This is a genomic window from Rahnella aceris (assembly GCF_011684115.1).
GTDB lineage: Bacteria > Pseudomonadota > Gammaproteobacteria > Enterobacterales > Enterobacteriaceae > Rahnella > Rahnella aceris.
On record NZ_JAADJV010000002.1, the window covers coordinates 637,924 to 690,315 of the forward strand.

Here is a 52,392-nt window from a genome sequence, read left to right on the forward strand (position 1 = left end):
GACGCAAACCGAGTAAGGTCGCGCTGCCCTGCACCGCATTCGGGATATAACCGATTTGAGTCAGCATAATTCCCGGCAGGAATCCGGCAAGCGCGGCAGATATTTTTCGTGAAAAGGTATAACCGGTATACACCGAGCCTTCGGCACGAATACCGGTTTTCCATTCGCCGTAATCCACGGTATCTGGCACCAGCGCCCAGTTCAGGCTGTTGACAAATGCGGTGCCAAAAAATGCCATGCAGGAAAACAGCACAAAGCTTAACGAGCTGTTTCCCCACAGGAAATTAAGCATATCGCCGGTTGCCCACAACAGTAATCCCCCCAGGTACACCTGTTTTTTGCCAAAGCGTTTCACGCAACCCGGCACCAGAAAGACACCGACCAGAATGCAGCCCATGCTGAAAAACCCCATCCACGACAACAGATGAATATCATTAAGCACGTACTGCGTGTAATACACCTGGATCGCCAGTTTGATGTTAAACGCCGCCAGCGTACACAGATTGGCGAGGCACAGTACCAGCAACGGCGGATTACGAAATATGGCGCGAAACGACCGCAGGATGCCGGATTTATGTCCCGCAGGCGTGAGTTCAACGTAACGTTCCCTGACGCCGCGATAGCACCAGCCCATACACAGAATGCCGCAGGTGGCGAAAATCAGGGCAGCGGAGAAATACCCCACCGAAGGGGAATTACCGAACAACGCCTGTACCGGCATAAACCCGACGGTACACAACAATAATCCGAGCGTGGCACCGCCCTGGCGCCAGGCGGCAAGCTGCGCCCGTTCATGGGGATTTTTGGTGATAGCGGGCACCATCGCGCCGTATGAACAATTCATCAGGCTGTAGAACAAGCCGAACAACATAAACAGTACGGTGGCGAGCGCCGTTTTCACCGGCAGGCCGAAATCATTCGCCATAAACTGCGCCGTCGCGATCAGCCCTACCGGGACGGAGGCATACAAAATGAACGGTCTGAACTTACCCCGCGCACCAATATGACGGCGGGAATCAAGTAACACGCCGGTCAGCATATCGGTGAAAGCGGTGAAAAACTTCGCCACCAGGAAGATGATGCCGCCATAAAACGCCGGCATGCCCAGTTCATCGGTATAAAACTTCAGGAGATACAGCGTCCCGATACATAACATCAGGTTCGAGCCAAAATCGCCCATTCCATAGGCGCACTTCTCACGCAACGTCAGCGGATCAGGGTGATGACAATCCTTCATAGGCGATCCTCAAAGCGCCCCGCAGGGCGCTGTTACAGTGAATGCATTATGCCGTCTGCTTACGCTGCTCAATTTCCGCAACGATGCGCACGTACATTTTCTCGTTGAGGTTATAGAAACAGCCCATCGCCACGATGGTGATTGCCGCCAGCGCACAGGGATAAATGAAGATCAACTGACGCAGCCCTTCCTGCGTGTGCGCCGACTGCACCACGTTAGGCACATAGCCGATTTGCGTCAGCATCAGGCCGGGGAAGAACCCCGCCAGTGCCTGTGAAACTTTGCGAAAGAAGGTGAAACCGGTGTAGACCGTGCCTTCCGAACGCACGCCGGTGCGCCACTCGCCGTATTCCACCGTGTCGGACACCAGCGCCCAGTTCAGGCTATTGACGAACGCCGATCCGAAGAACGCCAGACAGGAGAACGCGACAAAGCTGACCGAGCCGCTGCCATAGAAGTAGTTAAGGATGTCGCCGACAATCCACAGCGCCAGACCGCCGATATACACTTTTTTCTTACCGAATCGCCGGACGGCGGCAGGCATCAGGAACACGCCAATGAAAATGCATCCCATGCTGAAAAAACCCATATAAGAGAGCAGGATCGGGTCATTCAGCACGTACTGCGTGTAATACACCTGAATCGCCAGTTTGACGTTAAACGCCCCCAGCGTGCAGAGATTGGCGATGCACAGAATGAACAGCGGACGGTTACCGGCAATCGCCCGGAATGACGGCAACAGCCCCGGTTTTTGCGTATCACTGGCGGGCTGCGCCTCGACATAACGCTCTTTCACGCCGGCATAACACAGCCACATAAACAGTAACCCGACCAGCGAGAACAGCGTCGCCGCAAAGATATAACTGCGCTGCGAACTGCCTTCGAGCAGATTCATCACCGGCACAAAACCGACAGTGCACAACAGCAGTCCCAGCGTGGCACCACCCTGCCGCCATGCCGCGAGTGACGCCCGCTCGTCCGGGTTTTTGGTGATAGCAGGCACCATCGCGCCATACGAGCAATTCATCATGCTGAAAAACAGCCCGTACAACATAAACAACAGTGTTGCCACGACGGTTTTACCGGTGATTTCAAACGGTGTGCCGACGAAATTGGCGACGGCCAGCAACGTCACCGGAAACGCGGCGTACAATACGAAGGGGCGGAATTTGCCCTTTGGCCCGATCTTACGGCGCGAATCCAGCATGATGCCGGTGCCCATATCGGTAAATGCGGTAAAGAATTTGGCGATCAAAAAGATAATGCCGCCGTAAGTCCCCGGCAGGCCGAGCACGTCAGTGTAAAATTTCAGCAGGTACAGCGTGCCAATATCGAGCAGGATATTGGAGCCTAAATCCCCCATGCCGTAGGCCAGTTTCTCCCTGAAAGGCAGGCGCAGGGTCGCGGGGTTTTCCGATGTTGTCTGACTCATTATTATTCTCCTTCACCCGCCGGGGCGATGTATTCCCCCCGGCGGGCAAGCCTTATCAGAGGTGACGTAATGCACCGAACAGCGCTGCCCACTCGCTGTCTGCACGATAAAAGACCGGCGGCTGTCCTAACGGCGCGGCCACCGTAATATCGCCGCCGTGATGCGTTTCCCCGGTCCAGGCGTTGATCCACGTATCCTGCGGCAGATACAGCGACCAGTCGCTGCGCCCTTCTTCATGCACCGGTGCCACCAGCAGATCGCGGCCAAACAGGTACTGATATTTCAGGGTATAGGTGCGGGCATCGTCTTCGTAATGCAGGAACAACGGACGCATCACCGGTAAACCGCGCTGACTGTTTTGTTGCACGGCCTGCCGGATATACGGTTTGAGATGAGTGAACACGCCGGTCATGCGGGCGAAATGCGCGATGGTTTCCGCGTCGCCGTCAAACTGCCAGTTATCGCCCGGACGGTTGCCTTCGTGAGTGCGCATCATCGGGGTGAAGGCGCTGAAATCGCACCAGCGCAGCAGCAGTTCTTTGCTGCGTTTCATCTCGAACAGCGTGGTGTAACCGCCAATATCGCTGTGATGCAGACCGTGGCCGCTCATTGCCAGCGACAAGGCCGCCGGGATCACCGAGGCCAGCCCGTCGTCCGGGCTCCAGTCAACGTTCTGATCACCCGCCCACATCATCGTCGAATATTTCTGGCTGCCGGTGTAACCGGCGCGCATAAAGAACAGCACCTCGCCGAGCTTGCCGGTTTCCTGCAAGGCTTCGTAGTTACATTTCGCCCACAGTGCGGGCCAGGCGTTATGCATGATTTCCGCACTGATGCCGTTGTGCAGGAAGGTATCGGTTGGCAGATATTCACCGAAATCCGCCATCCAGCCGCCACATCCCAGTTCAATCAGGTTCTTTTTGATGACGTTTTTGAACCAGTCATAGGCAGCAGGATTGGTCAGATCGACCACGCCTGCGTAAAACTCGCCGAACTCGACGTGATAATCGCCCCCCGTGGCATCTTTGGTCAGATAGCCTTTTTTTGAGGCTTCGGCACACAAATCCCGATCGCTGGCGACATACGGATTGATGTAAGAAAGGAACTGCACACCCTCTTCTTTCCACTGAGGAATACGCTGGTCGAGTTGCGGATACAGCTCACTGTTCCACTTCCAGTTCCACATCACGCGCTTGCCGAATGAGGTCATGCGGATACCGGACCAGTCCTGCGCCCAGATGCCGTTGACCTTCACGCCGCCTTCGCGCATCACGTCGAGTTTCTGCTGGCAGACTTCCGTGCCGCCCTGAATACCCAGCGTCACGCCGTCGTATACCCAGTCCGGTAATTCCGGCTGGCGGCCCAACAGCGCAGTGAGTTTTTCCAGCAGGCTGATATAGTCGTCGGCACATTCAAAACGCAGCGTGGCGCTATCTTCCCAGAAGGCCAGTTCGTGGTAGTCCGGCGCGCTGAAATCGAAATTCATATAACCGCTGTTTTCAACATGGCAGTAAACCTTCTGCGTGCTGACAAAGGTCGGCTGGGGGAAGAACGTCCAGTAATAGTCGCCGCCTGCGTTCTCTTTGCAGTCGGCCTGCCAGGTCACATAGGTTTGTTTGTTGCGCCCGACGCCCTGCTCGCTGGTCCACAGCGGGAAAGGTTTGCCGCGCAAATCAAAGTAAGAGAATTGTTCACCGCAGCCGTAAATATGATCTTGCGGTTGCGCCGCCAGCCGAAGCCAGATGCGGTTATGTGCGCGGTTATCATTTTGCAGGTTGAGCTGTAAACGCCCGTTATCATCGGTGGTGATAACCAGCGTGGCGCTGAGCGTATCGCCACGGCTGAAATGTAAGTGCCATCCCGCGGGTTGCGCAGTGATCTTAACGTCTGTCAGGGCGACCTTTTCATTCAGACGATCTTTAATACTGAAATTACCGCGAAACATATCGATATCCGCTTCGCCGCCGCCAATCCACAAACAAGGCGCTTGCGCGGTATGACGTAAAATCAGACGCTGCTGATAAATCAGCGAAAATTCATTATTACCGGCGATAAATTCAATCTGAGTATTTTTATTTTGTAGGGTACTCATGATGGTCTCCGTGATTTTTATTTTGCATTAACGTCCAGCAGACCCGCAGCCACGGCAGGCGCCAGCCCAGGTGCCAGCGGCAGACGCGGGATCACCAGGCAGTGCAACAGATGATAAATATCCTGTTTGCCGTCCCAGACTTTGGTGGTGACGTTGTTGTCAGTGTCCAGCTCCTGCCACCACGAACCATTTTCGTAGTCCATCAGGTATTTCACGCAGTAATCCCACCAGGTCTGATACCAGGTTTCGTATTGCGCCTCGCCGGTCACGCAGTGCAGTGCATACGCGGTGCCCATTGCCTCAACAACCGGCCAGCGCACGCGTTCACGCACGATGGGTTTCCCGTCCCAGTCAACGGAATAAACAAAACCGTCTGCGCCATCCGGTGCCCAGGCATCGCGGAGGGTGGCGTGGAACAGCCCTTTGGCATCCTCCAGCAACCAGGCTGGTGGCGTTTCAAAACGGGCTTCCAGCGCGGCATGCAGATGCAGCATCAGCCGTCCCCATTCGATCCAATGCCCCGGCGTGCCGCCGTAAGCGCGGAAACGGTGCGCCGGATTATCTTTGTTGTAATCGCGGATCGGGTTCCAGTGCGTATCGAAATGTTCATTAACGCGATACTCGCCGGGCCGGGCGACGTCATGAATAATGACCGAGGCAATCCTCAATGCGCGATCCAGCCATTTGCGTTCGTGCGTGATGTCATAAACAATCAGGAAAGCTTCGACGGCGTGCATATTCGCATTGCCGCCGCGATAGGCTTCGGTTTCGCTGAAGGCTTCATCCCACGACTCGAGACACATCTGTTCGTCTTCACTCCAGAAATACTTTTCGATCACGCCGATGGCCTGATCGAGTAACGCTCCGGCCTCAGGATGGCCGGTGGTGACCGCGCTGGCGGCGCCCAGCAAAACAAAGAAATGCTGATAACCTTGTTTCGAGGCATCCACCACGCCTTCATCATTTACGCAGGCGTACCAGCCGCCGTATTGTTTATCCGCCAGCGCGCCGTTGAGGGCACGGATGCCGTGATCCACCAGCGCATACGCACCGGGACGGCCCATGCCTGCGGCAACGGAATAGACGTGCAGCATGCGGGCAGTGATCCACAAATGGGTGCCCATCTCTGCCCGGACCTGGCCGTTATTGCCCAGCCAGCCAAAGCCGGTGGCCACAGCGGCATTTTTGCCAAAATCGAAGATCCGGTCGGTTTCCTGCTCAAGCCAGCGGTGGTGGCTCAACGTGTTAAACCATTTCATTTTCCACTCCTTTCGTTAGCGGCGGCGCGCCATCATCTCGTCCACAATGTCGCCCAGGCGCTGTAATTTCGGCGCGGAAACATCCCTGAGCATGAGTTCGGTATCAGGTAAACCGACCACGGATGACCAGACCGCACGGCCTGCGAGGAAACCGGACGCGCCCGCCGTCATGGCGACGCTGACCGCGCGCGGGAAGAGTTTTTCATCAACGCCGGAGGAGAGGATCACCCACGGCATATGAATATGTTCATTGAGGTGTTGCGATGCACGTAGCAGTTCAGCCTGCGTACCGCGCCCGCTGAGTGGCATTTCGACTTTATAAAGATCAGCGCCGCTGTCGCCGAGTTCTTTTGCGGCATCGATAATCGCCTGTTCGCGGTCAAATTTGTCGCCACGACGCGGCGGCCTGACCACCGGCTCGATAATGCTCAGCAGCCCGTGTGCATGGCAGCGCTGATTAAATTCCTTCACCATCGCCAGACGTTGCTGCGGATCTTCATCGCTGCGCCACAGCACCAGTAATTTCAGCGCCTTACCGCCGTTTTCCCGGACCTGTTGCGGATCCACACTTTTATCGATCACCACGCTGTCCACCGGAATGCCGTTGCCCGGAATAAATTCGTCTGCCGCGACAATCATGGCGCAGCTTTTCGCGATGGCCTGTTGCTCAACAATCTGGCGGTAACAGAACTGCTGATCGACCAGAATCGCCGAGGCGTACGGCGATAAAATCCGCGCGGCATTGACTTTAAAATCAGTCAGCACCTGATCGGCGACCGGGGCTTTCGCGCCGGCTGCCGCGAACATTAAGCGCATCGCTTCACGCTGATCGACCGCCAGCATGGCGAAGCCGCCGGACGGACGGGTGATATCGTTAAGGCTGTAATGAGTCATTTAACTTTCCTTGGTTAATGCGTTACGGATGTGTTTTCTGAGCCAGACCGGCGCTGGTGCGCACCTGCTCAAGAATGGCGGTCCAGTCCTGACGCCCGCGCCCGGCGGCACGCGCCTGGTTGTACACTTCGCGGGAAGCCGCACCGAGCGGCATCGGCACATGCAGCTGATTAGCGACGTCCAGCGCGATACCGAGGTCTTTATGGGCGAGGTCAATCATGAAGGCCGGTGACAAATCACCTTTCAGCACTTTGTTCGGCCATGAGGTGGTGAAGTGGCCTTTTCCGGCCGGGGTGCCGCTCATTACCTGCAGCGCCACATCAAAAGAGAGATCCAGCGCTTCGCACAGCACGGCGGCTTCGGCGGAGAGCGCATTCAGGGCGATACTCATGTAGTTATTGATCAGCTTGACGCGGATGCCTTTGCCCGGCCCGCCCGCGTTAATCAGCTCCGAGCCCATCGCCATCAACACTGGCCTCGCGCGCTCAACCTGTTCTGCCGTGCCGCCTGCCAGTAGCAGTAAGGTACCGGCCACTGCGTGATCAGAGGTTCTGCCCACCGGCACATCCATCATGCTGAAGCCTTTTTCGTGCATCTGCGCAATCAGCTTGTCGGTCTGTAACGGATGGATAGTCGACATATCAATAACCAGCGCGGACGGGCTCAGGGTTTCGCAAATACCATCACGGCCAAATAAAACCTCACTTACCAGATCGCCGTTGGGCAGCATAGTAATGACAAATTCTGCGCCCGCCGCCGCTTCTGCCGCGCTCTTGCTGCCCGTTGCCCCCTGCCGTATCAGTGAGTTAACTGCCTGCGGGTTGAGATCGAACACCGCTAACCGGTGTCCCTGTTTAATCAGATTGGCCGCCATCGGAGCGCCCATTTGCCCCAGACCAATAAATGCCACGTTTGCCATCCGTCTCTCCTTTGTGCTGATCAGGCATGTCACTTTTTGATAATCAGCGGTGTCTGTGTTTGTCGTTTTTTGATCGTATTTGTAATTTAAGGTCAAAAAATTGACAGCCATCACTTTTTTAACAATTCACTAAATTAAAATAACCCCATCAAAACACGCTTAAGGAATAGCCATGATTCGTATCGCCTGTGTTGGAATTACCGTGATGGACCGGATCTATTACGTTGAAGAACTGCCTGCGGAAGGAGGGAAGTATGTCGCTGAAAAATATCATGAAGTGGGTGGCGGTCCGGCGGCCACGGCTGCGGTGGCGGCGGCCAGACTGGGCGCACAGGTGGACTTTATTGGTCGCGTGGGCGATGACGATACCGGCAACCGGCTGCTCGCGGAGCTGGAATCCCTGGGGGTAAATACCCGCTATGTCCGTCGCGTTGAGCAGGCCCGTTCTTCGCAATCCGCCATTCTGGTGGACAACAAAGGTGAGCGGATCATCATCAATTATCCCAGCCCGGATTTACCCGTTTCCGCCGAGTGGTTACAAGCCATCGACTTTTCCCGGTGGGATGTAGTGCTGGCTGATGTGCGCTGGCATGACGGCGCGAAGCAGGCGTTTACCCTGGCGCGCCAGGCCGGTGTGCTCACCGTGCTGGATGCCGATGTGACGCCACAGGATATCGCCGAACTGGTGGCGTTAAGCGACCACAGCGCCTTTTCCGCGCCCGGTTTGCAGCGGCTGACCGGAAAAACGGACGCCGGTGCTGCGTTAGTTGACGCCAAAACGCTCACAAATGGTCATGTGTATGTCACGCAGGGCGGGCAAGGTTGTCTCTGGCTGGAAAATGACCGTTTGCATCATCAGCCGGGTTTTGCCGTCAACGTAGTGGACACCACCGGCGCAGGGGATGTTTTTCACGGCGCACTGGCGGTCAGTCTGGCCCAGGGAGCGTCGCCCGCCAAAGCCGTGCGCTTTGCCAGCGGTGTTGCTGCACTGAAATGTACCCGGCCGGGGGGCCGTGCGGGGATACCTGACTGTGATCAGGCCCGGTCTTTTTTGTCACTTTCTGTATAGAATACGACTCAGACGCTCATTTTAAAGGATGTATCCATGAGTCTTACTGAACTGACCGGTAATCCGCGCCACGATCAACTGCTCGCATTGATTGCCGAGCGTGGTTACATGAACATTGAAGAACTGGCGGCGTTACTGGATGTCTCGACCCAAACCGCCCGCCGCGATATCCGCAAGCTCAGCGATCAGGGGCTGATCACGCGCCATCACGGTGGCGCGGGGCGGGCCTCGAGTGTGGTCAATACCGCCTTTGAGCAACGTGAGATTTCCTGGACGGAAGAGAAAAAAGCCATTGCGGAATCCATCGCCGATTACATCCCCGACGGCTCAACGGTGTTTATCACCATTGGCACCACAGTCGAGCAGGTCGCGCATTCGCTGCTCAATCATAACCGGCTGCGGATTATCACCAATTGTCTGCGCGTCGCGCATATTTTGTATAAGAACCCGCGCTTTGAGGTGATGGTGCCTGGCGGCACGCTGCGCCCGCATAATGGTGGCATTATCGGCCCGGCGGCCACGGCTTTTGTCGCCGGCTTTCGTGCCGACTATCTGGTGACCAGCGTCGGCGCAATTGAAAGCGACGGCGCCCTGCTGGAGTTCGATGTCAACGAGGCCAGCGTGGTGAAAACCATGATGGCGCATTCACGTCATATCCTGCTGGCTGCTGACCATACCAAATATCATGCCTCAGCGGCGGTCGAAATCGGCAATGTCTCACAGGCCACGGCGCTGTTCACCGACGAACTTCCGCCCGCCGGATTGCTCAAGGTGCTGAAAAACCATCAGGTCGAAGTGATAAAAGTCAGTACCGCGGAATAAAAAAGGCCGACATTTCTGTCGGCCTTAATCAACATCTTATCCCCTAAATAATTCGGGTTGCGGGAAGGCGGTAAGCTCACGCAGCCCGAAGTATGACGGGGATTTACTGAACCGCGGCGAAAGCCTCAGCCACTTGCTTCACATTGTGGTGATTCAGACCGGCCATGCAGACGCGGCCGCTGAGTATCAGGTAAACGCCAAATTCCTCACGCAGACGGACAACCTGCGCTTCGCTGAAACCGGTGTAGCTGAACATCCCGCGCTGTTGCAGCAGGTAGTCAAAATTACGGCCCGGCAAGGCGGTTTTCAGACTGTCGACCAGCGTGTGGCGCATTTCGAGAATACGGGTACGCATTTGCTCGACTTCGGCTTTCCACTGGGCATTCAGCGCGCTGTCGCTCAGGACTTTCGCCACTACTTTTGCGCCGAAGCTTGGCGGGCTGGAGTAGTTACGGCGCACGGTGGCTTTCAGTTGCCCCAGTACACGTCCCGCCGCATCGCTGTCTTCACAGACCACAGACAGGCCGCCGACACGTTCGCCGTACAGGGAGAAGATTTTCGAGAAGGAGTTGCTGACGAAGCAGTTCACACCTGCCGCAGCCATCGCGCGGATGGCGTAAGCGTCATCGTCAATGCCCGCGCCAAAGCCCTGATAAGCGATGTCGAGGAACGGGATCAGCTCACGCTGTTTGGTGATTTCAATCACCTGATCCCACTGCGCTGGCGTCAGGTCAGAACCGGTCGGGTTGTGGCAGCAAGGGTGCAGCAGCACAATGCTTTGCGCTGGCAAGGTTTTCAGGCGGTCAATCATCGCCGGGAAATTTACCCCCAGCGTCTCCGGGTCAAAGTACGGATAGGTATGCACTTTGAAGCCTGCGCCTGCAAAGATAGCCACGTGGTTTTCCCAGGTCGGGTCGCTCACGTAAACTTCTGAATTCGGGAAATAAAACTTCAGGAAATCAGCACCGACTTTCAGTGCGCCGGAACCGCCGACGGTCTGAATGGTCGCAATACGCTGTTGTTTCAGCGCCGGATGATCGGCACCAAACAGCAATTCCTGAATGCCTGCGCGGTATGCGGGCAGACCTTCCATTGGCAGATAGACTGACGCGGCCTGTGGCCCGGCGTTCAGTTGTTGCTCTGCATTTTCCACTGCCGCCAGTTGCGGAATAATACCCTGCTCGTCGTAATAAAGACCGATGCTCAGGTTTACCTTATCTTGTCTCGGATCGGTCTTGAAGCTTTCCATCAGCGACAAAATCGGGTCACCGGCATAGGCATCGACATGTTGGAACACGGTATACATCTCCTTGGTTTGGTTAAGTGGCGCTGCGATCCACATCCGGCAACCCGGCGCATCGCAACTGTTTCACAGACTATCAAAGTTCGTTAAAAAAGATGACAACTATGTTGTCGATTTTCGGGCACTCATTGCGTATCAAACCGTCCGTTCGCCTGAGATGCTGATCCGCTCACATCAACTACGATCACATGGACATCTCATTCTTCCCGGAGCAAACCAATGACAACTCAACACTCACTGCAAGGTAAAGCCGCTTTCGTTCAGGGCGGTTCACGCGGCATCGGTGCCGCCATCGTTCAGCGTCTGGCCCGCGAAGGCGCCAGCGTGGCCTTCACCTACGTTTCTTCTGAAGAAATTTCCGGCCCTGAAGCGGGGTATATCACCGGCGCAAATCTGACGATTGACGGCGGTTTCGGCGCGTAACACTTGCCGGTTCATTCATAAAAATGGCGCAGTCCCCTGCGCCATTTTTTTATCCATTTCGTCAGACGCTGTAGCGCCCCGGACGGTGATTCATCGCAATGATCAGGTTGACGATCACCGCGCCCAGCACCGAAGCAATCAGCATTTCAAGGCTGACGACAAACAGCGATGCCAGCACGATGCAGCAGTCCACACCCATTTGCAGTTTACCGGCTCGGATGCCGTATTTGTCCTGCAGGAACAGCGCCAGAATGTTCACGCCGCCCAGACTGGCTTTGTGGCGGAACAGCACAATGAAGCCGATGCCCATAATCACGTTGGCAAACAGCGTGGCGTAAAACGGCTGAAGATGATCGAAATGAACAAACAGCGGATGCAAATCAGAAAACACGGAAACCAGCGCGACTGCAGCAAAAGTTTTCAGTGTGAACTGCAAACCCATGCGACGAAAAGAGAGGTAATAAAAAGGTAAGTTGATGATAAAAAAGGCCGTACCGAATGATACCTGCGTCACGTAATGCGCCAGAAACGCCATTCCCGCCGTGCCGCCGGTCAGTGCGCCGACCTGACGCAACATCACCACACCAAAAGAGACCATCAGCGTACCGATAATGATCGCCAGCGCATCTTCAACCAGCGTGTGCCCGATGCGCGGCTGCTCAACCGGCTGTTTGATGTCGTCTACACTTGCCATAATTCCCTGTACCTCAAAATAATAATACTAAAGACTGATTTTGAGATAATTAATGAGATGGAGAGTTAAGGCAATATTCACGCATAGAATTTGCATTAAAAATCGAAAATAAGATTTTATGACGCGTTAATTATTCTTTACATGCACAGATCACGCATATTAATTCAAAATATTGCACCATTAAAGTGAGTCTGCACCAAAATAAATCACCCAAACAGTGCACCTGAAATACGCCCTTATTTTTCTCAGCTCAGCGTCAATAAGCCGTTTTCTTTTAAACGGTTAAGCACTACCGATGTTTTTACGTGGGCGACACTTTTATGGACTGACAGAATTTGGCTGATCAACATGCTTAAACCGGCTAAATCTTTCACCGCAACTTTCAGCAAATAATCCGCATCGCCAGTGGTTTTATAGGCATCAATAATGGAATCGACTTCGCCCAGCATGCTGTGAAATGCATCGACCTGTGCGGGCAAATGATTGATAAGCCTGACTTCAATCAGACCAATCATGCCTAAGTCGAGGGCTTCCGGTGCCAGACGGGCATGATAACCGAGAATGAGTTGTGCCTGTTCCAGACCAATCCGGCGGCGTGAACACTGTGATGCTGACAGTCCGACCAGCTCGCTTAATTCCTGGTTAGTCAGTCTTCCGTTGGTTTGTAATAAGGTCAGAATTTTCAGATCGTAATCGTCAATGCTGTACATGGCAGTGTTCCTGTCGCTTTAATTTTTATATGTGGATTCTTATTGCAAAAAACATTCCCACTATAACCAGTTATAAATACTTTTCGGCCGTTTTTTCTTATACTTGCGCATGATTTAAACGCAAGGAAAAAATAATGAAAAAAGTATTCTACTCTCTCGTTTTGCTGTCAGTTTTGCCCGGTCTCGCAAAAGCAGAGCCGGCATCTTCACGCCTTGAACGCGTATTACAGAAAGGCTCGCTGAATGTCTGCACCACCGGCGACTATAAACCGTATACATTTTTGAAAGAAAACGGTGAGTATGAAGGCATTGATATTGCAATGGCGGAATCGCTGGCGGCGAGTCTGGATGTGAAAGTGAACTGGGTACCGGTCACCTGGAAATCTCTGCCGGACGAAATGAGCGCAGGGCATTGTGATATCGCGATGGGCGGGATTTCGGTCACGCTGAAACGCCAGCAAAAAGCCTGGTTTGCCAACGTACTGGATCAGGACGGAAAAATCCCCCTGGTGCGCTGCGAAAATGTGCGTCAGTACCAGACAGTTGAGCAGTTAAACCGTGCCTCCGTGCGCCTGATTGAACCGGCGGGCGGTACCAATGAAGCCTTCGTACACAGCCATCTGCCAAAAGGTACGCTGACCCTGAGCGATAACGTGACCATCTTCCAGAAGCTGGTGGATAAGAAAGCGGATGTGATGATTACGGATGCTTCGGAAGCGCTGTTTCAGCAGAAACATTACCCGAAACTCTGTGCGGTAAACCCGAAGAAGCCGCTGCAATATGGCGAAAAGGCTTACATGCTGCCGCGTGATGACGTGAGCTGGAAGATGTATGTCGACCAGTGGCTGCACCTGAGCAAAGCCACTGGTGAATATCAGAAGATCGTCAGCCAGTGGCTGGCCGTGAAAAAGTAAGACTTAGTCGCCAATATAAACGCGGGCAACGCGCTCGCTGAGCTGGGTAATCAGCTCATAAGCACTGATACCGGTTGCCTGCGCAATGCGCTCAACCGGTAATTTCCCGCCCCAGAAAATCACTTCATCGCCGACCTTATCGGTCGCATCTGGCCCTAAATCGACAGTGATCATATCCATCGACACACGCCCGGCAACCGGCACTTCCCGACCATTGACCAAAACCGGCGTACCATTCGGCGCACTGCGCGGATAGCCGTCGCCATATCCCATCGCCACCACGCCCAGGCGGGTATCACGGTTGCTGACCCAGGTACTGCCATAACCGACCGGCTCACCGGCAATATGTTCACGCACGGCGATCAGGCTGGAAGTCAGTGTCATTGCCGGTTGCAGCCCAAAATCGCTGGCTGTACCGGTTTCCATTGGCGACACGCCGTACAAAATAATGCCGGGGCGGACCAGGTTCATATGCGATTCCGGCCACAACAAAATACCGCCGGAAGCCGCAATAGATTTTTGTCCCGGCTTGCCTTCGGCAAATTCATTAAAACAGTTCAGCTGTTTCGGTGTCGCGTCGCTTTCCGGTTCGTCCGCGCGGCAGAAATGGCTCATCATATTGACCGGCTGAACCACGTTTTTGCAGGCACTCAGACGCTGATAAAATGCATCGGCCTGTGCCGGATGAACGCCCAAACGGTGCATACCGGTATCGATTTTCAGCCAGACATTCAGCGGACGCGCGAGGTCAGCACTTTCCAGCGCATCAAGCTGTTCGAGGCTGTGAACAGCGGTATCAAGCTGATGTTCAATCAGCAACGGTAATTCGCTGGCGGAGAAAAAACCTTCGAGCAGGAGGATGGGTTTTACCACACCGGCTTTACGCAGCATCAGCGCTTCGCTAAGCCGGGAAACGCCGTAATAATCAGCGTCCTGCAAGCTATGCACCGTCTCCAGCAGACCGTGCCCATAAGCGTTTGCTTTCACTACCGCAACCAGACGACTTTGTGGCGCCAGATGACGCACCCGTTGCAGATTGTGTCGCAGAGCGCGGCGATCAATGACAGCCGTAGCCGCTTTCATTTTAAGTCCTTTGCATGAATTTGAGAGTTTCTGATAGCAAGGCTGAGAACCAAACCCCACCTAGCCTCCCCTTGTGAAAGGGGAGGGATAAATTCAAAACCCGGGAAGTTAATCCTCGTCGTATTGCGGGCCGCCATAGTTATCAAACCGCGACCACTGACCGTTAAAGGTCAGGCGGACGGTACCGATCGGGCCGTTACGTTGTTTACCGAGGATGATTTGCGCGATGCCTTTTTCTTCACTGTTATCGTGATAGACCTCATCACGATAGATGAACATGATTAAGTCGGCGTCCTGCTCGATGGAGCCGGATTCACGTAAGTCGGAGTTGACCGGGCGTTTATCCGCACGTTGCTCCAGGCTTCGGTTAAGCTGCGACAGCGCCACCACCGGCACCTGCAATTCTTTCGCCAGCGCTTTGAGCGAGCGGGAGATTTCGGCAATTTCCAGCGTACGGTTATCAGACAACGCCGGAACGCGCATCAGCTGGAGGTAGTCGATCATGATCAGGCTCAGGCCGCCGTGCTCACGGAAGATACGTCGCGCACGCGAACGAACTTCGGTTGGCGTCAGCCCGGACGAATCATCGATATACATGTTACGTTTTTCGAGCAGAATCCCCATGGTGCTGGAAATACGTGCCCAGTCTTCATCATCGAGCTGGCCGGTACGGATTTTGGTCTGGTCGACGCGCGAAAGCGACGCCAGCATACGCATCATGATCTGGTCGCCGGGCATCTCAAGGCTGAAGATTAAGACCGGTTTATCCTGCATCATCGCGGCATTTTCTGCGAGGTTCATCGCAAAAGTGGTTTTACCCATCGACGGACGCGCCGCCACAATGATCAGGTCAGATTTTTGCAAGCCTGCGGTTTTCTTGTCGAGGTCAGCATAGCCGGTTGAAACGCCGGTTACGCCGTCATGCGGGCGCTGGAACAGCTCTTCGATACGGGAGACCGTGCTTTCCAGAATACGGTCGATACTTTTTGGACCTTCGTCTTTACTGGCGCGGCTTTCGGCAATCTGGAATACGCGGGATTCGGCTAAGTCCAGCAGGTCTTCGCTGCTGCGGCCTTGCGGATCATAGCCCGCGTCGGCAATTTCATTGGCGACGGAGATCATTTCCCGGACAACAGCACGTTCGCGCACAATGTCAGCGTAAGCGCCGATGTTCGCCGCACTGGGGGTGTTTTTAGAGAGCTCTGCCAGATACGCAAAACCGCCGACGGAATCCAGATCGCCTTTCTGTTCCAGCGATTCGGAAAGCGTGATCAGGTCGATTGGTTTGCTCATTTCCAGCAAACGCTGCATTTCGGTAAAAATCAGGCGGTGCGGGCGACTGAAGAAGTCATTGCTGACCACCCGTTCGGCCACATTATCCCAGCGTTCGTTATCCAGCATCAGCCCGCCCAGAACGGATTGTTCAGCTTCCAGCGAATGCGGCGGAAGTTTCAACCCTTCCATCTGGCGATCGCGGTTTTCGTTCTGTTGATTGGTCGGTTTTTTTGCTGCCATCTGTGGATTATTTCCTGCTCTAAGCGCCTGTTTTATGAGCGTCGGGTTTCCAAAAATCGGAGCCTGACTCGCGCGACAGTATAAACCATTTCAAAAGGGTATTAACCCTTAGTGCCGAAAATCTGGATTGTCCCTGACATTTAGCCTAGGGTTGAAATCAGACTCCATCACGAGGAAAAAACATGGCAAAGCGCATCCAGTTTTCTGAAACAGGCACCCCGGACGTTCTGCAATACGTTGATTATCAGCCACAAGATCCGCAGGCAGACGAAGTCCAGGTCGAGAATAAAGCCATCGGTATCAACTATATCGATACTTATGTGCGCAGCGGTCTGTACGCACCGGCCAGTTTTCCGGCGGGTTTAGGCACGGAAGCGGCAGGCATAGTCAGTAAAGTCGGTAGTGGCGTAACGGACATCAAACCTGGCGATCGTGTGGTTTACGCACAATCCGCGCCCGGCGCTTACAGCGAATTCCATAACGTACCACAGGAAAAAATCGCCCTTTTGCCGGACGCGATCAGCTTTGAGCAGGCCGCAGCCTCCTTCCTTAAAGGGCTGACAGTTTATTATTTACTGCGCAAAACCCATGAAGTACAGGCCGGTGAAACCATTCTTTTCCATGCCGCAGCCGGTGGCGTAGGCCTGATTGCCTGCCAGTGGGCGAAAGCGCTGGGCGTAAAACTGATTGGCACCGTGGGCTCTGATGAAAAAGCCGAACGCGCCAGACAGGCCGGTGCATGGGAAACCATTAACTACCAGAAAGAAGATATCGCGACCCGCGTGGCGGAACTGACGAACGGCGAAAAAGTCGGTGTGGTTTACGATTCCGTCGGCAAAGATACCTTTGAAAAATCGTTAAACAGCCTGAAACGTCGCGGTTTACTGGTCAGTTTCGGCAATGCGTCCGGCCCGGTAAAAGGTGTGGATCTGGCGATACTCAATCAAAAAGGTTCGCTGTTTGTGACGCGCCCTTCCCTGAATGGTTACGTGACTAACCGTGAAGAACTGCTGGAGGCGAGCAGCGAGCTGTTCTCAATGATCGCCAGTGGCGCGATAAAAGTGGATGTCAGTGACGCGCAGAAATTCCCACTGTCCGAGGCAAAACGCGCGCATGAAACGCTGGAAAGCCGCGTGACACAGGGTTCAAGTCTGCTCATCCCATAAAAGTTTCCCTGAACCAATGCAAAAAAGGCTTTCACAGTTGTGAAAGCCTTTTTTACTGCCTGACTCAGACGACCTCTGATTTCAGACGGGTACTGCTGTAGGGTACTGCCGGGTAAATCCACAGGGCGATGTCACTTAAGCGACTATTGTGTGCCTCAGCGGACTTGATGAATTCGGTTTACAGCCTGCTGGCTGCCAATGAATTCCATCCTAACAGTCACCCATGTTAAAAAATATGATTTATGCATTTTGACCGCACATTCTGACCCAGCTTGTGATCGCTAGCACATAAGCAAAAGTTATCACTGCAACGGTTACATTTTTTTGCGCTCAGAACACAGTCAGCAATCCCCATTATTTCATGCAGTTACGAAAACCGATAAAGTGAAGCTGTTATTACGGCAAGCGACGGCGACGGTATTTTGGCTCATCAGGCCGGAAAAATGTCCGGTAAATCCAGACCGCAAGCACGGCCAAAAGCAGCCACGGCAACATTTTTACAACAATCGCCAAAAACCCACCCAACATCATCAGAGCAAATGCCACGACCAGCGCCGCAACCATACCCAGTAAAGAAATGCCGGTCAGCATCAGCATAAAGAAAAAACCAAGCACGAAGAGAATTTCCAGCATCAGGTGCTCCTTAATAAGCCATGTGCGATAAGACGTAGCGTCCAAACACGCATTAACCATTACAAGAAACATGCCAGTGTGATGGGATAAATAATTGATTGAATGATAAGGAAAAAATAATTCGCAGGCACGAATGGCCTGCGAAAAGATAGTAAATTTGACTAACAGATAGCGATTTTACTCACCCTGTTTTTATGCCTGCGCCACCACTTCCTGCGGCTGAGCAACCATCTGCAACGCCTGTTCGACCACATCAATGCCCGCGCCGGCTTTATGCGCATTCTCACTCAGATGACGACGGAACTGACGCGCGCCCGGCACCCCCTGGAACAGACCAAGAATATGGCGGGTAATGTGGCCGAGGTAAGTACCTTTGCTCAGTTCCGCTTCGATATACGGATACAGCGCGCGGATAATATCCGGCCCGGTTTTCAGCGGCGCATCAGAGCCGAACAGCTCGCGATCCACATTCAGCAACAGGCCCGGATTCTGGTAAGCCTCACGCCCCACCATCACGCCATCCATATATTGCAGGTGCGTTTTGGCTTCTTCGAGGGTTTTGATACCGCCGTTAATTGCCAGGGTCAGGTGCGGGAAATCACGCTTGAGCTGATATACGCGCGGGTAATCCAGCGGCGGAATTTCACGATTTTCTTTCGGACTGAGGCCCGAAAGCCAGGCTTTACGCGCATGAATAATGAAGGTATCGCAACCGCCGTTTTCTGAAACCTGACGGATGAAATCACACAGAAATTCGTAGCTGTCCTGATCGTCAATACCGATTCGCGTTTTAACCGTGACCGGAATTGAGACTACGTCGCGCATGGCTTTGATGCAGTCAGCCACCAGCGACGCCTGACCCATCAGACAGGCACCAAACATGCCGTTCTGCACGCGATCTGACGGGCAACCGACGTTGAGGTTAATTTCGTCATAACCACGTTCTTCCGCCCGTTTTGCGCAATGCGCCAGATCAGCCGGATTGCTGCCACCAAGCTGCAAAGACACCGGATGTTCTGCATCGCCAAACCCGAGATAATCCCCTTTGCCGTGAATAATGGCGCCGGTCGTGACCATTTCGGTATACAGCAACGTCTGGCCGGTCATCAGCCGGTGAAAATGGCGGCAGTGGCGATCGGTCCAGTCGAGCATCGGCGCAACGGAAAAACGCTGGGCGGAAAAGGGAGTGGTCTGGGGCATTACGTGTTGAGTTTCTGACATCGGCCTGACATTCGCTGAAGGGGTTCGTGACGCTCCCCCCGCTTCGCGCCAGAGGGAAGGTAATCGCTGATTATACCACAGAACAAAGATTCGGCATCTTGTGCCGCTGAGCAGGCGGATGCCGACGTTGCATCACATCTGAATGGCGCATAATTCGTCGTTTTGGTGCAAGCATGATAAAATCATCGGTGGTCGCATGATGTGGCCTATTCATTCCAATCTGCGCTCAGAGACCGTTGCTATGACCCTGAATAATCCGGAAAAATTACTTTCACAAGCTGAAGAACTTTGCCAGCAGCGCAATGTTCGCCTGACGCCGCAGCGGCTGGAAGTACTGCGCCTGATGACGCAACAACCCGGTGCGATCAGCGCCTATGACTTGCTGGATCTATTGCGCGTAAGCGAACCTCAGGCGAAACCACCGACCGTTTACCGGGCGCTGGATTTTCTGCTGGAACAGGGATTTATTCACCGTGTTGAATCCGCAAACAGCTATGTTCTCTGCCATCATTTTGAAGAGCCGAGCCATACTTCTGCGCTGTTTATCTGCGACCGCTGCGGGTTAGTTACCGAAAAAACCACCGACGGCATTGAAGAGCGTCTGGCAAAACTGTCATTAGAATCCGGATTTGAGCTTCGCCATTCCGTCGTTGAAGCGCATGGCTTATGTGCAGAATGCAAAGTAGTAGAAACCTGCGACAGCCATGACCATTGCGATCACGACCACAGTATTGTGGTGAAAAAACGCTGAATGATCGGGTTTTAAGGTTTTGAAGGTGACTCGTAAGAGGAGGATGTTTTGTACAGAGAAGAGGTTGGGTACATCCGTGTACCCGTATCCTGAAGCGTTCCGGGTAGGAGCAGCTAAATCTCAGGATCCGTCACTGGCACGCGAGGGGGAGTCGCGTCTTACCAGTGATATTTGTTTTTGGTTTCCCATTCATTGAGCTCTTTCTCGGCCTGATCTTTTTGATAGCCGTAACGCTCCTGAATTTTACCGACTAACTGATCACGTTTACCTTCAACCACTGTCAGGTCGTCATCAGTCAGTTTGCCCCATTGTTCTTTCACTTTCCCTTTGAACTGCTTCCAGTTACCGTCGGCTTGGTCCTTATTCATAAAATATCTCCTGTTACCTTGGGTTTTATGAACTGCATTTCGTCTTGCAGCTCGTCCTTAACACTTTAAAGGTTAGTAGAGAATCTCGATTAATCCTCCTTAAACAGGGATAAAAACCACTATTAGGATTAATCTAAAGCATGAAATAACGACAAAGCTGCGCTTATTTCTTTGAAAATAGCTGAAAAATCAGTGCGACGGAGACGAAAACCATGTGTCATGCCGCCAGTAACGACGCCATATCCAGCCCAGTGAAATCCCGCGTAACCCGAGGAATACCGTCAGCGCCAGCCACAACGCATGATTGCCCAGCAGCGGTAAAGTGAACAATGTCAGCCCGTACCCCAGCGCCGCCACCAGCATGCTGTTTCGCATATCCCGCCCACGCGTTGCGCCGATAAACATGCCATCAAGCAAATAGCACCAGACAGCCACCAGCGGCAGTATAATTTGCCAGCCAAGATATCGGTCCGCCAGCTCACGCAATTCCGGTAATGATGTCAGCGCATCAATGATCGCCCCACCCGCCAGCGCGTAAATCAGAGCAAAAAACAGCGCAACCAGCCCGGCCTGACGACACGCGGCATGCCAGACATTCAGCAGTTTTTCGCGGTTGCGGGCACCGAATGCCTCACCGGAATGCGCTTCGATAGCATAAGCAAAACCGTCAAGTGCAAACGCGGTAAATGTCAGCAGGTTCATCAACACGGCGTTGACCGCCACAATGTGGCTGCCCAGCCGCGCGCCCAGAACGGTCAGCGATGCAAAGCAAAGCTGCAACAGTAATGAGCGCAGCATGATGTCGCGGTTAAGCCCGAGAAGACGGCGCAAATTACCACGCCACGCGGAGGTGATTTCTGCGCCGGTGATACCGCGTCGTTTCATCACCCGCCAGACGAAATACAGCCCGATGAGTAGCGTGAAATACTCGGAGCTTGCCGTCGCCATGGCTGCGCCACGCACGTTCCAGCCCAGCCCGATCACCAGCCACAGATCCAGAATGATATTCAGCAAATTCCCGGCAATCAGCAAAATCACCGGCCCGCGAACGTACTGAATGCCGAGCAACCACCCGAGGATCACCAGATTCGCCAGTGAAGCCGGGGCGCTGAACCAGCGGATTTCGATAAACAGCCTCGCCTGTTCAAGCACGGGCTGGCTGCCGCCGACAATGTGAAACGCCAGCTCCATCAGCGGATGACGGAATACCACAATAATGACGCCCGCCAGTACAGCCAGAAGGAAGGGTTGTACAAAAGCACGCGCCAGAAGCTGATTATCTTTCGCGCCCAGCGCCTGAGCGGTCATGCCGGTGGTACTCATCCGCAGAAACAGTAAGAGCATAAAAAGGAAAGTGGTGATCATCGAACCCACAGCCACGCCGCCGAGATAATCCGGGCTGTCGAGATGACCGATCACTGCGGTATCCACCAGGCCGAGGAGTGGCACCGTGATATTGGAAAAAATCATCGGCAATGCCAGCATCCAGAGCGCTTTATCGGCAGGGCTTAAAAAGGTGTTTTTGAGTGTGTGTCGCAGGGAATGATGTTGCATAGAGAATCTCATGCCGGAGGTTCAGGTTATGCCTGTAAATGACATCGCCCCGAAAGGGGCGATGATGAGAGAAACGCATTTCTCTTTGAATTCACATGGATGCCAGAGGCCGCCGCCATCCATATTCAATTAGTTTTAGTCTTGTCTATCTGACACAGCAATTTCTGACTTAGTCATATCTGACCGAGTAATTCGCGTTATATCAAGGCGGCAACTAAGCGAACGCCGGGAGCATACACAAGTATGTGACCGGGGTTGCGAAGGCAGCCAACGCAGAGATAGCTCGAAGTACGAAGGTCAGATCCAGTCGCCGTTGCGGATAACACCTACGGCTAAGCCTTCAATGCTGAAATTCTGCTCGCGCAAATCCACCACGATCGGCTGAAACTCGCTGTTCTCAGGCAATAACTGCACCACACTGCCTTGTTTTTTCAGGCGTTTCACGGTGACCTCATCATCGATACGGGCCACCACAACCTGACCATTACGCACGTCTTGCGTTTTATGCACGGCCAGCAGATCGCCGTCAAGGATACCAATATCACGCATCGACATACCGCTGACACGCAGCAGGAAATCGGCGCTCGGCTTAAACATTTCCGGATCGATCTGATAGTGCCCTTCGATATGTTGCTGCGCCAGCAGCGGTTCACCGGCGGCAACGCGGCCAATCAGCGGTAAACCTTCTTCTTCTTCCATCAGCAGACGAATGCCGCGTGATGCACCGGAAACAATCTCAATAACACCTTTACGCGCCAGCGCTTTAAGATGCTCTTCCGCCGCATTGGGAGAACGGAACCCCAGACGTGATGCAATCTCTGCGCGGGTTGGTGGCATACCGGTGGTGGAGATATGATCGCGAATAAGGTCGTAGACCTCTTGTTGTCTGGTCGTTAAAGCTTTCATTCCGCCCCCTGGTTGTTTATACAGTCTTGCTGTGAGTATATACAGCTAAACGGTCAATGAAAACCTAAGATTGAATAAAAACAGGGCATAACGTTGATTCCTGGAATGCAGATTCCAAATCAGAACCATCGCGACCAAAAGATGCTGACCCAGACAAAAATCGCCAATATGATGGTCAGAAGTACGGCAGCAGAGCCGATATCTTTTGCGCGACCAGAAAGCACATGAAACTCAGGCCCGATGCGGTCTATTGCACATTCCACCGCGCTGTTGAGCAACTCCGTGACACAGACCAGCACGACGGATCCCACCAGCAGGATACGTTCAATGGTGCTGACATCAAGCCAGAAAGATAGCAAAATTAACGGGATAGCGACGCTGGCCTCCTGGCGAAATGCCGCTTCGTTTTGCCATGCCGCTTTGAATCCTTTCCAGGAATAGCCGGCCGCTTTATAAATTCGGGTAAATCCGGTGACTTGGTTCGCCATTTCGGGTACTGATCCTTAGAGTGTTTGCAGCATTTTAGCTTTTATATGACCACAGATCTCCACGGATCTTTCTGGTATCCTTGCGGCGAAATTGCTAACAAGAGGCTTCACGTTTTTATGTCAGGTTGGCGTAGACTTTATTACACATTATTGAATTTACCACTCTCATTGCTGGTAAAGAGCAAGGTCATACCTTCAGATCCGGTTACCGAGTTGCATTTAGACCCGACGCGGCCGATTTTGTACGTATTACCTTATAATTCCAAAGCCGATTTGCTGACGTTGCGTGCGCAATGTCTGGCGCAGAATCTGCCTGATCCTCTTATTCCGCTGGAAATTGACGGCACCCTGCTACCAAGCCATGTCTTTATAGCCGAAGGCCCGCGCGTATTCTCTTATTACACGCCGAAGCAGGAATCCGTAAAGCTGTTCCACGACTACCTTGATTTGCACCGCAATAATCCGGATTTAGACATTCAGATGTTGCCGGTGTCGGTAATGTTTGGTCGTGCACCGGGCCGTGAAGGTCAGGACGACACGCCGCATCTGCGCGTGCTGAACGGTATCCAGAAATTTTTCGCTGTGCTGTGGCTGGGGCGGGACAGTTTCGTCCGTTTCTCCAATACCGTTTCCCTGCGTTATATGGCGACGGAACACGGCACAGATAAGACGATTGCTCAAAAACTGGCACGTGTGGCGCGGATGCATTTCTCCCGTCAGCGTCTGGCTGCGGTTGGTCCGCGCCTTCCGGCACGTCAGGATTTATTCAATAAATTGCTGGCCTCAAAAGCCATTGAGAAAGCGATTGAAGACGAAGCCCGCAGCAAGAAAATTTCCCACGAAAAAGCCCAACAAAACGCCATCGCCCTGATGGAAGAGATTGCCGCTGACTTCTCTTATGAAGCCGTGCGCCTCTCTGACCGTGTGCTGAGCTGGACGTGGAACCGTTTGTACAAAGGCATCAACGTTAATAATGCCGAGCGTGTACGCCAGTTAGCGCTGGACGGTCAGGAAATTGTGTATGTGCCTTGCCACCGCAGCCACATGGACTATCTGCTGCTGTCTTACGTGCTCTATCATCAGGGTCTGGTACCGCCGCATATTGCCGCCGGTATCAACCTGAATTTCTGGCCGGCTGGCCCGATTTTCCGCCGTCTGGGTGCGTTCTTTATTCGTCGAACCTTTAAAGGCAACAAGCTCTATTCGACGGTTTTCCGTGAATATCTGGGCGAACTGTTCAGCCGCGGTTATTCGGTGGAATACTTTGTGGAAGGGGGGCGTTCGCGAACCGGGCGTCTGCTGGAGCCGAAAACGGGCACGCTGGCCATGACCATTCAGGCCATGCTGCGCGGCGGTTCACGTCCGATTACGCTGGTACCGATTTACATCGGTTATGAGCACGTCATGGAAGTGGGTACGTACGCGAAAGAATTACGCGGTGCGACCAAAGAGAAAGAAAGCCTGACGCAAATGCTTAACGGGCTGCGCAAGCTGCGTAACCTCGGCCAGGGTTACGTGAACTTCGGTGAGCCGTTGCATCTGACCACTTACCTGAACCAGAACGTGCCAACCTGGCGTGAAGCCATCGACCCGATCGAAGCACAACGTCCAAGCTGGCTGACGCCGACAGTGCAGGATTTGGCAGAACAGATCATGGTGCGCATCAACAATTCAGCGGCAGCCAATGCCATGAACTTGTGTTGTACCGCGCTGCTGGCCTCCCGTCAGCGTTCACTGACACGCGAACAGCTGACCGAGCAAATCGACTGTTATCTGCAATTGCTGCGTAACGTGCCTTACAACGCGGATTCGACGGTGCCTGATCTGACCGCTGACCAGTTGCTTGATCACGCGCTGAACATGAATAAGTTCCAGGTTGAGAAAGACAACATTGGCGACATCATCGTTCTGCCTCGCGAACAGGCCGTGCTGATGACGTATTACCGCAACAACATCCATCATATGCTGGTGTTGCCATCACTGATTTCAAGCATTGTGATGCACCACCGCCAGGTCAGCCGCGCGGAATTACTGCATCAGGTCGAACTGATTTATCCGATGCTCAAAGCCGAACTGTTTATGCATTTCGATACGCCTGAGCTGCCACAAGTGCTGGATGTTCTGACGCTGGAACTGGCGCGTCAGCAAATCATTCACCTTGAAGATGATGAGCTGACACTTAATCCGGCCCGTATCCGCACCCTCCAGTTGCTGGCGGCTGGCGTACGTGAAACGCTGCAACGTTACGCGATTACCTTCTCCCTGCTCACCAATAACCCAAGCATCAACCGCGGTGCACTGGAAAAAGAGAGCCGGATTATGGCGCAGCGTTTATCCGTGCTGCACGGTATCAATGCCCCTGAATTCTTCGATAAAGCTGTGTTCTCGACGCTGGTCGGCACACTGCGCGCAGAAGGCTATATCAGTGACACCGGCGATGCCATTCAGGAACAAACGCGTGAGATTTACCTCATGCTCAGCGACCTGATGACACCGGATATCAAGCTAACTATCGAGAGTGCGGGAATGCCTTCTGAGCTGCCGCAAGCAACGGAGCCACCGGCTGAACCGAAGATGGATGTACGCGATACCGATCATTAACCCGTATTAGCGCCAGACATCAGATTAAAAAAACAAAACGCCCGGACTTTTTACAGAGTCCGGGCGTTTTTAATTGTTGTCGCGCAGGCTAACTTACTTAGAAATTGAAGCCTGACAGGCTCATCAGAATACCGAGGAACAACACCAGCCCGACATAATTGTTCTGGCGGAAAGCCAGGAAACAGGCATCACGTTCACGTTTAGCAATCAGCTTTTGCTGATGCACAAACAGCGCAGCAGCCAGCAGCAACGACCAGTAAAACGGTGCGCTGAGCTGGGAAAGATAACCAACAATCCCCATCAGGATCAGCGTTGCCAGTTGCAGAAGGCCGATGATCAGCGTGTCAAAACGACCAAACAGAATCGCTGTCGATTTCACGCCGATCTTCAAATCATCGTCACGATCGACCATCGCGTATTGCGTATCGTAAGCCACCGTCCAGCAGATATTTGCCACGAACATTAACCAGCAGCTAAGCGGCACACTTTCGCTCACAGCGGCATACGCCATCGGAATTGCCCAGCCAAACGCCGCGCCCAAAACCACCTGCGGCAGATGGCTGACGCGCTTCATGAACGGATAAATCCATGCCAGCGCCAGTCCGGCCAGAGACAGCCAAATGGTCATGCGGTTAAGCAGCAGAACCAGCAGGAATGACACCAGCACCAGTCCGGCGAATAATATTTTCGCCTGCTTGCCGGTGATCGCCCCGCTCGGCAATGGCCGGTGAGCGGTGCGTTTTACGTGACCATCAAACTTACGGTCAGCGTAGTCATTCACCACGCAACCGGCGGCACGCATGAAGAAAACGCCCAGCACGAAGACCAGCAAAATCTTCGCAGACGGCATTCCCCCCCCCGCGACCCACAGTGCCCATAACGTTGGCCACAACAGCAGCAGTGAGCCAATCGGCTTATCAATGCGCATCAGGCGGCAGTAATCACGCCATGTGCCCTGCGTCATACTTCCTGACACTCTCTGTTCTCCTTGTTGATTAGTCTGACTCATACCTTGCTCACTTTACCCTCAGGGCGGTGAACCGGCGAATCCGGGAGGAAAATTTCGGTCAGCAGCAACGGCTTATCAGACAAACGCAGGCGGGAACGGCGCGCCCATAATTCTCCCTGCTCACTGTGTAACTGGCCTAAATGAATGTAATCGCGGGACAAGTTGTTCCCGCTAAACAGATAGCGCCCCAGCGGCACCGTGCCTAAATCGACCAGCGCCAGATCCGGCCCGGTCAGCGTTTCTTCAGGAATGACCGTGCGCCCCAGCAGCCAGGGTTCGGCATCGCCAAACAGCACGATTTCGCGGATCCAGTAACGGGCACTTTCCGGCAACTGCTGTGCTTCGCTTTCACCCAGTTCTTCGCGACTGACAAAACATTCATTTTGCGGTTTCACGGTGACGGTAACACCCTGCTTTTCAAACCGGCGGGTCATGGACCCCATTTCCATCAGCCAGTCAGCCACATCCGCAGGCACCTGCGAAGGGTCGTCAAACCAGTGGATCGGGGATGGTTCGGGGGAATGGGGATCAGACATCAACGGCTCCGTAATGAAGGCATTCATACCTCCAATGAATTATCTGCCTCGCATTCTAGCGCATCAATGCGAGGCAGTAATTGCCTGATTTATTCGCGGCGCAGACGTTCGCTATTGGCAAGAAACAGTGTCACGACCAGCACAAGGATCGCGCAGGCGTAAACCAATGTGTCATAAGGACTTTTGTGGTCGACGATGATCAGGCGGATAATCGCGGTGATGCCGATGTAAATAAAATAGCGTAACGGGAAATGATAGCCCGACGAAAAATATTTAATAATCAGGGCAATAAACTCAAAATAGAGGAAGTAAATTACAATCCCTTCAATGAGCAGATATGACGAAGACTGATCGTTATTCACGAACAACACCATTGCTAAATGATAGGTTTCGCGCCCGATAAAAATCATCAGGATCGCGGCCAGTCCTAATAAGAATACGTTCAAAATTCGCTGCATAATGACGGATATCATCAATGCCCGTTTTGATCCTGCCATGTGATCTACATCCCACTTTTGTTATTAATCCCCGCAGAATACCACAGAGTCAGCACAGGAAAAGCGCCATTAAAAAAGGGCCAGCCGGTGAAGGCTAACCCTTTTATTGAGAAATATTTCGACCTGTCCCTCTAAATCATTCGGGCTGGATCAAGGCGGCAAGGGAACGAAGCCCCGGGAGCTTACATAAGTAAGTGACCGGGGTGAGTTCACGCAGCCAACGCTGAAACAGTCTGAAGGATGACGAGGGATTAGCGCCAGTTTTTGAAGCGGTTAATTAAACCGTTCGTGGAACTGTCGTGGCCTGTCACTTCTGAGCTACCTTCCAGTTCTGGCAGGATACGGTTTGCCAGCTGTTTGCCCAGTTCTACGCCCCATTGGTCGAAGGTGTAGATGTTCAGGATCACGCCCTGGGTGAAGATTTTGTGTTCATACATTGCGATCAACGCACCCAGGCTATAAGGCGTGATTTCACGCAGCAGGATGGAGTTGGTCGGACGGTTCCCTTCGAACACTTTGAACGGCGCAACGTGTTTAACGTCTTCTGGTTTTTTACCCTGATCGGCGAATTCTTTCTCGACAACATCCAGAGATTTACCGAATGCCAGCGCTTCGGTCTGGGCGAAGAAGTTAGACAACAGTTTCGCGTGGTGATCGCTCAGCGGGTTATGGCTGATGGCCGGTGCGATGAAGTCACAAGGGATGATTTTAGTCCCCTGGTGAATCAGCTGATAGAACGCGTGCTGACCGTTAGTGCCCGGTTCGCCCCAGATGATCGGGCCAGTCTGGTAATCCACCGGGTTGCCGTTACGGTCAACGAACTTACCGTTAGATTCCATGTTGCCTTGCTGGAAGTAAGCGGCAAAACGGTGCATGTACTGGTCGTATGGCAGGATAGCTTCGGTTTCGGTGCCGTAGAAATCGTTGTACCAGATGCCGATCAGCGCCAGCAGTACCGGCAGGTTTTTCTCAGCCGGCGTATTCGCGAAGTGTTTATCCATCGCGTGCGCACCGCTCAGCAGTTGTTCGAAGTTATCGAAACCTACAGACAGCGCGATAGACAGACCGATTGCGGACCACAGAGAGTAACGGCCACCGACCCAGTCCCAGAATTCGAACATGTTGTCGGTGTCGATACCAAACTCGCTCACCGCTTTACCGTTGGTGGACAGCGCCGCGAAGTGTTTCGCCACGTGTTGGTTATCGCCAGCGGTTTTCAGGAACCAGTCACGCGCGCTGTGGGCGTTGGTCATGGTTTCCTGCGTGGTGAAGGTTTTTGATGCAACCAGGAACAGCGTGGTTTCCGGAGACAAATCTTTCAGCGTTTCAGCGATATGCGTGCCGTCAACGTTGGAGACGAAATGCATATTCAGGTGGTTTTTGTACGGACGCAGCGCTTCAGTGACCATGAACGGACCGAGGTCTGAACCGCCGATACCGATGTTCACCACGTCGGTGATGGCTTTGCCGGTATAACCTTTCCATTCGCCACCGATAACACGTTCGGTGAAGCCTTTGATTTTCGCCAGAACTGCATTCACTTCCGGCATCACATCTTTGCCGTCCACGACGATTGGCGTGTTGCTGCGGTTACGCAGTGCAACGTGCAGAACAGCACGGTCTTCGGTGCGGTTGATCTTCTCGCCAGAGAACATCGATTTGATTGCGCCCTGAAGGTCAGTCTCTTTCGCCAGCGCCTGCAGCTTATCCAGCGTCTCTGCGGTGATGCGGTTTTTGGAGAAATCGACCAGCATCTGGTCTTCAAACGTGGCAGAGAATTTGGAGAAACGATCACCATCTTCAGCAAACAGATGGCTAATCTGCACATCTTTCATCTTGTCGAAATGCTGCTGCAGGGCTTGCCAGGCAGCGGTCTGAGTTGGATTGATATTTTTCATAGCAATGCTCTTAGGCTGAGAATAAATATGAGGTAACTGTCCCGATTGTAGCCTGAAGTTCCCGGGAAGAGATGCCTTTTCTTGCGATAGGTTAGATCTGCTTAATCACAATGACAGAGAACAATATTAGATGAGAATCGCTCAAAATGTGGCGCATGCATTGCCTGACCGTTGACAGACGGGCGATAAACGGCTATTCCTAAGCGCCTAACTCGCGCGCTCGATGCGCGAGCCAGAAGAGGCGCGTCGCCCAGGCAGTGTATCGGAGGAGCCGAAATCCTACGAAGATACATCAGGGGGAGCGGCGCCGAGATCATAAGCCCGCGGCAGGCAAATGATCGACTACAGGGGCTGAATCCCCTGGGTTGTCACCGGAACACCCAACAGGGTGTCGGCTAGGTGGGGCGCTTCTGGGTGTATCGTAGTATCTCTACGCCTGCTCCCGTTTCCCGCTCTTCCCTTTGTGCCAATTCTTATGGAATCGATGGCCGTCATGATATGGCGACCCGGACACGAGGTTTTACATGAATCACGCAGTATCCCGCAACGCCAGCCAGCAGCCTTTGGGCAATGTCATCGTCGCCAAATTCGGCGGTACCAGCGTGGCGGATTTCGACGCAATGAACCGCAGCGCGGATATCGTGCTGTCGCGCCCTGAAGTGCGTCTGGTTGTTCTCTCCGCCTCTGCGGGCGTCACCAATTTATTAGTTGAGCTGGCAGAAGGTAAAGAAACCGAACGCCGGGTGTTCCTGCTTGATGAAATTCGCCGCATCCAGAGCGCCATTATCGATCGCCTCGATAATCCCACCGTGATCCGCGAAGAAATCGGCCGCATGCTGGAAAATATCGCCATGCTGTCAGAAGCGGCGAGCCTTGCGACCTCTACCGCGCTGACCGACGAACTGGTGAGCCATGGCGAACTGATGTCCACCCTGCTGTTTGTTGAAATCATCCGCCAGCGCAACGTGCCAGTGGAATGGTTCGACGTACGTAAAATCATGCGTACCAACGATCGCTTTGGGCGCGCGGAGCCGGATACGCAGGTATTAAGCGAGTTAACCGTTCAGCAGCTACAACCGCGCTTGCAGGACGCCCTGGTAATCACACAAGGTTTTATCGGCTCAGAAGGCAAAGGCCGCACCACGACGCTTGGCCGTGGCGGCAGCGATTACACCGCCGCATTGTTGGGTGAAGCGCTGAGCGTTTCCCGTGTGGATATCTGGACTGACGTCCCGGGGATTTATACCACCGACCCGCGTCTGGTGCCGGCGGCAAAACGTATTGACCGCATTGCGTTTGAAGAAGCCGCTGAAATGGCGACATTTGGTGCCAAAGTTCTGCATCCAGCCACTCTGCTGCCCGCGGTGCGTCGCGGTATCCCGGTGTTTGTAGGCTCGAGCAAAGACCCGTCAGGCGGCGGCACCTTAGTGTGTGATACCAGCGATAATCCGCCGCTGTTCCGCGCGATAGCCCTGCGCCGCAGACAAACGCTGGTCACGCTGCACAGCCTGAGCATGCTCCATTCACGCGGTTTCCTCGCCGAAGTGTTTGGCATTCTGGCACGCCACAGTATCTCTGTGGATCTGATCACCACATCCGAAGTCAGCGTCGCGCTGACGCTGGATACCACCGGTTCCACATCCTCAGGCGACAGCCTGCTGACCACCTCACTGCTGACAGAATTATCCTCACTGTGCCGCGTGGAAGTGGAAGAAAATCTGGCGCTGATTGCGATTATCGGCAACAAACTGTCCCAGGCCTGTGGCGTCGGCAAAGAAGTGTTCGGCGTGCTGGACCCGTTCAATATCCGCATGATTTGCTACGGCGCAAGCAGCTACAACCTGTGCTTCCTGGTGCCGGGCAACGATGCCGATCAGGTCGTTAAAACTCTACACCGCAACCTGTTCGAATAATGACGGGCGCGGTATGTGAGAAGACCGGGCCATGTGCCCGGTCTTTTTTTGTCTGTACTTTTGCAAACAACAAAGACAAGGATCACCTCAATGTTAGCCAAAATAACCCGCCTGTTCCCGTTGTGGGCCGTGCTGTTATCCGTCGCGGCCTATTACTCGCCCGGTACGTTCACGCCGATCGGCCCGCATGTTTCTACCCTGCTGATGCTGATTATGTTCGCGATGGGTGTCACTCTCGAATTCGGTGATTTCAAACGCGTGCTTTCCCGACCTGGCCCGGTTGCTGCCGCCACGTTCCTGCATTATCTGATCATGCCGCTGGCGGCGTGGGTGCTGGCAAAACTGTTCCATATGCCGGCAGATTTATCGGCGGGAATGATTCTGGTGGGCAGCGTTGCCAGCGGTACAGCCTCTAACGTGATGATTTATCTTGCGAAAGGAGATGTCGCGCTTTCCGTGACGATTTCAGCAGTTTCCACGCTGGTGGGGGTTTTCGCCACGCCACTGCTGACGCGTCTGTATGTCGATACGCACATTAAAGTGGATGTGGAAGGCATGCTGTTAAGCATTTTGCAGATCGTCGTCATCCCGATTTTAGCCGGTCTGATTATTCATCATCTGTTCACGAAAACCGTGAAACGTATCGAACCGCTGCTGCCGCTTTTCTCAATGGCATGCATTGTCGCCATTATCAGCGCCGTCGTGGCGGGCAGTCAGGGCTTTATCGGTTCGGTGGGATTGATCGTGATTGTGGCGGTTATTCTGCACAACGGCATAGGCTTACTGAGCGGTTACTGGGGCGGGAAACTGTTTGGCTTTGACGAAACCACCTGCCGCACGCTGGCGATGGAAGTCGGGATGCAGAACTCAGGTTTAGCGGCGACGCTGGGGAAAATCTATTTCACCCCGCTGGCCGCACTGCCGGGCGCATTGTTCTCGGTATGGCACAATCTGTCAGGTTCTTTGCTGGCCGGTTACTGGTCCGGTAAGCCGGTCAAAAAAGACTGATTTCCAGACGAAAAAGAAGATGAAAAAGAAACGGGCGCCTTCCTCAGCGCCCGTTTTGATTCGTCCTACACCCGTTGCACATCATCATTCGGTTCGCGCTGCTCATCTTCCTGCTCATCCTGATCCAGCACGTTATAGGCCACTGCACAGAACAGTGAGTTCAGACGTTTCATATCCCCCAGCAACCCGAGGTGCAGCGAGCTGGTTTCGATACTCTGCACATTATGCTGATGCAGGCGATCGACGTGCGCATGCGCATAACGGCGGTCGAGAATGCGGAAACGGTGTTTGGAGCGGCGCAGACGGCGCGCACTGGTCAGATCGTTCGACAGGAAAACGCCCAGACTCAGGCGCAGGTTATCCTGCAATTTCTCATGTAAGGCATCCAGCTCCACCAGTCCTTCCGGCGAGAACGCGCGTCGGGTAGCGTGGGATTTGGCGGTGATATCGCCGGTCATGCGCTCGATAATGTCACCGGCCTGTTCGAGGTTCAGCGCCATTTCGATGATTTCAGCCCAGCGGCGGGAATCATCTTCGCCAAGTCCTTCCTTGTTGATTTGCGCCAGATACAGCTTGATGGCGGTATAGAGCACATCAACGTCATCGTCGAGACGCCGCACTTCGCGATCCTGTGCCAGTTTACCGTGCATCACTTCCCGGTTGAGGATCAGCATATGTTCGACCACGTCGCCCATGCGCAAGGTTTCACGGGCGGCATTGGCCAGCGCCAGCGTCGGGGTATCAATTGCGCTGACATCCAGATGGCGCGGACGCAGACGGGGATCATCTTCAGGCACATCGGCAATCATCATCTCGCAAACCTTCGCCATCGGCGCCGTCAGCGGCACCATCGCCAGACAACGGATCAGGTTGTAGAACATGTGGAAGTAGATCACCAGTTCTTCATCCGGAATGCCAAGCCGCGCCAGTTGCGTCGACAACAGTCCGACAAACGGCAGCACAATCACCAAACCAATCAGTTTAAACAGCGTACTGCCGAGCGCCACGCGGCGACCGGCGGCATTCATTTTACTGGCGTTAATCATCGCCAGCAGCCCGCTGCCGAGGTTGGCACCGATGACCAGACAAAGTGACACTTTAAGCGAAATCACGCCGGTCGCGGCAAGGGTTGCCGTCAGCAACACCGCCGCCAGACTGGAATAACTGATGATGGCAAACACTGCGCCGGTCAGGGCATCGAGCAGCACATCACCGGTCAGGGACGAGAATAAAACTTTAACGCCGGAGGCCTGCATGATCGGCGTCGCGGCGCCCACAATCAGCTCCAGCGCCAGTAAAATCAGCCCCAGCCCGATACCGACACGGCCCATTTGCCCCGCGCGGGTCTGTTTACGGCTGAGGAAGAACGCGACACCGACGAAAATCAGCAGCGGAGAAAGCCAGGAGAGATCGAAGGTCAGGATACGCGCCATCACGGCGGTCCCGACATCTGCACCGAGAATAATCACCAGTGCCGGAGCCAGGGCTACCAGCCCCTGCGATACAAACGACGTGACCAGCAGCGCGGTAGCATTACTGCTTTGCACCAGCGCAGTAACGCCAATGCCCGCCACAAACGCCAGCGGTTTTTTCTCGACACTGTTACTCAGAACACGGCGCAGATTGGCGCCAAAGACACGCATGATGCCGGTACGCACGATGTGCGTACCCCATACGAGCAGAGAAATAGCAGACAACAAATGCAAAAGGGTTAACACGAAAGAACAGCTCCATTAACGCCAGGCATAGACCGGCCATCCTGCCTGCCGGGCGTGCTGGAGCAGGATAGCGTCTGGATTCACCGCCACCGGCTGGCCCACGCGGGTCAGCAACGGCAGATCATTATGGGAATCAGAATAAAAACTGGCTGATTGCAAAAGGGATGCGTCCTGATTGATGAGCTCCAGCAACCGCGAGACTTTTCCCTCGCGATAGGTCATCGTCCCTCGTGTGGCGCCGGTAAAACGCCCGTCTTTCATTTCAACACCAATCGCCAGCGTTTCATCAACACCGAGAAAACGGGCAATCGGCTGCACCAGATGTTCACCGGACGCGGAAATAATTACCGTCCGGTCGCCCTGTGCACGGTGAGCAGCCAGACACTCACGCGCCTGCGTGTAAACACGCGGGGCAATCACATCCTGAATATAATTCGCGACCATCGCCGCGACATCACGTTGACTGCGGCCGGACAGCGGCACCAAAGTACAACGCATGTACTCCTGCATATCCATCTGACCGATAGCATATTGCTGCATCAGCGCGGCATCTTGTTGCAGAAAAGCCTGCTCATCGGCCACCCAGCCATTTGCCACCATGTAGGCTGACCACAAACTCGAACAGTCGCCGCTAATCAGGGTTTCATCGAGATCAAACAGCGCCAGTTTCATGCAACTTCCCGTAACGTAACAAGATCTAACTGTAGACCAATATCGCTGCCATCGGCGCGAAGTGAGGCCACAGAACGGTTTAAGACATCCACAGAAAGCTCAACTCCGTGTGCTAAAACGCGATAACGCACGACGTTGCCAAGCAGACTGTGGCTGATAATTTTAGCCGGAATACCTTCAATCAGCTCGCATATTGTGACCGACTCCGGACGGATGGCGACACGGCCCGTGTAAGTTATGCCGGTCAGCGCCATCGCCTGTTCAGGGCTTAGCAGGTTGTAGCTGCCGATAAAGCCCGCAGCAAACGCATCCACCGGTTCAGTATACAGGGTTTCGGCATCGGCATTTTGGACGATTTGCCCTTTGTTCATCAGCACAATCCGGTCGGACATGGTCAGCGCTTCTTCCTGATCGTGGGTCACGAAAATCGCCGTCAGATTCATTTCACGCTGAATACGGCGGATTTGCTCACGCAGATGCTTACGGATACGGGCATCGAGCGCGGAAAGGGGTTCGTCGAGCAGCAACAGGCGCGGCTGCGTAACCAGTGAACGCGCCAGTGCCACACGCTGACACTGACCACCGGAAAGCTGATGCGGATAACGTTTTGCGTAATCGTTCATTTCCACCAGTTCCAGTACTTCACCGACGCGCCGGTGCAGCTCTGAAGCCGGTATCTTTTGCATTTTCAGGCCGAACGCGACATTGGCTTCAACCGTCATATTAGGAAACAGCGCATAGCTCTGGAAGACCATGCCGATGCCGCGCTGTTGTGGCGGCAGCGGCACAATATCCTGCCCCTGAATCAGAATTTTTCCGCTGTCGACGGAAGTCAGACCGGCCAGACAGCGCAGCAGCGTGGATTTTCCGCAGCCGCTTGGCCCCAGCAGTGTGACGAATTCTCCCTCTTCTGCTGAGAAATCGATGTTGTTGAAAATCTGCGTCGGACCGTAAGACTTGTTGAGTTGAGTAACCTGCAAATACGACATAATCAGCTCTTTCCTTTGTTCAGCATGTTCGCCACCCAGGTGAAAATCAGGACGACCATGAAATAGGAGATGACCAATGCGCTGGTAAAATGGCCGCTGCCATTACGCATGTTATAGAGGTAAACCTGAACCGTTTCATAACGGCTGCCCGCCAGCAGATTGGCGAACACAAACTCCCCGATCAGGAAGGAAAACGACAGCAGGACGGCAATCATTCCGCCTTTGCGTAAGTTAGGCAAAACCACCAGCAGCGCCGCTTTCCAGGTGCTGGCACCGAGCAGATGTGCAGCATCCATCAGGTCACGCAGGTTGATCGCCTGCATGTTGTTAGAAATAGCGCGATAGATAAACGGCAGCGCGATGGTGAAGTAACAGCCAATCAGGATCCACGGCGTACCGGTGAGCGCCAGCGGTTCAGCGGAATAGAGTTGCATCAGGCCCACCGATGACACCACCGGCGGCACGGCGAACGGCAGCAGGATCAGGATGTTCATCAGTGCATCGAGCTTAGGGAAATAGTAAGCAATCACAAACATTAGTGGCAGGATCAGCACCAGCGACAGAAAAAGTGTGCCGAAACACACCAGCAGCGAATGCCAGAGCGCAATCAGGAAGCGCGGATCGCTCCACAGTTCCACCAGCCATTTCAGCGTAAAGCCGCTCGGTAAAATGGTCGCCCCCCATTCCAGCACCAGCGCATAGACCAGCGTCGCCAGCAGCGGCAACATCAGGACAATCAGTAAAATCCAGATCACCACACGGTGGTAAATTGCTTCAGACCGCGACATCTTACGTTCCTTTTTCTGCCCGTCAGCTGCGCTGACTGAGATAACTTTTACGCAATAACCACTGATGGATCAGCGTGATAAAGGCCATCAGCACCACCAGCAACATCGCCAGCGCGCTGCCCATATTCGGATCGAGAGAAATATCCCCCGAGACCAACGCCGCGATACGCACCGGCACCACGTTAAAGTTACCGGTGGTCAGCGCATACACCGTGGCATACGCGCCAAGGGCATTGGCGAGCAAAATAACGAAGGTGCCGAGCAAGGCCGGGAACAGTACCGGAATACCGATATGACGCCAGTAACGCCAGCGTCCCGCGCCCAGCAAGGCCGCTGACTCGCGCCAGTCCTCCCGTAACGCATCAAATGCCGGATACATCAGCAACACGCCGAGCGGGATCTGGAAATAGGTATAGAGCACAATCAGGCCGTCTTTTGAATAGAGGTCGAAGTGTTCCATCAGGCCATATTTTTTCAGCAGCAGCGTCAGACAACCATTCAGGCCAAGCAGGATAACGAAGGCGAAGGCCAGCGGTACGCCCGCAAAGTTGCTGGTCATGTTAGTAAACGACATCACAAAGTCGTGCAGCTTTGTCGGGCCAAGCTGGCGAAGTGAGTAACTACCCACTAACGCAATAAGCAAACCGTATAAACTCGACCAGATGGAAATATCCAGTGAGAAACGCATAGCCTGTAAATAGAACGGTGATGTCAGAATGTCGGTGTAATTGCCCAGTCCCCAGGCTTCATAGGTTTCGCTGTAAAAGCTGCTCACCGCAATCCATGTCAGCGGCGCCAGCTGAAAAGCGATGAAAAACACCAGAAACGGCAGCATAAACAACGCCGCAATCCACTTAGCTTTCATCGGGTATCCTCTAAAAGTGACGGGATTCAGGCCAGTAATGCCGCGCAATGTGGCTTGTCGTGGGCAATATTGAGGATCTGACAAACAGTTCCGCATAACTCCGTCTGCAACGGTGCGGCCTCTTTGAAGCTGAACGCACTGCCGAAGACGAACAGCGGCACCTGACGCTCCTCCGGCAAAATACCGCCGTGGCTGCGGTCATCATTCATACCGTGATCCGCAGTCACGATCACCTGATAACCGGCGTCCAGCCAGTCGCCCAGATAGCGCGACAGGATGCCGTCTGCGGTGCGTGCTTTGTTGCGGTATTGGGGCGTCGACAGGCCAAATTTATGCCCGGCATCATCAATGTTCATCGGGTGGATCAGCAGGAAGTCGGGATCATGACGACGACGCAGGCTTTCGGCGTCATCGAACAGATGCGAATCAGGGTAACTATCATCGTAATAAAAATGGCCGTGCTGGATAGTCAGCGAGTCATCGCTGGTGTGGCGGTCACGCGGCGGGTCAAACGGCGTGCGGTTATACAGCTCGCTGACCCAGTGATAAGCCGCAGCAGCCGTCGTCAGGCCAGCGTCGCGGGCATAGTGGAAAATACTACGTTGAGTCGATAACCGGTCAACGTGGTTGTGAACAATGCCACTCACCACCGGCGTGATACCGGTGAGAATGCATTCATAAAGTGGCCGGGACAGCGAAGGCAATTCGCATTCCAGTTGATACAAGCGGCCGCGTCCTGCGGCACACTGGGCTTGCAGATAACCCATTGCGTCGCGGCCGACCTGATAATTCAGCCCGTCGAGTACTACCAGAATGCTCTTCATACCATGTATACCTTTCATTTCTTACAGGTGTTGTTATTAACCAATGCTTTCGCTGTCCGGTTTTTCTTATTTTTTAATCAATTACTGCTGCATGTTGATCATGACGTTTTCCTGCCACAGACGCGGCAAGGTTTTCGCGCTCTTATCCCAGGCAGCCGGATCTGCAATCGGGTGCGCATTTTTGTATTCGCTGGAAGGCAACAGTTTGGCTTTTGCATCGTCTGGCAGCGTGATGTGATCGGCACGGATTGGACGGGCATAGCCTTGTGCCAGATTGATCTGACCGGCATCAGAGAAGATGTATTCACGCGCCAGTTTGGCGGCGTTCGGATGTTTGGCGAATTTGTTGATGATCGTGGTGTAACCGGACGTGATAGTGCCATCAGATGGGATCACCACGTCGAAGCGGGTTTTGTCGATTTTGTCGCGATAGCTCAGACCGTTGAAGTCCCAGACTACGCCAACCTGCACTTCACCTTTTTCCAGAGACGCGATGACCGGGTTAGTCAGGCTCAGACGCCCTGCTTTCGCCAGTTTGCCAAAATATTCCAGACCTGGTTTCAGGTCCTTTTCATTGCCGCCCATCGCGTAAGTTGCCGCCAGCACGCCATTTGCGGCCTGCGCTGCGGTGCTCACGTCACCGATAGTCACTTTGTATTTGCTGTTTAGCAGATCAGCCCAGCTGTGTGGCTCATCTTTCACCTGCGATTTATCAATGATGAAGGCGATAGTGCCGGTATAAGCAAGTGCCCACATACCCTCTTTATCTTTTGCCCAGTCTGGTACCTGATCCCAGGTGGTTGGTTTATAGGGCTGAGTCACGCCTTTTTGCACGGCAACGGGTCCAAAAGCTGCACCCACGTCGCCAATATCAGCACTGGCATTGTCTTTTTCTGCCAGGAATTTCGCGATCTCCTGTGCCGAACTCATATCGGTATCGCTATGTTTCAGGCCATACTTGGTGCTCAGATCACTCCAGGTTCCTTTCCAGTTCGCCCAGTCATCAGGCATACCGACACTGTTTACCGTTCCTTCGGCTTGTGCCGCTTTCAGGAGTGCAGCAGGAGGTTCAGCGGCAAATGCCGATGAAGCGGAGAGGACAAGCGCGCTGGTTAACACAGAAGCGAACAACTGTTTCATAACGGATGCTCCGGATGGTAGTGTGTGTGAAGTGCTGGTCTAGTCCAGCAAGAACCAAGCCAATCTAACGCTCAATTGTGATAATTATATGTCAGCGCGAAAAAGCAGCAGTTTTAAGCTTATCGCTGTTAACAAGCGCACATTATTTACACGATGAAAGTTCAGATTGGTGCAAAAACGCACTGAAATGAGGCTTGCTGACCGATGAGTGAATCGCAGACTACCCTTGCCGTTATCTGCAAGGCATTAAGCGAAAGTATTGCGGCCGGGGCATTTTCTGCCGAGGGAAGGCTGCCTTCTGAGCGCACGTTGAGTGAACAGTTTTCCACTACCCGTATTACATTACGGGAAGCATTGAGCCAGCTTGAGGCCCAGGGTCTGATTTACCGGGAAGTACGCCGGGGCTGGTTTGTTTCCCCGCCACGCATTGTCTACAACCCGCTGCAAAGAAGTCACTTTCACGCAATGGCGAAAGATCAGGGGCGCAGCGCAAAGACCACAGTGATTAATGCGAAGCACTGTATTGCCAGCGATACGGTGTGTCAGAAGTTATTGTTGCCGTCAGAGAGTGAGGTCATTTGCATCCGGCGGTTGCGTTATATCGATAACCGCCCGGTTTTGTACGTCGAGCACTATCTTAATCCTCTGTATTTTCAGGGCATTCTTGACGCGGATCTCACGACATCGCTGACTGATTTGTACGCATCCCGCTATGACATCCATTACGGACGCGTGCGTTTCGACATGGTGCCGACATTGCTGCCTGAAGAGGCGTCACATGCACTGAAAGTGGCTCCCGGTAGCCCGGCGTTGTTTATTACGCGGACCAACCGTGACCAGCATGACCGGGTCATCGACTGCGATTTAGAATACTGGCGCTATGACGCGCTGCACATTGATGTGGAAGTGAGTTGATTTAAGTGGAAAAAAACACCGATGGGATACCCTAAATCATTCGAGATGAATTAAGGCGGCAACTGAATGAACCCCAGGAGCTTACTGAAGTAAGTGACTGGGGTTCGTGATGGCAGCCAACGCAGAGTCAACTTGAAGGATGACGGGTATTAGTCGGCGTCGTAACCTAAGTTCGGCGCCAGCCAGCGCTCCACTTCGGCGACTGGCATATTTTTACGTACCGCGTAATCTTCGACCTGATCACGCTGGATCTGTGCCACGGCGAAGTATTTGCTGTCAGGGTGGCTGAAATACCAGCCTGACACCGCAGCACCCGGCCACATCGCAAAGGATTCGGTCAGTTGCATACCGGTATTGGCTTCCACATCCAGCAGCTTCCAGATTTGCCCCTTTTCAGTGTGTTCAGGACAGGCCGGGTAACCGGGCGCCGGACGTATTCCCTGATAATTCTCGCGGATCAGCTCTTCGTTGCTCAGATTCTCGTTGGCGGCAAAACCCCAATACACCTTGCGCACTTTCTCATGCAGGTATTCCGCAAACGCTTCTGCCAGACGGTCAGCCAGCGCCTTGATCATGATTTTATTGTAATCATCATGCTGTTTGTCATACGCCTCGGCCAGCGCATCCTCCTCCAGCCCGCCGGTTACAGCAAATGCCCCCATGTAATCTTTCTTGCCGCTGGATTTCGGTGCGACAAAGTCAGCCAGGCAATAGTTGGCGAAATCGGTTTTTTCCGTTTGCTGACGCAGATGATGGCTGACCACCAGCACGTCTTCGCGGCGTTCATCGCTGTAGATTTCGATGTCATCGCCTTTGCGGTTTGCCGGGAAGAGGCCGACGACGCCGCGTGGGTTGAGCAATTTCTCAGCGCAAAGTTTATCGAGCAGGTCATTGGCATCTTTGAACAGGCGTTTCGCTTCTTCGCCGACAACTTCATCTTCAAGAATGCGCGGATATTTACCTGCCAGCGACCAGGTCATGAAGAACGGCGTCCAGTCGATGTAATTGCGCAGTGTTTCAATGCTGGCTTCGACTTTCTGGATGCCAAGACGATGGGCCACTGGTGGCGTGTAAGCTTCCCAATCGATAAAAGTAGCGTTGTCGCGGGCCACTTCAAGACTCACTGGCGGCGTGCGCGGCTTTTTACGACCATGCTGGATACGTACAGTGTCGTACTCTTTACGTGTACGTTCGATAAACGCGTCCCGCTGATCTTTTGACAGCAACGCAGACACCACGCCGACAGAACGCGAGGCGTTTTGCACGTAGCAGGTCACACCACTGTAATTTTTTTCGATTTTCACCGCAGTGTGCGCTTTCGATGTGGTTGCGCCGCCAATCAGCAACGGCATGGTAAAACCACGCCGCTCCATTTCTTTCGCGACGTTGACCATTTCATCGAGTGACGGCGTAATCAGCCCGGAAAGCCCGATGATATCGACGTTTTCTTCGATGGCGGTTTTCAGGATTTTGTCCGTCGGCACCATTACACCGAGATCGATAATCTCGTAGTTATTACATTGCAGCACCACGCCAACGATGTTTTTACCGATGTCATGGACATCGCCTTTGACCGTGGCCAGCAGGATTTTGCCGTTGGTCTGGCCCTTTTCCTTGCTGGCTTCAATGTATGGCTCCAGATAGGCCACGGCCTGTTTCATCACGCGCGCGGATTTCACCACTTGCGGCAGGAACATTTTACCGGCACCAAACAGGTCGCCGACGACGTTCATACCGTCCATCAGCGGGCCTTCGATCACTTCGATAGGACGCGCGGCCAGCTGACGGCACTCTTCGGTATCCAGTTCGATAAATTCGGTAATGCCTTTCACCAGCGAGTATTCGAGGCGTTTTTTCACGTCCCAACTGCGCCATTCCGCCTGCTGCTTATTCGCTTCTCCATCGTCCTTGCTGCCACGGTATTTTTCAGCCAGTTCAAGCAGGCGCTCAGTACCATCATCGCGGCGGTTGAGGATCACATCTTCGACGGCGTCGCGCAGTTCAGCCGGTAAATCATCATAAATCGCCAACTGACCGGCGTTGACGATGCCCATATCCATACCGTTGCGGATGGCGTGATACAGGAAGACGGCATGAATGGCTTCACGTACCGGTTCGTTACCGCGGAAAGAGAATGAAACATTGGAAACACCGCCGGAAATCAGCGCATGCGGCAGTTGTGCTTTGATATCGGCGCAGGCTTCGATGAAATCGACGGCGTAGTTGTTGTGTTCGTCAATGCCGGTCGCCACCGCAAAGATATTCGGGTCAAAAATGATGTCTTCCGGCGGGAAGCCGACTTTTTCAGTCAACAGCTTGTAGGCACGGCGGCAGATTTCAATTTTGCGGGCGCGGGTATCCGCCTGCCCGGTTTCATCGAATGCCATGACCACAACGGCCGCGCCGTACCGGCGTACCATACGGGCGTGGTGCAGGAAGGCTTCTTCGCCTTCTTTCATGGAAATGGAGTTAACAATCCCCTTGCCCTGAATGCATTTCAGGCCTTTTTCGATAACATCCCATTTGGAGGAGTCGATCATGATCGGCACACGGGCGATATCCGGTTCACCGGCAATCAGGCTGAGGAAACGCACCATTGCCGCTTCGGCGTCGAGCATCCCTTCATCCATGTTGATATCGATGATTTGCGCGCCACTTTCTACCTGCTGACGGGCTACAGCCAGCGCTTCCGCATACTTTTCTTCTTTAATCAGTCGCTTGAAACGAGCAGAACCGGTCACATTAGTACGTTCACCGACGTTCACAAACAGCGTCTGTGGATCGATGGTCAGCGGTTCCAGCCCTGCCAGACGACAGGCAACAGGAATGGTCGGTAAAGCGCGGGGCGGTACGCCTTCCACGGCTTTCACCATCGCCGCGATATGCGCAGGCGTGGTACCACAGCAGCCACCGACAATGTTCAGAAAGCCCGAGCGTGCCCATTCGGCAATATGCTCAGCCATTTCTTTGGCTTCGAGATCGTATTCACCGAAAGCATTAGGTAAACCGGCGTTCGGGTGCGCGGTAACATAACATTCTGCAATACGAGATAACTCAGCGACATACTGACGTAACTCATCCGGCCCCAGCGCGCAGTTAAGGCCAAAGGTGAGCGGTTTAACGTGACGCAGCGAGTTATAAAAAGCTTCGGTTGTCTGGCCAGATAAGGTGCGGCCGGAAGCATCAGTAATCGTGCCGGAAACCATGACAGGCAATACGATGCCCATTGCTTCGAATTCACTTTCTACTGCGAACGTCGCGGCTTTGGCGTTGAGAGTGTCAAATACGGTTTCGATCATGATCAGATCGGCACCGCCTTCGATCAGTGCCCGGGTGGATTCGCGGTAGGCTTCAACCAGCTGATCGAAAGATACGTTACGAAATGCGGGATCGTTAACATCCGGGGAAATCGACGCCGTCCGGTTGGTCGGGCCTAAAACCCCGGCAACATAACGCGGTTTATCCGGCGTACGGGCGGTCCACGCATCGGCACATTGACGCGCCAGCCGCGCAGCTTCATAGTTAATTTCAGCCGACAGCGATTCCATATGGTAGTCAGCCATTGCAATCGTGGTGGAGTTGAAGGTGTTGGTTTCGAGGATATCTGCACCAGCAGCAAGATAACCGTTATGGATCTCGACGATCACGTCGGGTTTGGAGAGCACCAGAAGATCATTATTGCCTTTAAGATCGCTTTCCCAGTCAGCAAAACGCTCACCACGGTAATCTTCTTCTTCCAGACGATAGCTTTGGATCATGGTGCCCATGCCGCCATCCAGAACCAAAATGCGCTGTGCCAGCTGCTTATGTAGCGCCTCAACTCGATTAGTCACTTTCACCTCATCACCCATCACGCACACCCGGCAAATTGTTCATTCATGCGCCGGAAATCATGGTCAACATCCTAGCATACCTTCCTCAGCCAAAAGCCCGCACCGACGTGAGACTTTTTCAATTCGGGAAGACATCCCGCAAACGCAGTGCAACACATCGGATGAGCGTAAAGGCAGGTTGCGATCCATACTGTAAAAACGAAAACCAATTCCAAAAATGATTTTTCTTCGCCAGCTTTTGGCACATCTTACAAGGAACAGGCTCATGGCAACGTCCGTAACGGCTCCGGCCAAACGTGCTAAGAAAACCAAAGCCGCGGCTGTAACCGGCAGCGCCGCGACCGGGCAGGTACAGTCCCTGACACGTGGCCTTAAGTTGCTGGAATATATCGCTGAAGCCCAGGGCAGCGTGGCACTGACCGATCTCGCCCAGCAGGCGGGTTTACCCAATTCCACCACCCACCGCCTTCTGACCACCATGCAACAGCAGGGATTTGTCCGTCAGGTCGGCGATTTGGGCCTGTGGACCATTGGCTCACATGCTTTTATCGTAGGAAGCAGTTTCCTGCAAAGCCGGAATTTACTGGCAATGGTGCATCCGATGTTACGCCGCCTGATGGAAGAATCCGGCGAAACGGTGAATCTGGCGGTGCTGGATCACAGTGATTATCAGGCGATCATCATCGATCAGGTGCAGTGCAATGCCCTGATGAGGATGTCAGCGCCGATTGGTGGCAAATTACCGATGCATGCGTCGGGTGCCGGTAAAGCATTTCTTTCGACGTTGCCGGAAGAGCGTCTGGCAAAACTGCTGCATAAAATAGGCCTGCACAGCTATACGCCCCTGACAAAAACGTCTCCTGTGAATCTGAAGCAGGAGTTGGCGGATACCCGTAAACGCGGCTATGCCTTTGATGATGAAGAGCATGCGCTCGGACTGCGTTGTGTGGCAACCTGCATTTACGACGAACACAACGATGCCTATGCGGCGATTTCAATCTCGGGCCCGGTTTCACGAATCACCGATGACCGCGTGACGGAACTGGGTGCACTGGTGATTCATGCGGCGAAAGAAATCACGCAGGCCTACGGCGGTGGAAAACACTGAGAAAGATGCTGAAATCCCACCATTATCCGGGAGGATTTCAGCAAATTAACGCTGGCTAAAACGCCGGGAACGACGATACGCAAAAACATCTTCGACGTGCCCTTCACGGATACGCTGTTGCAAACCGCGCCAGTAACCGGCGCTAAACAAATCGTCGTGTAGCGTTTCAAAGATTTGACCAAGGCGTTTGTCGCTGCAAAGGAAATGCCGGAATTCTTCCGGGAAAACATCGCCCGGAGCAATGCTGTACCAGGGTTCGCTGGCCAGTTCATCCTCCGGGTAACGGGGTGCGGGAATATCGCGAAAATTAACTTCAGTCATGTAGCAGATTTCATCGTAGTCATAAAACACCACACGACCATGACGGGTCACGCCAAAATTCTTAAACAACATGTCGCCGGGGAAGATATTCGCCGCAGCCAGTTGTTTGATCGCATTGCCGTATTCTTCAATCACGTCATGAAGCTGCGTATCGCTGGCCTGTTCCAGATATAAATTCAGCGGCGTCATACGCCGTTCAATGTACAGATGCCGGAGCGCAATGCTGTCCCCCAGATCTTCTATCTTGGCAGGTACTTCGCGCTGTAGTTCAGCCATCAGTTCAGGGCTGATGTTATTCTTTGGCAGAACAAAGTGCTCAAATTCCTGGGTATCGGCCATCCGCCCGACGCGGTCATGCTCTTTCACCAACTGATAGCAGGCTTTGACCTGTGCCTCAGTCACTTCTTTCTGCGGCGCAAAATTATCTTTTATCACCTTGAACACGCGGTCACTGCCAGGCAGGGTAAATACCAGCATGACCATGCCTTTGACCCCCGGCGCAATAATAAAAGACTCGTCGGTTTGCGCTATAAAGTGCAAATGCTCACGGTAACATTCTGTTTTTGCGTGTTTTTGACAACCGATAGCGCTGTACAGCTCAGCCGTGGTTTTGGCCGGTAAAATCTCACGTAACCATTCAACCAGCGCACCGGGCTGCGGGGCATACACCATAAAATATGAGCGGGCAAAGCCAAAGACTATGCTGGCATCGTTGCTTTCCGTCAGACAGGCATCAACAAATAACTCATTCTGATGACTAAGATGCACCGGCAATAACAGCGGGAATATCTGTGAAGCACATCTGATTTTGCCGATTATCCACGCGGCTTTATTGCGATAAAAAATCTCGGTAGCGATCTCAATATCAGCATCCGCAAGCCACTCTGCGGGGAAGCGTTGCTTTAATGCAGTGGCAATATAATCCACATCACGGTTCGCATCCTCCCACGGTAAGCGCACCGGCAGGTCATCAAGGACTTTTACCAGCGTGGCAAAGAAATTACCCTGAACCGGGTAGAGGCGTGACAAAGGACGGGCACAATGTTGCTGACGCCGGGAGGACTGCTCACTGAAAATAAAAAGTTTGTCCGCTGTCAGATCGCGATGTTTGAAAATCCGGCAATAGACTGAATTAAAAAAGCTTTCAGCGATTTCAGCCCTCGGATAATCAGGCAGTAATCCGGAGTAACATTCCTTTATGCGGATCAGAAACGCGGCATCATAAAAACGCTGGCCGGTAATGCATTTGAGCTGGGCGACAACCAGACCGACATGGTGGTCATACAAATGGATACGTTGCTTCATCGCTGCCTGTACCGCTGACCAGTCGGCATTTTCAAAGCGCTGCTGCGCCCCCGATGTCACTTCGAGAAAGCGGCCGTACTGGGCGTCGAACCCCTGTAAAATAGTCTGCGCAATCAACAGCTCTATACGCATAGTGGCGACTCCCTGAGGAAAGAGACCCGGCTTTCACCAGGTCTGATGAGCATCAGTGTGACGTCGGAGAAAACTGCTGTTCTTCGGTAGAGCCGGTGAGTGCGGTGACCGAGGAGCGACCGCCCTGAATAATGGTGGTGACTTTGTCGAAATAGCCGGTTCCGACTTCCTGCTGATGAGAAGCAAAGGTATAGCCGCGATCTATGGCCGCAAATTCCGGCTCCTGCACTTTATCCACGTAGTGCTTCATCCCCTCGCCCTGTGCATAAGCATGGGCAAGATCGAACATGTTGAACCACATGCTGTGAATGCCCGCCAGCGTAATGAACTGATACTGGTAACCCATCGCGGCCAACTGGTCCTGGAAACTGGCGATGGTTTTATCGTCGAGATTCTTCTTCCAGTTAAACGATGGCGAACAGTTATAGGCCAGCAATTTGCCCGGGAATTTAGCGTGGATGGCCTCAGCAAAACGCTGAGCCAGTTTCAGATCAGGCGTCGATGTCTCGCACCACACTACGTCGGCATAAGGTGCGTACGCCAGACCGCGACTGATGGCCTGCTCAATACCGGCGTTCGTCCGGTAGAAACCTTCATGTGTTCTTTCGCCGGTAATAAACTGGCTGTCATACGGGTCGCAGTCCGACGTCAGTAAATCTGCCGCATCGGCATCGGTACGTGCCACCAATAACGTCGGCACACCAAGAACATCGGCGGCAAGACGCGCGGAAATCAGCTTCTGTACGGCTTCCTGTGTCGGCACCAGAACTTTGCCGCCCATATGCCCGCACTTCTTCACCGCAGCAAGCTGATCTTCAAAATGAACGGCGGCAGCACCGGCTTCAATCATGGATTTCATCAGTTCAAAGGCATTGAGTACGCCACCAAAACCGGCTTCAGCGTCCGCCACAATCGGCAGGAAATAGTCGGTATAGCCAGGCTGCCCGGGCTCAATGTTATTGGCCCACTGGATCTGATCAGCGCGACGAAAAGTGTTGTTAATCCGCGCCACAACTTCAGGCACCGAATTCACAGGATACAAAGACTGGTCGGGATACATACTGGAAGCCGTATTGGCATCCGCGGCAACTTGCCATCCCGAGAGATAAATGGCTTCGATACCCGCTTTTGCCTGTTGTAAGGCCTGGCCACCTGTCAGCGCGCCGAGGCAATTCACATACCCTTTACGCGATGCGCCGTGGAGTAAATTCCACAGGCGGGCGGCTCCGTGCTGAGCCAGCGTACACTCCGGATTGACTGAACCTCGCAGGCTGATCACTTCTGCCGCCGTGTAAGGTCGGGTGATATTTTTCCAGCGTGGTTGGCTCCACGTTTCTTCAAGCTGCTGAATTTGCTGAGTACGGTTCGTTTTCATGGCAAATACTCCGGTCTTTTTATGTGTAGGGTAAGAAGGATCAGGCCAGCAGCTGATAGCCCGGCAGGGTCAGGAAGTCGATTAACTCATCTTGTGTGGTGATTTTTTCCATCAAGGCAGCCGCCTGCGTGAAACGACCGGCGCTGAAACGTTGTTCGCCCAACTCCTGCTGAATAACCAGCATTTCTTCGTTCAGCATGCGGCGGAATAACGGCTTGGTGACGGGTTGTCCGTCATTAAGCGTTTTGCCGTGGTGGATCCATTGCCAGATGGATGTGCGGGAGATTTCAGCCGTGGCAGCATCTTCCATCAACCCGTAAATCGGGACGCAGCCGTTGCCAGAAATCCAGGCTTCAATGTATTGCACTGCGACGCGAATATTGGCGCGCATTCCCTCTTCAGTACGCTCGCCGGAACAAGGTTCGAGTAATTGCTCTGCAGTAATTTCGGCATCTTCTTCACGTAGTACATCCAGCTGGTTTGAACGGTTGACCAGCGCTTTATCGAACACTTCAAGCACGGTGTCAGCCAGCCCAGGGTGTGCAATCCAGGTACCATCATGTCCGTTATTCGCTTCCAGCTCTTTATCTGTCCGGACTTTATTCAGCACCCACTCGTTACGCTTAACGTCTTTGCTGGGAATAAAGGCTGCCATTCCGCCCATCGCAAATGCTCCACGCCGGTGACAGGTTTTAATCAGCAGCCGGGAATAAGCATTTAGAAAAGGCTGAGTCATCGTTACGGACTGACGGTCAGGTAATATACGGTCAGAATGATTCTTCAACGTTTTGATATAACTGAAGATGTAATCCCAGCGACCACAGTTCAATCCGACAATGTGATCGCGCAAGTGGTAAAGGATTTCGTCCATCTGGAAAACCGCAGGCAGGGTTTCAATCAGCACCGTGGCTTTAATCGTGCCCCGCGCCAATCCCGCATAATCCTCGGCAAAACTGAAGACCTGGCTCCACCAGTCAGCCTCATGATAAGACTGCATTTTTGGCAGATAGAAATAGGGGCCACTGCCTTTTGCCAGTAATGCGCGATAGTTATGGAAAAAGTACAAAGCGAAATCGAACAACGAACCGGGAATAGCTTCACCCTGCCAGTTCACATGCTTTTCAGGTAAATGCAGGCCACGTACACGACAAATCAGAACGGCAGGATCAGGTTTGAGCTGATAAATTTTCCCGGATTCATTGGTGTAGCTGATACTCCCGTTCACCGCATCGCGTAAGTTAATCTGCCCTTCTATAACTTTCTGCCAGTCCGGTGCCAGAGAGTCCTCAAAATCCGCCATAAAGACTTTTACATTGGCGTTCAGCGCATTGATCACCATCTTGCGTTCGACAGGACCAGTGATTTCTACCCGGCGATCCAGTAAATCAGCCGGAATGCCCCGTACCTTCCAATCTGAATTTTTTATGGAATTCGTTTCCGAAATAAAATCAGGCAACACCCCCTGATCTATCTTCTGCTGTACGGCAATGCGATCGGCCAGTAATCGATTTCGCAGCGGGGTAAAACGGACAACCAGTTCGGATAAAAAATCCACGGCTTCTTCGGTCAGAATTTGCGCTTCGTTTTCACCAAAACGGCGCGTAAAACCAAGCTGACTGCGGGTAATTTGCTCAGACATCGTTTATCTCCTGATTTATCTGCTTAATCTGCCAGACCGCCTCACTGAACAGATGCTATTACGGTCGAAAACATACCCGAGATACGCTCATGATCCTGAGGTGGCTTTTCTCTGGTTATTTATTGCCCGATAGATTTAAGCGTAATCAGTAATTTCATAAAATCAAAAACGATTTCCATTTTATTTAAAAATTAAAAAAGTTCTGTTTTTAATCAATTAGATAGAATTAAATAAATTTTCCGTAAAATGGGAATGAATTTCGAATCTAAGAAAAATGTATGCAGAAGGAAGAAGATCAGAAAAAAGATCGCAGGGAGAAAAAGGGGAGAAAAACAGACGACCGATAAGATCGTCTGCTGGAAGCGGAAAGGGATTTACTCGAGTGTCGGATTCATCTGGCGCAGATCAAACGGCGTGATCTGATAAACATAGTAATTCAGCCAGTTAGTGAACAGCAGATGTCCATGGCTTCGCCAGGTCGCCTTCGGTGCCAGCTCGGCGTTATCCTGCGGGAAATAGTTGTAAGGCATTTCAGGTGATAACCCCGCCGCCACATCACGCAGATACTCTCCTGCCAACGTTCCCGCATCATATTCAGGGTGCCCGGTCACAAAAGCCATCCGCTTATCTTTTGTCGCAAAGAGATAGGCGCCGGCTTCGTCGGATTCAGCAAAGATCTCCAGATCCGTGTGCTGGCGGAGCACATCAGCCGGAAAATCTGCATAACGGGAATGGGGTGCCAGGAAGCTTTCATCAAAGCCACGGGTCAGTAATGCCAGCGGTTGCAGCGTCTGATGAGGATACACACCCGAAAGCTTCGCTTCGCGGGTCATTTTAGGTAGTCCATAAAGCACATTCAGAGCAGCCTGAACCGCCCAGCAAACAAAAAGTGTGGATGTTACATGCTTTTTCGCCCAGTGGATCACGCGCTCAATTTCCGGCCAGTATGCTACATCACAAAAATCGACCAATCCTAAAGGCGCACCGGTAACGATCAGGCCATCATAGTTGTCATGCTGAATGTCTTCAAAGTCACAATAGAAATTATTCAGATGCTCTGCAGGGGTGTTTTTAGATTCACGACTGTCAATGCGCAGCAGCTGCACATCTATCTGCAGAGGAGAGTTGGAAAGCAGCCGTAAAAACTGATTTTCGGTCTCAATTTTCTTCGGCATCAGGTTGAGAACCAGCACCTTAAGAGGACGGATCTCCTGCGTTTTCGCACGTGATGACGTCATGACAAAAACGTTCTCATTGCGCAGGAAATTCACGGCTGGTAATTCATCTGGAACCCGGATCGGCATAACAACTTCCTCACTACATCCATTTATACGTTTAGACTTCTAGATAGCCGAAGATAACGGGTTTTGATTGAGATGTCGAGCCTGCAAGCGGTAAGTGAAAATGTTTCAGCTTAAGCTATTAATTTAGACGTTCTGGTTACAAAGGAGAGCCGATCAGGGCGCAGGAGAGATAAAAACGGCGAGTTAAGTTGTGGATCCTGACGGTTTTTAGGATAGATAATGTACAGAACATTTCAAATTTCCCATAGCAAAAAGCCCCGTACTTTCGTACGGGGCTTTCCACTTATTTGATGCCTGGCAGTTCCCTACTCTCGCATGGGGAGACCCCACACTACCATCGGCGCTACGGCGTTTCACTTCTGAGTTCGGCATGGGGTCAGGTGGGACCACCGCGCTACTGCCGCCAGGCAAATTCTGTTTCATTCGTACCGCTCACCCTACATCAGGCTTGCACTACGAACCAATCTCGGAACTTCAGCTGAAAATCTACTTCAAGTCTCTAAAAACACCTTTGGTGTTGTAAGGTTAAGCCTCTCGGGTCATTAGTAC

At 53.1% G+C, this 52,392-nt stretch carries 43 protein-coding genes, 1 rRNA gene, 1 pseudogene and 1 riboswitch (1 of these 46 only partly in view); of the genes and pseudogenes, 11 read left to right on the plus strand and 34 right to left on the minus strand.

Annotated features, from left to right (window positions below):
- The 6 genes in view from GW591_RS15285 to yihU are tightly spaced (at most 55 nt apart) and all read right to left on the minus strand, a layout consistent with a single transcriptional unit that may run on beyond the window.
- Window positions 1–1,237: the 5' portion of an MFS transporter gene (locus tag GW591_RS15285; protein WP_013577349.1), read on the minus strand. It extends 179 nt beyond the left edge of the window; only the first 1,237 of its 1,416 coding nucleotides appear in the window; its start codon is at window positions 1,235–1,237; its stop codon lies off the left edge, out of view.
- A gap of 46 nt (window positions 1,238–1,283) precedes the next feature.
- On the minus strand, window positions 1,284–2,669 hold the full coding sequence (locus GW591_RS15290) for an MFS transporter (protein WP_112151077.1): 1,386 nt from the start codon (window positions 2,667–2,669) through the stop codon (window positions 1,284–1,286).
- 55 nt (window positions 2,670–2,724) lie between these two features.
- Window positions 2,725–4,761 carry an alpha-glucosidase gene (locus GW591_RS15295; RefSeq protein ID WP_166860923.1) on the minus strand — a complete coding sequence of 679 codons (2,037 nt, stop codon included), beginning with the start codon at window positions 4,759–4,761 and terminating at the stop codon, window positions 2,725–2,727.
- 17 nt (window positions 4,762–4,778) lie between these two features.
- Entirely contained in the window at window positions 4,779–6,020 is a 1,242-nt protein-coding gene (gene yihS / locus GW591_RS15300) for a sulfoquinovose isomerase (RefSeq protein ID WP_166860925.1), read from the minus strand.
- Window positions 6,021–6,035: 15 nt separating this feature from the next.
- Entirely contained in the window at window positions 6,036–6,914 is an 879-nt protein-coding gene (gene yihT / locus GW591_RS15305) for a sulfofructosephosphate aldolase (protein ID WP_112151080.1), read from the minus strand.
- A 22-nt stretch (window positions 6,915–6,936) separates the two neighbouring features.
- A complete protein-coding gene (yihU, locus tag GW591_RS15310; RefSeq protein WP_112197679.1) occupies window positions 6,937–7,833 on the minus strand; it encodes a sulfolactaldehyde 3-reductase in 897 nt (298 codons plus the stop codon).
- A gap of 172 nt (window positions 7,834–8,005) precedes the next feature.
- On the opposite strand from yihU, the gene GW591_RS15315 reads away from it, so the two are divergent.
- Both GW591_RS15315 and GW591_RS15320 read left to right on the plus strand, forming a co-directional pair.
- Window positions 8,006–8,902 carry a sugar kinase gene (locus GW591_RS15315; protein ID WP_166860928.1) on the plus strand — a complete coding sequence of 299 codons (897 nt, stop codon included), beginning with the start codon at window positions 8,006–8,008 and terminating at the stop codon, window positions 8,900–8,902.
- Window positions 8,903–8,938: 36 nt separating this feature from the next.
- A complete protein-coding gene (locus tag GW591_RS15320) occupies window positions 8,939–9,724 on the plus strand; it encodes a DeoR/GlpR family DNA-binding transcription regulator (protein WP_013577356.1) in 786 nt (261 codons plus the stop codon).
- Between the two features lie 103 nt (window positions 9,725–9,827).
- Here the strand turns inward: GW591_RS15320 and GW591_RS15325 are convergent, their stop codons facing one another.
- Window positions 9,828–11,021, minus strand: coding sequence for an amino acid aminotransferase (locus GW591_RS15325; protein WP_112151104.1), 1,194 nt, complete (start codon window positions 11,019–11,021; stop codon window positions 9,828–9,830).
- A gap of 225 nt (window positions 11,022–11,246) precedes the next feature.
- On the opposite strand from GW591_RS15325, the pseudogene GW591_RS24135 reads away from it, so the two are divergent.
- Window positions 11,247–11,417 (plus strand): annotated as a pseudogene (locus tag GW591_RS24135) (SDR family NAD(P)-dependent oxidoreductase); the annotation flags it as partial.
- A gap of 94 nt (window positions 11,418–11,511) precedes the next feature.
- Here the strand turns inward: GW591_RS24135 and GW591_RS15335 are convergent.
- Both GW591_RS15335 and GW591_RS15340 read right to left on the minus strand, forming a co-directional pair.
- Window positions 11,512–12,144, minus strand: a complete 633-nt coding sequence (locus GW591_RS15335; protein WP_013577359.1) for a YitT family protein — start codon at window positions 12,142–12,144, stop codon at window positions 11,512–11,514.
- 245 nt (window positions 12,145–12,389) lie between these two features.
- Window positions 12,390–12,854 (minus strand): Lrp/AsnC family transcriptional regulator, encoded by a 465-nt coding sequence (locus GW591_RS15340; protein WP_013577360.1) that lies wholly within the window; start codon window positions 12,852–12,854, stop codon window positions 12,390–12,392.
- A 134-nt stretch (window positions 12,855–12,988) separates the two neighbouring features.
- Between GW591_RS15340 and GW591_RS15345 the strand changes: the two genes are divergently transcribed.
- The gene (locus GW591_RS15345) at window positions 12,989–13,768 is read left to right on the plus strand and encodes a transporter substrate-binding domain-containing protein (protein WP_013577361.1); all 780 of its coding nucleotides are present in this window, start codon (window positions 12,989–12,991) and stop codon (window positions 13,766–13,768) included.
- 3 nt (window positions 13,769–13,771) lie between these two features.
- Here GW591_RS15345 and alr read toward each other — a convergent pair whose 3' ends face one another.
- Together alr and dnaB are read right to left on the minus strand one after the other, a co-directional pair.
- On the minus strand, window positions 13,772–14,851 hold the full coding sequence (gene alr, locus GW591_RS15350; RefSeq protein WP_037034958.1) for an alanine racemase: 1,080 nt from the start codon (window positions 14,849–14,851) through the stop codon (window positions 13,772–13,774).
- A gap of 108 nt (window positions 14,852–14,959) precedes the next feature.
- Window positions 14,960–16,366 carry a replicative DNA helicase gene (gene dnaB / locus GW591_RS15355; RefSeq protein WP_013577363.1) on the minus strand — a complete coding sequence of 469 codons (1,407 nt, stop codon included), beginning with the start codon at window positions 16,364–16,366 and terminating at the stop codon, window positions 14,960–14,962.
- 182 nt (window positions 16,367–16,548) lie between these two features.
- Here dnaB and GW591_RS15360 point away from each other — a divergent pair, with 182 nt between their 5' ends.
- Window positions 16,549–17,532 (plus strand): quinone oxidoreductase, encoded by a 984-nt coding sequence (locus GW591_RS15360; protein ID WP_112151084.1) that lies wholly within the window; start codon window positions 16,549–16,551, stop codon window positions 17,530–17,532.
- Window positions 17,533–17,928: 396 nt separating this feature from the next.
- On the opposite strand, the gene pspG is transcribed toward GW591_RS15360, so the two are convergent.
- On the minus strand, window positions 17,929–18,165 hold the full coding sequence (gene pspG / locus GW591_RS15365; RefSeq protein ID WP_013577365.1) for an envelope stress response protein PspG: 237 nt from the start codon (window positions 18,163–18,165) through the stop codon (window positions 17,929–17,931).
- 192 nt (window positions 18,166–18,357) lie between these two features.
- Complete coding sequence (dusA, locus tag GW591_RS15370; protein WP_121019643.1) at window positions 18,358–19,365, minus strand: tRNA dihydrouridine(20/20a) synthase DusA; 1,008 nt, start codon at window positions 19,363–19,365, stop codon at window positions 18,358–18,360.
- A 262-nt stretch (window positions 19,366–19,627) separates the two neighbouring features.
- On the opposite strand from dusA, the gene zur reads away from it, so the two are divergent.
- Entirely contained in the window at window positions 19,628–20,137 is a 510-nt protein-coding gene (gene zur, locus GW591_RS15375; RefSeq protein WP_037035116.1) for a zinc uptake transcriptional repressor Zur, read from the plus strand.
- 158 nt (window positions 20,138–20,295) lie between these two features.
- On the opposite strand, the gene GW591_RS15380 is transcribed toward zur, so the two are convergent.
- The 4 genes from GW591_RS15380 to GW591_RS15395 all read right to left on the minus strand — a co-directional run bounded on the left by GW591_RS15380 (window position 20,296) and on the right by GW591_RS15395 (window position 23,453).
- Window positions 20,296–20,505 (minus strand): CsbD family protein, encoded by a 210-nt coding sequence (locus GW591_RS15380; RefSeq protein ID WP_013577368.1) that lies wholly within the window; start codon window positions 20,503–20,505, stop codon window positions 20,296–20,298.
- Between the two features lie 189 nt (window positions 20,506–20,694).
- Window positions 20,695–22,059: an MATE family efflux transporter DinF gene (gene dinF, locus GW591_RS15385; protein WP_119262160.1), complete on the minus strand. Its 1,365-nt coding sequence runs from the start codon at window positions 22,057–22,059 to the stop codon at window positions 20,695–20,697.
- Between the two features lie 297 nt (window positions 22,060–22,356).
- The gene (gene lexA, locus GW591_RS15390) at window positions 22,357–22,965 is read right to left on the minus strand and encodes a transcriptional repressor LexA (protein ID WP_166860930.1); all 609 of its coding nucleotides are present in this window, start codon (window positions 22,963–22,965) and stop codon (window positions 22,357–22,359) included.
- Between the two features lie 119 nt (window positions 22,966–23,084).
- Window positions 23,085–23,453, minus strand: a complete 369-nt coding sequence (locus GW591_RS15395; protein WP_013577371.1) for a diacylglycerol kinase — start codon at window positions 23,451–23,453, stop codon at window positions 23,085–23,087.
- 117 nt (window positions 23,454–23,570) lie between these two features.
- Between GW591_RS15395 and plsB the strand changes: the two genes are divergently transcribed.
- Window positions 23,571–26,054 carry a glycerol-3-phosphate 1-O-acyltransferase PlsB gene (gene plsB / locus GW591_RS15400; RefSeq protein ID WP_013577372.1) on the plus strand — a complete coding sequence of 828 codons (2,484 nt, stop codon included), beginning with the start codon at window positions 23,571–23,573 and terminating at the stop codon, window positions 26,052–26,054.
- Between the two features lie 97 nt (window positions 26,055–26,151).
- Here the strand turns inward: plsB and ubiA are convergent, their stop codons facing one another.
- The 4 genes from ubiA to pgi form a co-directional block, all read right to left on the minus strand.
- The gene (ubiA, locus tag GW591_RS15405; RefSeq protein WP_041673175.1) at window positions 26,152–27,018 is read right to left on the minus strand and encodes a 4-hydroxybenzoate octaprenyltransferase; all 867 of its coding nucleotides are present in this window, start codon (window positions 27,016–27,018) and stop codon (window positions 26,152–26,154) included.
- A gap of 41 nt (window positions 27,019–27,059) precedes the next feature.
- The gene (gene ubiC, locus GW591_RS15410) at window positions 27,060–27,599 is read right to left on the minus strand and encodes a chorismate lyase (protein ID WP_121019641.1); all 540 of its coding nucleotides are present in this window, start codon (window positions 27,597–27,599) and stop codon (window positions 27,060–27,062) included.
- Window positions 27,600–27,688: 89 nt separating this feature from the next.
- The gene (gene psiE, locus GW591_RS15415) at window positions 27,689–28,096 is read right to left on the minus strand and encodes a phosphate-starvation-inducible protein PsiE (RefSeq protein ID WP_013577375.1); all 408 of its coding nucleotides are present in this window, start codon (window positions 28,094–28,096) and stop codon (window positions 27,689–27,691) included.
- Between the two features lie 251 nt (window positions 28,097–28,347).
- The gene (gene pgi, locus GW591_RS15420; RefSeq protein WP_013577376.1) at window positions 28,348–29,994 is read right to left on the minus strand and encodes a glucose-6-phosphate isomerase; all 1,647 of its coding nucleotides are present in this window, start codon (window positions 29,992–29,994) and stop codon (window positions 28,348–28,350) included.
- Window positions 29,995–30,222: 228 nt separating this feature from the next.
- A riboswitch (Lysine riboswitch) is annotated at window positions 30,223–30,412 on the plus strand.
- A gap of 106 nt (window positions 30,413–30,518) precedes the next feature.
- Here pgi and lysC point away from each other — a divergent pair.
- Together lysC and panS are read left to right on the plus strand one after the other, a co-directional pair.
- Entirely contained in the window at window positions 30,519–31,907 is a 1,389-nt protein-coding gene (gene lysC / locus GW591_RS15425; protein ID WP_013577377.1) for a lysine-sensitive aspartokinase 3, read from the plus strand.
- A 90-nt stretch (window positions 31,908–31,997) separates the two neighbouring features.
- Entirely contained in the window at window positions 31,998–32,915 is a 918-nt protein-coding gene (panS, locus tag GW591_RS15430) for a ketopantoate/pantoate/pantothenate transporter PanS (RefSeq protein ID WP_013577378.1), read from the plus strand.
- Window positions 32,916–32,980: 65 nt separating this feature from the next.
- Here panS and GW591_RS15435 read toward each other — a convergent pair whose 3' ends face one another.
- From GW591_RS15435 to GW591_RS15465, 7 genes are all read right to left on the minus strand, one after another.
- The gene (locus GW591_RS15435; RefSeq protein WP_013577379.1) at window positions 32,981–34,633 is read right to left on the minus strand and encodes a Na/Pi cotransporter family protein; all 1,653 of its coding nucleotides are present in this window, start codon (window positions 34,631–34,633) and stop codon (window positions 32,981–32,983) included.
- Window positions 34,634–34,648: 15 nt separating this feature from the next.
- Window positions 34,649–35,305: an HAD family hydrolase gene (locus GW591_RS15440; protein WP_112197686.1), complete on the minus strand. Its 657-nt coding sequence runs from the start codon at window positions 35,303–35,305 to the stop codon at window positions 34,649–34,651.
- Complete coding sequence (locus GW591_RS15445) at window positions 35,302–36,294, minus strand: ABC transporter ATP-binding protein (protein ID WP_013577381.1); 993 nt, start codon at window positions 36,292–36,294, stop codon at window positions 35,302–35,304. Before GW591_RS15445 ends, GW591_RS15440 begins: the two co-directional genes overlap by 4 nt.
- Before the next feature lie 2 nt (window positions 36,295–36,296).
- Entirely contained in the window at window positions 36,297–37,082 is a 786-nt protein-coding gene (locus GW591_RS15450) for an ABC transporter permease (protein WP_013577382.1), read from the minus strand.
- A 22-nt stretch (window positions 37,083–37,104) separates the two neighbouring features.
- The gene (locus tag GW591_RS15455) at window positions 37,105–37,947 is read right to left on the minus strand and encodes an ABC transporter permease (RefSeq protein ID WP_037034946.1); all 843 of its coding nucleotides are present in this window, start codon (window positions 37,945–37,947) and stop codon (window positions 37,105–37,107) included.
- Window positions 37,948–37,973: 26 nt separating this feature from the next.
- The gene (locus GW591_RS15460; protein ID WP_013577384.1) at window positions 37,974–38,771 is read right to left on the minus strand and encodes an alkaline phosphatase family protein; all 798 of its coding nucleotides are present in this window, start codon (window positions 38,769–38,771) and stop codon (window positions 37,974–37,976) included.
- Window positions 38,772–38,852: 81 nt separating this feature from the next.
- Window positions 38,853–39,911 carry an ABC transporter substrate-binding protein gene (locus tag GW591_RS15465; protein WP_013577385.1) on the minus strand — a complete coding sequence of 353 codons (1,059 nt, stop codon included), beginning with the start codon at window positions 39,909–39,911 and terminating at the stop codon, window positions 38,853–38,855.
- 204 nt (window positions 39,912–40,115) lie between these two features.
- Here GW591_RS15465 and GW591_RS15470 point away from each other — a divergent pair, with 204 nt between their 5' ends.
- On the plus strand, window positions 40,116–40,826 hold the full coding sequence (locus GW591_RS15470; RefSeq protein ID WP_153376136.1) for a UTRA domain-containing protein: 711 nt from the start codon (window positions 40,116–40,118) through the stop codon (window positions 40,824–40,826).
- A gap of 149 nt (window positions 40,827–40,975) precedes the next feature.
- On the opposite strand, the gene metH is transcribed toward GW591_RS15470, so the two are convergent.
- Window positions 40,976–44,677, minus strand: a complete 3,702-nt coding sequence (metH, locus tag GW591_RS15475; protein ID WP_121019639.1) for a methionine synthase — start codon at window positions 44,675–44,677, stop codon at window positions 40,976–40,978.
- Window positions 44,678–44,924: 247 nt separating this feature from the next.
- Between metH and iclR the strand changes: the two genes are divergently transcribed.
- Complete coding sequence (gene iclR / locus GW591_RS15480; RefSeq protein WP_013577388.1) at window positions 44,925–45,767, plus strand: glyoxylate bypass operon transcriptional repressor IclR; 843 nt, start codon at window positions 44,925–44,927, stop codon at window positions 45,765–45,767.
- A gap of 45 nt (window positions 45,768–45,812) precedes the next feature.
- On the opposite strand, the gene aceK is transcribed toward iclR, so the two are convergent.
- The 5 genes from aceK to rrf all read right to left on the minus strand — a co-directional run bounded on the left by aceK (window position 45,813) and on the right by rrf (window position 52,251).
- Window positions 45,813–47,525, minus strand: coding sequence for a bifunctional isocitrate dehydrogenase kinase/phosphatase (gene aceK, locus GW591_RS15485; RefSeq protein ID WP_112197688.1), 1,713 nt, complete (start codon window positions 47,523–47,525; stop codon window positions 45,813–45,815).
- Window positions 47,526–47,577: 52 nt separating this feature from the next.
- The gene (gene aceA / locus GW591_RS15490; RefSeq protein WP_013577390.1) at window positions 47,578–48,900 is read right to left on the minus strand and encodes an isocitrate lyase; all 1,323 of its coding nucleotides are present in this window, start codon (window positions 48,898–48,900) and stop codon (window positions 47,578–47,580) included.
- A 40-nt stretch (window positions 48,901–48,940) separates the two neighbouring features.
- Window positions 48,941–50,539 carry a malate synthase A gene (gene aceB, locus GW591_RS15495; protein WP_119262163.1) on the minus strand — a complete coding sequence of 533 codons (1,599 nt, stop codon included), beginning with the start codon at window positions 50,537–50,539 and terminating at the stop codon, window positions 48,941–48,943.
- A gap of 374 nt (window positions 50,540–50,913) precedes the next feature.
- Window positions 50,914–51,843, minus strand: coding sequence for a homoserine O-acetyltransferase MetA (gene metA / locus GW591_RS15500; protein ID WP_013577392.1), 930 nt, complete (start codon window positions 51,841–51,843; stop codon window positions 50,914–50,916).
- 292 nt (window positions 51,844–52,135) lie between these two features.
- Window positions 52,136–52,251: ribosomal RNA gene (gene rrf, locus GW591_RS15505) — 5S ribosomal RNA — on the minus strand.
- Window positions 52,252–52,392: the final 141 nt, after the last annotated feature.

What these genes read in the sequence shown, in the direction of transcription:
- psiE (WP_013577375.1), bottom strand. Translation starts at nt 28,096, where the DNA reads ATGGCAGGATCAAAACGGGCATTGATGATATCCGTCATTATGCAGCGA.
- metH (WP_121019639.1), bottom strand. Translation starts at nt 44,677, where the DNA reads ATGGGTGATGAGGTGAAAGTGACTAATCGAGTTGAGGCGCTACATAAG.
- plsB (WP_013577372.1), top strand. Translation starts at nt 23,571, where the DNA reads ATGTCAGGTTGGCGTAGACTTTATTACACATTATTGAATTTACCACTC.
- GW591_RS15470 (WP_153376136.1), top strand. Translation starts at nt 40,116, where the DNA reads ATGAGTGAATCGCAGACTACCCTTGCCGTTATCTGCAAGGCATTAAGC.
- GW591_RS15295 (WP_166860923.1), bottom strand. Translation starts at nt 4,761, where the DNA reads ATGAGTACCCTACAAAATAAAAATACTCAGATTGAATTTATCGCCGGT.
- metA (WP_013577392.1), bottom strand. Translation starts at nt 51,843, where the DNA reads ATGCCGATCCGGGTTCCAGATGAATTACCAGCCGTGAATTTCCTGCGC.
- lysC (WP_013577377.1), top strand. Translation starts at nt 30,519, where the DNA reads ATGAATCACGCAGTATCCCGCAACGCCAGCCAGCAGCCTTTGGGCAAT.
- GW591_RS15465 (WP_013577385.1), bottom strand. Translation starts at nt 39,911, where the DNA reads ATGAAACAGTTGTTCGCTTCTGTGTTAACCAGCGCGCTTGTCCTCTCC.
- GW591_RS15395 (WP_013577371.1), bottom strand. Translation starts at nt 23,453, where the DNA reads ATGGCGAACCAAGTCACCGGATTTACCCGAATTTATAAAGCGGCCGGC.
- panS (WP_013577378.1), top strand. Translation starts at nt 31,998, where the DNA reads ATGTTAGCCAAAATAACCCGCCTGTTCCCGTTGTGGGCCGTGCTGTTA.
- zur (WP_037035116.1), top strand. Translation starts at nt 19,628, where the DNA reads ATGACCCTGAATAATCCGGAAAAATTACTTTCACAAGCTGAAGAACTT.
- aceB (WP_119262163.1), bottom strand. Translation starts at nt 50,539, where the DNA reads ATGTCTGAGCAAATTACCCGCAGTCAGCTTGGTTTTACGCGCCGTTTT.
- alr (WP_037034958.1), bottom strand. Translation starts at nt 14,851, where the DNA reads ATGAAAGCGGCTACGGCTGTCATTGATCGCCGCGCTCTGCGACACAAT.
- yihS (WP_166860925.1), bottom strand. Translation starts at nt 6,020, where the DNA reads ATGAAATGGTTTAACACGTTGAGCCACCACCGCTGGCTTGAGCAGGAA.
- GW591_RS15290 (WP_112151077.1), bottom strand. Translation starts at nt 2,669, where the DNA reads ATGAGTCAGACAACATCGGAAAACCCCGCGACCCTGCGCCTGCCTTTC.
- iclR (WP_013577388.1), top strand. Translation starts at nt 44,925, where the DNA reads ATGGCAACGTCCGTAACGGCTCCGGCCAAACGTGCTAAGAAAACCAAA.
- GW591_RS15450 (WP_013577382.1), bottom strand. Translation starts at nt 37,082, where the DNA reads ATGTCGCGGTCTGAAGCAATTTACCACCGTGTGGTGATCTGGATTTTA.
- GW591_RS15380 (WP_013577368.1), bottom strand. Translation starts at nt 20,505, where the DNA reads ATGAATAAGGACCAAGCCGACGGTAACTGGAAGCAGTTCAAAGGGAAA.
- GW591_RS15460 (WP_013577384.1), bottom strand. Translation starts at nt 38,771, where the DNA reads ATGAAGAGCATTCTGGTAGTACTCGACGGGCTGAATTATCAGGTCGGC.
- yihT (WP_112151080.1), bottom strand. Translation starts at nt 6,914, where the DNA reads ATGACTCATTACAGCCTTAACGATATCACCCGTCCGTCCGGCGGCTTC.
- GW591_RS15455 (WP_037034946.1), bottom strand. Translation starts at nt 37,947, where the DNA reads ATGAAAGCTAAGTGGATTGCGGCGTTGTTTATGCTGCCGTTTCTGGTG.
- yihU (WP_112197679.1), bottom strand. Translation starts at nt 7,833, where the DNA reads ATGGCAAACGTGGCATTTATTGGTCTGGGGCAAATGGGCGCTCCGATG.
- GW591_RS15445 (WP_013577381.1), bottom strand. Translation starts at nt 36,294, where the DNA reads ATGTCGTATTTGCAGGTTACTCAACTCAACAAGTCTTACGGTCCGACG.
- GW591_RS15345 (WP_013577361.1), top strand. Translation starts at nt 12,989, where the DNA reads ATGAAAAAAGTATTCTACTCTCTCGTTTTGCTGTCAGTTTTGCCCGGT.
- dnaB (WP_013577363.1), bottom strand. Translation starts at nt 16,366, where the DNA reads ATGGCAGCAAAAAAACCGACCAATCAACAGAACGAAAACCGCGATCGC.
- GW591_RS15335 (WP_013577359.1), bottom strand. Translation starts at nt 12,144, where the DNA reads ATGGCAAGTGTAGACGACATCAAACAGCCGGTTGAGCAGCCGCGCATC.
- ubiC (WP_121019641.1), bottom strand. Translation starts at nt 27,599, where the DNA reads ATGTCTGATCCCCATTCCCCCGAACCATCCCCGATCCACTGGTTTGAC.
- GW591_RS15360 (WP_112151084.1), top strand. Translation starts at nt 16,549, where the DNA reads ATGGCAAAGCGCATCCAGTTTTCTGAAACAGGCACCCCGGACGTTCTG.
- lexA (WP_166860930.1), bottom strand. Translation starts at nt 22,965, where the DNA reads ATGAAAGCTTTAACGACCAGACAACAAGAGGTCTACGACCTTATTCGC.
- dinF (WP_119262160.1), bottom strand. Translation starts at nt 22,059, where the DNA reads ATGCAACATCATTCCCTGCGACACACACTCAAAAACACCTTTTTAAGC.
- GW591_RS15440 (WP_112197686.1), bottom strand. Translation starts at nt 35,305, where the DNA reads ATGAAACTGGCGCTGTTTGATCTCGATGAAACCCTGATTAGCGGCGAC.
- GW591_RS15315 (WP_166860928.1), top strand. Translation starts at nt 8,006, where the DNA reads ATGATTCGTATCGCCTGTGTTGGAATTACCGTGATGGACCGGATCTAT.
- pspG (WP_013577365.1), bottom strand. Translation starts at nt 18,165, where the DNA reads ATGCTGGAAATTCTCTTCGTGCTTGGTTTTTTCTTTATGCTGATGCTG.
- aceK (WP_112197688.1), bottom strand. Translation starts at nt 47,525, where the DNA reads ATGCGTATAGAGCTGTTGATTGCGCAGACTATTTTACAGGGGTTCGAC.
- aceA (WP_013577390.1), bottom strand. Translation starts at nt 48,900, where the DNA reads ATGAAAACGAACCGTACTCAGCAAATTCAGCAGCTTGAAGAAACGTGG.
- ubiA (WP_041673175.1), bottom strand. Translation starts at nt 27,018, where the DNA reads ATGACGCAGGGCACATGGCGTGATTACTGCCGCCTGATGCGCATTGAT.
- GW591_RS15320 (WP_013577356.1), top strand. Translation starts at nt 8,939, where the DNA reads ATGAGTCTTACTGAACTGACCGGTAATCCGCGCCACGATCAACTGCTC.
- dusA (WP_121019643.1), bottom strand. Translation starts at nt 19,365, where the DNA reads ATGCCCCAGACCACTCCCTTTTCCGCCCAGCGTTTTTCCGTTGCGCCG.
- pgi (WP_013577376.1), bottom strand. Translation starts at nt 29,994, where the DNA reads ATGAAAAATATCAATCCAACTCAGACCGCTGCCTGGCAAGCCCTGCAG.
- GW591_RS15340 (WP_013577360.1), bottom strand. Translation starts at nt 12,854, where the DNA reads ATGTACAGCATTGACGATTACGATCTGAAAATTCTGACCTTATTACAA.